The 57210-nt window shown below is 72.8% G+C and carries 49 protein-coding genes (2 of these 49 running past the window's edge); 27 read left to right on the top strand and 22 right to left on the bottom strand.

Features of this window, described 5'->3' with window-relative positions; translation table 11 throughout:
* The 8 genes from ACIBQZ_RS04320 to ACIBQZ_RS04285 form a co-directional block, all read right to left on the bottom strand.
* Positions 1-428: the 5' end (the start) of a response regulator gene (locus ACIBQZ_RS04320; protein WP_396087011.1), read on the bottom strand. It extends 1666 nt beyond the left edge of the window; 428 of the gene's 2094 nt are visible here — the first part of the coding sequence; it begins with the start codon at positions 426-428; its stop codon lies beyond the left edge, outside the window.
* A complete protein-coding gene (gene cheB / locus ACIBQZ_RS04315; protein WP_396087010.1) occupies positions 425-1501 on the bottom strand; it encodes a chemotaxis-specific protein-glutamate methyltransferase CheB in 1077 nt (358 codons plus the stop codon). The genes ACIBQZ_RS04320 and cheB overlap by 4 nt, the downstream gene beginning before the upstream one ends.
* 37 nt (positions 1502-1538) lie before the next feature.
* Positions 1539-3746, bottom strand: coding sequence for a response regulator (locus tag ACIBQZ_RS04310; protein ID WP_396087009.1), 2208 nt, complete (start codon positions 3744-3746; stop codon positions 1539-1541).
* Positions 3746-5212 carry a methyl-accepting chemotaxis protein gene (locus tag ACIBQZ_RS04305; protein ID WP_396087008.1) on the bottom strand — a complete coding sequence of 489 codons (1467 nt, stop codon included), beginning with the start codon at positions 5210-5212 and terminating at the stop codon, positions 3746-3748. The genes ACIBQZ_RS04310 and ACIBQZ_RS04305 overlap by 1 nt, the downstream gene beginning before the upstream one ends.
* 5 nt (positions 5213-5217) lie before the next feature.
* A complete protein-coding gene (locus ACIBQZ_RS04300; RefSeq protein ID WP_396087007.1) occupies positions 5218-5757 on the bottom strand; it encodes a chemotaxis protein CheW in 540 nt (179 codons plus the stop codon).
* Positions 5754-7157, bottom strand: a complete 1404-nt coding sequence (locus tag ACIBQZ_RS04295) for a CheR family methyltransferase (RefSeq protein WP_396087006.1) — start codon at positions 7155-7157, stop codon at positions 5754-5756. Before ACIBQZ_RS04295 ends, ACIBQZ_RS04300 begins: the two co-directional genes overlap by 4 nt.
* Positions 7154-7627 (bottom strand): chemotaxis protein CheW, encoded by a 474-nt coding sequence (locus tag ACIBQZ_RS04290; RefSeq protein WP_396087005.1) that lies wholly within the window; start codon positions 7625-7627, stop codon positions 7154-7156. The genes ACIBQZ_RS04295 and ACIBQZ_RS04290 overlap by 4 nt, the downstream gene beginning before the upstream one ends.
* A gap of 99 nt (positions 7628-7726) precedes the next feature.
* Positions 7727-9208 (bottom strand): acyltransferase family protein, encoded by a 1482-nt coding sequence (locus ACIBQZ_RS04285; RefSeq protein ID WP_396087004.1) that lies wholly within the window; start codon positions 9206-9208, stop codon positions 7727-7729.
* A 291-nt stretch (positions 9209-9499) separates the two neighbouring features.
* On the opposite strand from ACIBQZ_RS04285, the gene ACIBQZ_RS04280 reads away from it, so the two are divergent.
* Positions 9500-10372: a CAP domain-containing protein gene (locus tag ACIBQZ_RS04280; protein WP_396087003.1), complete on the top strand. Its 873-nt coding sequence runs from the start codon at positions 9500-9502 to the stop codon at positions 10370-10372.
* 104 nt (positions 10373-10476) lie between these two features.
* Positions 10477-11226 (top strand): L,D-transpeptidase family protein, encoded by a 750-nt coding sequence (locus ACIBQZ_RS04275; protein WP_396087002.1) that lies wholly within the window; start codon positions 10477-10479, stop codon positions 11224-11226.
* 118 nt (positions 11227-11344) lie between these two features.
* Here ACIBQZ_RS04275 and ACIBQZ_RS04270 read toward each other — a convergent pair whose 3' ends face one another.
* Positions 11345-11533 carry a hypothetical protein gene (locus tag ACIBQZ_RS04270; RefSeq protein WP_396087001.1) on the bottom strand — a complete coding sequence of 63 codons (189 nt, stop codon included), beginning with the start codon at positions 11531-11533 and terminating at the stop codon, positions 11345-11347.
* A 280-nt stretch (positions 11534-11813) separates the two neighbouring features.
* On the opposite strand from ACIBQZ_RS04270, the gene ACIBQZ_RS04265 reads away from it, so the two are divergent.
* The 5 genes from ACIBQZ_RS04265 to ACIBQZ_RS04245 all read left to right on the top strand — a co-directional run bounded on the left by ACIBQZ_RS04265 (position 11814) and on the right by ACIBQZ_RS04245 (position 17248).
* Positions 11814-13157 (top strand): efflux RND transporter periplasmic adaptor subunit, encoded by a 1344-nt coding sequence (locus tag ACIBQZ_RS04265; protein WP_396087000.1) that lies wholly within the window; start codon positions 11814-11816, stop codon positions 13155-13157.
* A complete protein-coding gene (locus ACIBQZ_RS04260) occupies positions 13154-14065 on the top strand; it encodes an ABC transporter ATP-binding protein (RefSeq protein ID WP_396086999.1) in 912 nt (303 codons plus the stop codon). Before ACIBQZ_RS04265 ends, ACIBQZ_RS04260 begins: the two co-directional genes overlap by 4 nt.
* Entirely contained in the window at positions 14062-15246 is a 1185-nt protein-coding gene (locus tag ACIBQZ_RS04255) for an ABC transporter permease (RefSeq protein WP_396086998.1), read from the top strand. Before ACIBQZ_RS04260 ends, ACIBQZ_RS04255 begins: the two co-directional genes overlap by 4 nt.
* Positions 15243-16124 carry an EamA family transporter gene (locus ACIBQZ_RS04250; protein WP_396086997.1) on the top strand — a complete coding sequence of 294 codons (882 nt, stop codon included), beginning with the start codon at positions 15243-15245 and terminating at the stop codon, positions 16122-16124. The genes ACIBQZ_RS04255 and ACIBQZ_RS04250 overlap by 4 nt, the downstream gene beginning before the upstream one ends.
* 62 nt (positions 16125-16186) lie before the next feature.
* Positions 16187-17248, top strand: a complete 1062-nt coding sequence (locus ACIBQZ_RS04245) for a GGDEF domain-containing protein (protein WP_396086996.1) — start codon at positions 16187-16189, stop codon at positions 17246-17248.
* Here ACIBQZ_RS04245 and ACIBQZ_RS04240 read toward each other — a convergent pair.
* The 4 genes from ACIBQZ_RS04240 to ACIBQZ_RS04225 form a co-directional block, all read right to left on the bottom strand.
* Complete coding sequence (locus ACIBQZ_RS04240; RefSeq protein ID WP_396086995.1) at positions 17220-22286, bottom strand: hypothetical protein; 5067 nt, start codon at positions 22284-22286, stop codon at positions 17220-17222. The genes ACIBQZ_RS04245 and ACIBQZ_RS04240 overlap by 29 nt on opposite strands.
* 832 nt (positions 22287-23118) lie before the next feature.
* A complete protein-coding gene (locus ACIBQZ_RS04235) occupies positions 23119-23553 on the bottom strand; it encodes a hypothetical protein (RefSeq protein WP_396086994.1) in 435 nt (144 codons plus the stop codon).
* 106 nt (positions 23554-23659) lie between these two features.
* Entirely contained in the window at positions 23660-24631 is a 972-nt protein-coding gene (locus ACIBQZ_RS04230; protein ID WP_396086993.1) for a pirin family protein, read from the bottom strand.
* A gap of 9 nt (positions 24632-24640) precedes the next feature.
* Positions 24641-25981 carry an acyltransferase gene (locus ACIBQZ_RS04225; RefSeq protein WP_396086992.1) on the bottom strand — a complete coding sequence of 447 codons (1341 nt, stop codon included), beginning with the start codon at positions 25979-25981 and terminating at the stop codon, positions 24641-24643.
* Positions 25982-26111: 130 nt separating this feature from the next.
* Between ACIBQZ_RS04225 and ACIBQZ_RS04220 the strand changes: the two genes are divergently transcribed.
* Positions 26112-27032, top strand: coding sequence for a hypothetical protein (locus ACIBQZ_RS04220; RefSeq protein ID WP_396086991.1), 921 nt, complete (start codon positions 26112-26114; stop codon positions 27030-27032).
* Here ACIBQZ_RS04220 and ACIBQZ_RS04215 read toward each other — a convergent pair.
* A complete protein-coding gene (locus ACIBQZ_RS04215; protein WP_396086990.1) occupies positions 26998-27432 on the bottom strand; it encodes a pyridoxamine 5'-phosphate oxidase family protein in 435 nt (144 codons plus the stop codon). The two genes, ACIBQZ_RS04220 and ACIBQZ_RS04215, sit on opposite strands and share 35 nt — an antisense overlap.
* Complete coding sequence (locus tag ACIBQZ_RS04210; RefSeq protein ID WP_396086989.1) at positions 27429-28859, bottom strand: DUF2252 domain-containing protein; 1431 nt, start codon at positions 28857-28859, stop codon at positions 27429-27431. The genes ACIBQZ_RS04215 and ACIBQZ_RS04210 overlap by 4 nt, the downstream gene beginning before the upstream one ends.
* A 163-nt stretch (positions 28860-29022) precedes the next feature.
* On the opposite strand from ACIBQZ_RS04210, the gene ACIBQZ_RS04205 reads away from it, so the two are divergent.
* From ACIBQZ_RS04205 to mmsB, 6 genes are all read left to right on the top strand, one after another.
* Positions 29023-30036, top strand: coding sequence for a LacI family DNA-binding transcriptional regulator (locus tag ACIBQZ_RS04205; protein WP_396086988.1), 1014 nt, complete (start codon positions 29023-29025; stop codon positions 30034-30036).
* 135 nt (positions 30037-30171) lie between these two features.
* A complete protein-coding gene (gene araB, locus ACIBQZ_RS04200; protein WP_396086987.1) occupies positions 30172-31803 on the top strand; it encodes a ribulokinase in 1632 nt (543 codons plus the stop codon).
* A 61-nt stretch (positions 31804-31864) separates the two neighbouring features.
* Positions 31865-33355, top strand: a complete 1491-nt coding sequence (araA, locus tag ACIBQZ_RS04195) for an L-arabinose isomerase (protein ID WP_396086986.1) — start codon at positions 31865-31867, stop codon at positions 33353-33355.
* 116 nt (positions 33356-33471) lie between these two features.
* Complete coding sequence (chvE, locus tag ACIBQZ_RS04190) at positions 33472-34602, top strand: multiple monosaccharide ABC transporter substrate-binding protein (RefSeq protein WP_396086985.1); 1131 nt, start codon at positions 33472-33474, stop codon at positions 34600-34602.
* 78 nt (positions 34603-34680) lie between these two features.
* Positions 34681-36213, top strand: a complete 1533-nt coding sequence (mmsA, locus tag ACIBQZ_RS04185; RefSeq protein ID WP_396086984.1) for a multiple monosaccharide ABC transporter ATP-binding protein — start codon at positions 34681-34683, stop codon at positions 36211-36213.
* 5 nt (positions 36214-36218) lie between these two features.
* Positions 36219-37475 (top strand): multiple monosaccharide ABC transporter permease, encoded by a 1257-nt coding sequence (gene mmsB / locus ACIBQZ_RS04180; protein WP_396086983.1) that lies wholly within the window; start codon positions 36219-36221, stop codon positions 37473-37475.
* A 215-nt stretch (positions 37476-37690) separates the two neighbouring features.
* Here the strand turns inward: mmsB and ACIBQZ_RS04175 are convergent, their stop codons facing one another.
* The 4 genes from ACIBQZ_RS04175 to ACIBQZ_RS04160 form a co-directional block, all read right to left on the bottom strand.
* The gene (locus tag ACIBQZ_RS04175) at positions 37691-38101 is read right to left on the bottom strand and encodes a hypothetical protein (protein ID WP_396086982.1); all 411 of its coding nucleotides are present in this window, start codon (positions 38099-38101) and stop codon (positions 37691-37693) included.
* 380 nt (positions 38102-38481) lie between these two features.
* Positions 38482-38673: a hypothetical protein gene (locus ACIBQZ_RS04170; protein ID WP_396086981.1), complete on the bottom strand. Its 192-nt coding sequence runs from the start codon at positions 38671-38673 to the stop codon at positions 38482-38484.
* 480 nt (positions 38674-39153) lie between these two features.
* Positions 39154-40422 carry a DUF1501 domain-containing protein gene (locus ACIBQZ_RS04165; protein WP_396086980.1) on the bottom strand — a complete coding sequence of 423 codons (1269 nt, stop codon included), beginning with the start codon at positions 40420-40422 and terminating at the stop codon, positions 39154-39156.
* Positions 40422-41963, bottom strand: a complete 1542-nt coding sequence (locus ACIBQZ_RS04160) for a DUF1800 domain-containing protein (protein WP_396086979.1) — start codon at positions 41961-41963, stop codon at positions 40422-40424. The genes ACIBQZ_RS04165 and ACIBQZ_RS04160 overlap by 1 nt, the downstream gene beginning before the upstream one ends.
* Positions 41964-42077: 114 nt before the next feature.
* Between ACIBQZ_RS04160 and ACIBQZ_RS04155 the strand changes: the two genes are divergently transcribed.
* The 6 genes from ACIBQZ_RS04155 to ACIBQZ_RS04130 all read left to right on the top strand — a co-directional run bounded on the left by ACIBQZ_RS04155 (position 42078) and on the right by ACIBQZ_RS04130 (position 48747).
* The gene (locus ACIBQZ_RS04155) at positions 42078-43127 is read left to right on the top strand and encodes an ROK family protein (protein ID WP_396086978.1); all 1050 of its coding nucleotides are present in this window, start codon (positions 42078-42080) and stop codon (positions 43125-43127) included.
* 32 nt (positions 43128-43159) lie between these two features.
* The gene (locus ACIBQZ_RS04150; RefSeq protein ID WP_396086977.1) at positions 43160-43870 is read left to right on the top strand and encodes a response regulator transcription factor; all 711 of its coding nucleotides are present in this window, start codon (positions 43160-43162) and stop codon (positions 43868-43870) included.
* 71 nt (positions 43871-43941) lie between these two features.
* Positions 43942-45174 carry a cytochrome P450 gene (locus ACIBQZ_RS04145; RefSeq protein ID WP_396086976.1) on the top strand — a complete coding sequence of 411 codons (1233 nt, stop codon included), beginning with the start codon at positions 43942-43944 and terminating at the stop codon, positions 45172-45174.
* Between the two features lie 5 nt (positions 45175-45179).
* Complete coding sequence (locus tag ACIBQZ_RS04140; protein WP_396086975.1) at positions 45180-45377, top strand: ferredoxin; 198 nt, start codon at positions 45180-45182, stop codon at positions 45375-45377.
* Complete coding sequence (locus ACIBQZ_RS04135; protein WP_396086974.1) at positions 45374-46567, top strand: NAD(P)/FAD-dependent oxidoreductase; 1194 nt, start codon at positions 45374-45376, stop codon at positions 46565-46567. The genes ACIBQZ_RS04140 and ACIBQZ_RS04135 overlap by 4 nt, the downstream gene beginning before the upstream one ends.
* 221 nt (positions 46568-46788) lie before the next feature.
* On the top strand, positions 46789-48747 hold the full coding sequence (locus tag ACIBQZ_RS04130; protein ID WP_396086973.1) for a PPC domain-containing protein: 1959 nt from the start codon (positions 46789-46791) through the stop codon (positions 48745-48747).
* A 44-nt stretch (positions 48748-48791) separates the two neighbouring features.
* On the opposite strand, the gene ACIBQZ_RS04125 is transcribed toward ACIBQZ_RS04130, so the two are convergent.
* Positions 48792-49124, bottom strand: coding sequence for an STAS domain-containing protein (locus tag ACIBQZ_RS04125; RefSeq protein ID WP_396086972.1), 333 nt, complete (start codon positions 49122-49124; stop codon positions 48792-48794).
* A 128-nt stretch (positions 49125-49252) separates the two neighbouring features.
* On the opposite strand from ACIBQZ_RS04125, the gene ACIBQZ_RS04120 reads away from it, so the two are divergent.
* Positions 49253-49723 carry a peroxiredoxin gene (locus ACIBQZ_RS04120; RefSeq protein WP_396086971.1) on the top strand — a complete coding sequence of 157 codons (471 nt, stop codon included), beginning with the start codon at positions 49253-49255 and terminating at the stop codon, positions 49721-49723.
* A gap of 4 nt (positions 49724-49727) precedes the next feature.
* On the opposite strand, the gene zwf is transcribed toward ACIBQZ_RS04120, so the two are convergent.
* Positions 49728-51224 (bottom strand): glucose-6-phosphate dehydrogenase, encoded by a 1497-nt coding sequence (zwf, locus tag ACIBQZ_RS04115; protein WP_396086970.1) that lies wholly within the window; start codon positions 51222-51224, stop codon positions 49728-49730.
* A 160-nt stretch (positions 51225-51384) separates the two neighbouring features.
* Here zwf and ACIBQZ_RS04110 point away from each other — a divergent pair, with 160 nt between their 5' ends.
* Entirely contained in the window at positions 51385-52323 is a 939-nt protein-coding gene (locus tag ACIBQZ_RS04110) for an exopolyphosphatase (protein ID WP_396086969.1), read from the top strand.
* Between the two features lie 149 nt (positions 52324-52472).
* Here the strand turns inward: ACIBQZ_RS04110 and ACIBQZ_RS04105 are convergent, their stop codons facing one another.
* The gene (locus tag ACIBQZ_RS04105) at positions 52473-53267 is read right to left on the bottom strand and encodes a DUF1775 domain-containing protein (RefSeq protein WP_396086968.1); all 795 of its coding nucleotides are present in this window, start codon (positions 53265-53267) and stop codon (positions 52473-52475) included.
* 80 nt (positions 53268-53347) lie between these two features.
* Between ACIBQZ_RS04105 and ACIBQZ_RS04100 the strand changes: the two genes are divergently transcribed.
* From ACIBQZ_RS04100 to ACIBQZ_RS04080, 5 genes are all read left to right on the top strand, one after another.
* Positions 53348-53554, top strand: a complete 207-nt coding sequence (locus ACIBQZ_RS04100; protein ID WP_396087357.1) for an RNA-binding S4 domain-containing protein — start codon at positions 53348-53350, stop codon at positions 53552-53554.
* Positions 53555-53693: 139 nt separating this feature from the next.
* The gene (locus ACIBQZ_RS04095; protein WP_396086967.1) at positions 53694-55067 is read left to right on the top strand and encodes an ABC transporter substrate-binding protein; all 1374 of its coding nucleotides are present in this window, start codon (positions 53694-53696) and stop codon (positions 55065-55067) included.
* A gap of 14 nt (positions 55068-55081) precedes the next feature.
* Positions 55082-56047 carry a carbohydrate ABC transporter permease gene (locus ACIBQZ_RS04090; RefSeq protein WP_396086966.1) on the top strand — a complete coding sequence of 322 codons (966 nt, stop codon included), beginning with the start codon at positions 55082-55084 and terminating at the stop codon, positions 56045-56047.
* Positions 56044-56910, top strand: coding sequence for a carbohydrate ABC transporter permease (locus tag ACIBQZ_RS04085; protein WP_396086965.1), 867 nt, complete (start codon positions 56044-56046; stop codon positions 56908-56910). The genes ACIBQZ_RS04090 and ACIBQZ_RS04085 overlap by 4 nt, the downstream gene beginning before the upstream one ends.
* Positions 56911-57048: 138 nt before the next feature.
* Positions 57049-57210, top strand: partial view of a hypothetical protein gene (locus tag ACIBQZ_RS04080; protein WP_396086964.1) — the start only. 738 nt of this gene lie beyond the right edge of the window; the window shows 162 of its 900 coding nt (coding positions 1-162); its start codon is at positions 57049-57051; its stop codon lies off the right edge, out of view.

Raw genomic sequence — 57210 nt, 5'->3', positions numbered from 1 at the left:
TTCCCGACGTACTCGTCGGCGCCGGTGCGCAGGCCGTACAGCCGGTCGGCGACCTCGGCCTCGCTGGAGAGCAGGACGGTCACCGTGCTCTCCCGCCGGGGGTCGGCCCGCAACTCCCGCAGCAGCTCGACGCCGTCGGCGTCGGGCAGCAGCACGTCGAGCACCGCGACGTCGAAGTGCGCCCCGCTGAACGCCGCCCGCGCCTCGGCGCCGTCGGCGCACAGGATGGACCGGAAGCCGTCGGCCTCGAAGGCCTCGTGCAGATCCATCCGTACGGTGAGACTGTCGTCGACGATCAGCACGGTGCGCCGGTCGGCGGTCCACTCCGGGTACGGCTCACCGGTCGGCAGCTCCGGGATGCGCCAGCCGGGCGCCGGTGGCTCGTGGCGCTGGGCGGGCTGCGCCACGACGTCGTCCCGTCGGCTCATCGCCGGGCCTCCGCGCCGGAGGACATCCCGGCGAGATGCGCGGCGATCCGCGGCGGCGACATGATGAACGCGGCCGCACCCAGCAGCGCCGCCTCCCGGGGCATGCCGTAGACGACACAGCTCGTCTCGTCCTGGGCGAACGTCTGCCCGCCCCGCGCCCGCATCTGCAGCAGGCCGTCGGCCCCGTCGCGGCCCATCCCGGTCAGCAGGCAGCCGGCCGCGTTCGGGCCGTACTCGGCGGCCACCGACTCGAACAGCACGTCCACCGAGGGCCGGCAGGAGTGCCGGGGCGGCGCGTCGCTGAGCCGCAGGGCGCCGTCGCGGACCAGCAGGTGGCGGTCGGGCGGGGCCAGCAGGATCTGGTTGGAGAGCGTGCTCACCGGTGTCGCGTCCCGGGCGTAGCTGACGTTGCGCCCGGTCTGCCCGGCGAGCCAGTCGGAGAACGCCACGGCGAACGGCTCGCTCGCGGCGATGTGCTGCACGCACAGCACGGGCGTGGCGAACCCGACCGGCAGGGCCCGCAGCAGCTCGGTCAGCGCGCCGGGGCCACCGGTCGAGGCGCCCACCGCCACCACCTTGATCCGCCGTTCGTCGCTGGTGAACGGGACGGGGCCGACCACAGGCGCCGGCGTGGATCTGCCGCGGTTGCGGCCGTCGAGGCGGGCCCGCGGGTGGGTGATGACGCGGATCCGCGACACCAGCCGTACGGTCGAGCACAGCCGCCGCCCCCAGCCGGCGTCGCTGTCGTCGCCGCGCGGCTTCTCCAGCACGTCGACGGCACCGGCGGCGAGCGCGTTGTAGGTGCTGAAGAGCTCCTGCCGGTCGGCGGAGGAGACCACCAGGATCGGCGTCGGGAACTCGGCCATGATGTGCTCGGTGGCCACCAGCCCGCTCATCGTCGGCAGCATCATGTCCATGGTGATCACGTCGGGCCGCAGCCGCCCGACCATCTCGACGGCCTGCCCGCCGTCCAGCGCCTCGCCCACCACCTGCAGGTCGGGATCGGCGGCGAGGGCCTCGCGCAGGGCGTGCCGCATCGTCGCCGAGTCCTCGACCACCAGTACGCGGATCATGCGCGCCGTCCTCGCGGGCCACGGCGTCCGGCGCCGGTCATGCCGGCACCAGCCGGCGGATGTGCGCGAGCAGCTCCTCCTGGTTGAACTCGCCCTTGACCACGTACGCGCTGGCGCCGACCGCGACGCCGCGCTGCCGGTCCTCGGCGCTGGCCCGGGAGCTCACCAGGATGGCGGGCACCTCGGCCAGCTCCGGGTCGGCCCGGGTCTCGGCGACGAAGGCGAACCCGTCGATCCCCGGCATGTCGATGTCGGTGAGGTAGAGCCCGTACCGGCGGGAGCGGGCCCGGTCCAGGCCCTCCTCGCCCGAGGCGGCCAGGTCCACTTCGTACCCGGCCGATTCGAGGATGCTGCGTTCGAGCATCCGGGTGGTCAGCGAGTCGTCGACCACGAGGATGGGCAGCCGGCGTACGGGCTCGACGGGCGCGGTGCCACCCCCGCCGAGCCGCAGGGTCTCCGTCACCAGCCCCTGGGCGTCCAGCACGAGCCGCGGGTTGCCGTCCAGGTCCATCGACACGCCACCGATGACCGGGGCGGCGGGCGCCAGGTCGGGCAGCGGCCGCACGACCAGGGTGGACGTGCCGGCGAGCCGGTCGACGCCGACGGCCACCGCCTCGCCGTCGAGACCGACGATGACGGCGACGGTCGGCCCGCCGCCCTCCGGCACCGTCGTGCCGGCGTACAGGGCCCGGGCCAGCGACAGGAACGGGATCGCCTCGCCGTCGTGCGCCAGCTTCCCGGTGACGGCCGCGGCCGTGGCCTGCTCGGGCAGCAGCCGTACGCAGGTGCGCACGGCGTCGAGCGGCACCGTGGCCACGGTGCCGGCCGCCTCCACGATCAGCCCGTGCAGCGACATCAGGGCCAGCGGCAGCACCAGCTCGACGGCGACGCCCCGGCCGGCCTCGGTCCGCACGGACACCTCGCCGCCGAGCTGGTCGGCGACGTCCCGGGCGACGTCGAGGCCGATGCCGCGGCCGGACACCTCGGTCACCGTCGGCGAGGTGCTGATGCCGCCGCGCAGCACCAGGTCCACCAGCGCCTGCTCGTCGGGCGGGGTGCCACCGGGCATCAGCAGACCCCGCTCCTCGGCGGTACGCCGCACCGCGGCCAGGTCAAAACCGCGGCCGTCGTCCGTACAGCGGAACGCCACGAACCGTCCCCGCCGCTCGACCGCGACGACGACCTTGCCCTCGACGGGTTTGCCGGCCGCCAGCCGGTCGGCGTCGGCCTCGATGCCGTGCGCGACGGAGTTGCGGACGACGTGCAGCAGGGCGTTGCCGGCCAGCGTCAGCACCTGCGGATCCAGGCGGAGGTCCCCGCCCCGGCCCTCGAACCGCACCCGCTTGTCCTGGGCGTCGGCGGCGTCGCGCACCGCGCGGTGCAGGGCGGTGAAGATGGTCGAGGCCGACACCAGCCGCAGCCGTTCGGCCCGGCCACGCACCTCGTCCAGCTCCCGCTCGACCTGCTCGACCGTGTCGGTGATCCGCCGGTTGAGCGCGCCGAGTTCGGCGGCGAGCCGGGCGGCGACGACCCGGGCGGCGTCGGTGTGCGCGGCGGTCCGGCCGACCCGCAGCTGGTCGGCGAGCGCCTCGGCGGAGCGGGTGAGCCGGTCGAGCGACTGCCCGCCGGTCCGCAGCGGCGCGAACCGGGCGTGCGCCTCACCGACGGCGTCGAGCAGCTCGTCCACGTCGGCCGTCGCGCTGCGGGCGGCCGGCACGGACTCGTGCAATGCGGCAGGCCGGGTGCCGGGCGGCTCATCCGGCGTGGGACCGGTGTCCGGTGGCGCGGCGGGACGGGCGTCCGCCTCGGCGCTCGCGCTGCGGGTGGCCGGCGCGGACTCGTGCTGTGCGGCAGGCCGGGTGCCGGCGGCCGGGCTCGGGCCGCCGGGTGTCATCCCCGGCGGGAACCGCAGGGGAGCGGGCGGTGCCGCGCTGGGTGGCTCGAGGGCGGCGACCCGCTCCTCGATCTCGTCGTTGAGGCGCAGCAGCTCCCGCATCTGCTCCGCGGGCACCGGCTCGCCGCCACTGCGGTGCGGCACCAGGACTTCCTCGAAGGCGTGCGCCCGGTCGGCGATCTCCTGCTGCCGCACCACCCGGGCGGCGCCCTTGAGCGTGTGGGCGAAGCGCAGCAGCCGCGCCACCAGGTCCGGGCCGGGCTGCTGATCCAGGTCGAGGACGCCCGCGCTGATCTGGTCGACCAGTTCGCGGGCCTCGATCCGGAAGTACCGCAGCGGATCCTGGCTCATCAGCGCCGACCGGTGCCGACCAGGTCGAGCAGGTCGCCGGAGAGGTTGGACAGGTGCGAAGCGGTCTGCCGGGTCTGCACGGCGCTCGCCTCCGTCTCCCGGGTCACCCGGGCGGTGTCGGAAGCGGCCACGTTGACCTGTTCGACGGCCGTGGTCTGCTGCTTGGTGGACAGTTCGATCTCGCGGGTCGCGTCGTTGGTGGTGGCGACGAGCTGGGCGATGCGCCGGAAGGAGCTGGTGGCGTCGTCGAACTGCCGCGATCCCGCATCCACCGACTTGGCGCCGATCTCGGTGGCCATCACCGTGGTGTTGACGGCGCCGCGGACGTCGTCGATGAGCGCGCGGATCTCCTTGGCCGACCCGGCGGTGCGGTCGGCGAGCTTGCGGATCTCCTCGGCCACCACGGCGAACCGCCGTCCCCACTCGCCGGCCCCGCTGGCCTCGATGGTCGCGTTGATGGCGAGGATGTTGGTCTGCTCGGCCAGTTCCGAGACCAGGTCCACGACGCCGCCGATCTGCTGCGACTTCTCGCCCAGCGCCAGCATGTGCTGGACGATCTGGTCCACCTGCGCGCGGATGGCCGCGATGGAGGCCCGGGTCTGGTCGATCGTGGTGTCACCGGTCGCCGCCGCATCCGCGGTGTCCTCGGCGATCTTGGACACCCGCTGGGCGCTCTCCGCGATCTGCCGCGAGGTGATCAGCAGCTCGCTGATCGTCGTGGTGATCTCGTTCATCGCGCTGGCCTGGTCGCGGCCGCCGGAGGCCTGCTGCGCCGCGGCGGCCTCGAGCTCCGCCGACGAGCTCTGGATGTGCCCGACCGCGGCGCCGACCTCGCGGCGCAGATCGCGGTTGAGCCGCCAGGCGATGTAGCCGCCGCAGCCCATCGCCAGCAGGCCCAGCACGATGATCAGCACGATGCCCTGGGTGGCCCGCGCCGAGGAGTCCCGGCGGGCCTGCTCCACGTCGGTGCGGACCTTGGTGGTCAGCGCGGCGATCGCGTTCTGCAACGTGGTCCGGGCCGGGGTGACCTCGATCGTGTTCAGCTTGCTGATCGCCGTCAGGTCCTTGATCGTCCTGCGTCGCTCGATGACCGGCTGCAGGGCGGCCGAGTGTTCGGCCTCGGCGGCCGACACCGCCTCCAGCAGGGCGAGCGTGCCCGGCTCGGTGATGGTGCCGCGCAACTGCACCACCAGCGCGAGGAAGTCCTCGCGGTCGCGGTTGGTCAGGTCCAGGTAGTCCTGGGTGCCGTTGAGCAGGTAGCCGCGGTAGTCGCTGATCCGGCTCTCCGCCTTGGTGCTCAGGTGCTCGGCGCTGACCAGGTCGTCGACGGCCTCCCGGATCGCGTCGTCCTTGGAGGTCACGACGATCGAGAGGGCGGCGACCGAGGACGCGCCCATGATCAGGGTCAGGGCCACGGTCAGCCCGAAACCCAGCCCGAGCTTGTTGCCGAAGGTTCGTTTGGCCATCCCCGTCACCGTTCCTCGGTGTTGTACGTGGTGTGTCCGGTCAGCTGGTGCACGACCGCCCGGGCCGCCGGCAGGTCCACGATCGGCCGGATGCCGCCCGGCAGCGGGACCATCCCGCGCAGCACGTCGCGCCCCGCCCGGCCGTCCGCCTCGGCGACGATGATCGAGGCCGGGACCCGGAAGTGGCCGTCGAGACCGTGGAACGCCAGTGCCAGCGGCGGGGTGCCGCTGGCGAGCGCGAGCCAGCGGGGGCGTTCCGGCACGGGATGCCCGAGCAGCGCCGCCAGGTCGTAGACGGGCAGAATGGCCCCGCCGAAGCCGGCGACACCCAGCAGCGCGGCCTGCGGACCGGGCAGCGGCGTGACCGGGCGGTCGGAGTGCACGCCGGACGCCTGGGACAGCCGCAGCGCGTACGGGCGGCCGCCGGCCCGGATCGCCAGCAGCTCGGCGTACTCGGCGTCGTGCTGGCGCGCCGGTTCGGTGAAGGAGCGGTCGAAGTCGGCGCGCAGGTCGGCGAGGCGGTCCGTCACGTCGGTCGGCGTCATCGGTACGCCCCGCAGGCGTCGAGCTCGGCGCGGCAGAGCGTGGTCAGCGCGATCCGGCCGAAGCCGCCGCCGAACAGCGCGATCCGCTCGTCGCGTTCCTGGCGCAGCAGGGTCAGCGCCCGGTCCAGCTCCGGCCCGGCGATCCGGTTCTCCCCGCGCCGGCGGGCGAGCAGGCCCAGCCGCAGCCGCGGCATCGCGAAGTCCGGATCCAGGTACGCGGCCAGCCGGTAGTGCCCGATCGCCACGTCCACCGCCGCGCCGCCCTCCAGGCAGACGGCGAGCTGATGGTGCGCGTCGGCGTAGAGACCGTCGACGTCCAGCAGCCGCCGGCAGACCATCTCGGCGTCGTCGATGCGGCCGGCGTGCGCCAGCAGCACCGCGCGCAGCAGCAGGTCACGCGGCGTGGGCCGGTCGGTGGCCTCGTCCTCGACGATCCGCAGCGCGTCGGCGAACCGCTCGTCGATCAGCAGCCGCATCGCCCGCTCGTGGACGCCGGACTCCGCCGGCGGGGGCGGCACGGGTCGCGGACCCGCCGACACCATCCCGGCCTGCGGACCCGCGGCGACCGGCGCAGCGGTGCCCCGCGGCGGGCGACGGTAGTAGAACGTCTGGTGCGTGTGCTGCGGCTCGAGCCCGTCGGGACGGCTGCCGAGCGAGTCGGTGTGCCCGAGGAAGAGGTAACCGCCCGGCGCGAGGGCACGGGTCATCCGCTGCACCAGGGACGCGCGGACCTCCGGGGTCAGGTACATCAGCAGGTTGCGGCAGAACACCACGTCGTACTGGTCCGCGTGCCACAGGGCCTCGTCGTCGTTCGTCACGTTGTACTGCCGGAACTGCACCAGCGACCGGATGGCGGCGGCCAGCTCGAAACCGCCCTCGTGCGGATGGAACCACCGCTGCCGGATGCCGTCCGGGGTCTCCCGCAGCGACCAGGCCGAGAACTGCCCCCGCGCCGCCCGGCGCAGCACCGCCGGGTTGGCGTCCAGGCCCAGCACCGAGATGATCCAGTCCGGGTCGGGCCGGCTCTCCCGGGCGACGATGCCCAGCGTGAACGCCTCCTCGCCGGAGGAGCACCCGACGGAGAGCATGCGCAGCACCCGCTGCGCCGCGCGGGCCTCGATCCGCTCGGGCAGGGCGATCTCGGCGAGCGCCCGGAACTGCTCGCCGTGGCGGTAGAAGTAGGTCTCGTTGATGGTCAGCTCTTCGGCGAGCGTGGTCAGCTCGATGTCCCAGTCGTTCGCCGCGAGCCGGTCCAGGTAGGCCGCCCGGCCGAGCCCGTACTGGTCGGACCGCCTGCCGAGCACCTCGGCCAGCTGCGGGGCGTCGTTGTTGTCGAACGTCCAGCCGAGCTTGGTCGCGAGCAGGGCGCGGAACCGGGTGAGCTCGGCGGCGACGGTCATGACGGCACCGCCAGGGCGGCCGCGGCGGCCCAGACCTCGTCCGGTACGAGCCGCATGCTCTGCAACAGCAGCACCGGCACGGCGTCGATCGTGCCGACGGCGGCGATGAGCCGGGCCGGCGCGTCCCCGAGCAGCGCCGCGTGCGGCTCCGCGCCGTCCGCGCTGACCGCGCGCACGCCGAGGATGGTCCCGGTCGCGAACGCCACCGGGCCGCGTTCGGTCCGGACCGCCACGAACCGCGACACCTCGGCCGCGGCCCCGCCGAGCAGCCGGGCCACGTCGATCACCAGCGTGGGGATGCCGCGCAGGATGCAGATGCCGGTCACGAACGCCGGGGTGCCGGCCAGCGGGTGGGTGGCCAGCGGCCGCATGGTCTCGATGACCTCGCCGAGGCGCAGGGCACAGAGCAGCGGCCCGGCTCGGAAGACGAGCGAGCTGTTTCCCGCAGGCGCCTCTGCAGATGGCGCCATTTGTCCCGGCTGCACCATTCGCTAAGGCTAGCCGTCATTTCGGGTTATTTAGCGAGAATGTTTCAGTCCGTCGCGTCCCCGAAACCCCGGCGCCGGGGGTCAGCGTGGCACGTCGTGCTCCCCGCCGAACCACGGGATCGCCGCCTCCCGGTCATCCGGATCGTGCCGCCGGGCCTGCGCCGGTGGCCCGGCCGGTCCGGCGGGCTCGACCGGCCCCTGCGGCCCGGAGATGACCGGTACGGACGGAGCGGCGTGCCGAGCCCCGGCGCCGGGCAGCCCGAAGTTCACCTCGGCCTCGGGGAACGGCGCGACGTAGCCCCGCTGCCGCGCGATGAAGCCCGACTCGCCCAGCACGATCGGCGCCGCCGCGGCCCTCGCCCAGGGCGCCTCCACCGCCGCACCCGGTGCCGGCGGGCCGTCCCGGCGAGCGGGAACGTCCACACCGGAGGGTGCGAAGCCGGCGACCGGGCCCGGAGCGCCGGTGGGCCGCGAGGCCGGCTCGTCCGCGCCGGTCGCGGGGGCAGGATCGACCTTTCGCGGCCCGCCGCCACCGGTGGGCCACAGGGCCGGCCGCCGGCGTGCCGCCAGGTCCTCGACCCAGCCGAACGCCAGCACCGCCGCCGCCGTCAACGCCAGCGAGGCGATCAGGTCCGTCGGCCCGTCCAGGTCGCCCAGGTCGTCCAGCGTCAGCACTGTCAGCACCGGCCAGATCGCCGCGATCGCGATGTTGTGCCACAGGTAGATCGTCACCGCGCGCGCGTTCAGCAGGTTCACCGCGCCGTTCACCCGGGGGTTGCGCTCCAGCCAGCTCGTGTCCGGCTGCCAGCGCAGCGCCAGCAGGACGAAGGCCAGCGACCACAGCGCCTGCGACTCCGACACGTCGTTCAGGTCCCAGCCCGCGTCGTCCGCGTGGCCCCGCAGCCAGTACAACGCGGCCAGGCCGAGGATCGCCGAGGCGGCCACTACCAGGCCCGGGCGGATCCGGGCCAGCCGGCCGTCGTGGTGGGCGAAGCCCGCGATCCAGCACGCGCCGTAGGTGGCGAAGTCCCACATCGCCGCGTCGGCCCGGCCGAACGGCAGGGTGAAGCCGGTCTTGTCGAGCACCGCGATGCCGACGATCGGCGCGGCCACCGCGGCCCAGCCGATCTTCTTGTACGCCAGGTACAGCAGCGGCGACAGCAGCACGAACCACAGGTACGCCCGGATGTACCAGAGCGGTTCCCAGACGTCGATGCCGCGCTCGCTGCCCGGCGGGTCGCCGATCGGCAGCAGCCACAGGCCGAGCTTCCAACTCAGGGGCTCGTCGCCGCCGTCCTGGCGGGTCCAGCCGAGGTAGAGCATCGCGGGCACCGCGACCACCGCCAGCAACCACAGCGGCGGCAACAGCCGGCGCAGCCGCGAGGTGATCACCTGGCCGGCCGCGCGCTTGTCCAGCGAAGCCGCGGTGAGCGAGCCGGCGAGGGCGAACATGATGCCCATCGCGGGCAGCAGGATCGACAGCCACGGCCAGCCGAACAGGTGGTAGACGATCACCCGGGCGATGGCGGCGGCGCGGAGCAGGTCCAGATAGCGGTTGCGCACCGGAGCACGCTAGCGATGCCCGCCGGGGTCCCAGTACCTCCGCAGCGGTCCACAAGTGCGCCCGCCCGGGCTACCCCGAAAGGGTGAAGTGTCCTTTTTGTCCGTGCGTTTGTGCGACGTCGGTGCTTCCGGCTTTCCCGCGAAACCCCAGCTCAACGGCGGTGTGGCCGGGCATCGGGGGAGAAGTGGCCGGAACCTGGCCCAGTCACCGCCCGGTGGTCCTGCCGTTGGTCCACCTCGAGGGCGGCGCGCACGGGGCGCGGCGCGGCGAGGCAGAGGGAGACAAACGGGATGCGCAAGTCAGCTGTCGTGGTGACCGCCGCGGTCTCGGCGGTGCTGGCCGGCGGGATCATGCTCGCCACCACCGCGGTGGCGGAGGAGACGCCGGCGGCGCCGTCCACGGCTCTGCCCGACCTGCCGGAGATCCCCCAGCTGCCGGGTGCTGACGGCGTGCCGGTGGGTGCCGGGCTGCCTGCCGTACCGATGGATCCGGCCGGCCAGGCCGCGCCCGCCGCCACCGAGCCGGGGGATGGGGTTGATCCGGCGAAGCCGGCGGCGCAGCGGCCCGGCGCCGCGACGCCCGGCCGCCCGGCTGCCGACGACGCCGTGACCCGTCCCGCGCCGGCCTCCCCGACCGCGGCGAAGCCCGCCGCGGCGGCCGACCGGCCCGCCGGGAAGCCGGCTGCCGACAAGCCCGCGCGCGGCGGCCGGTCCGCGACCGTCGCGGCCGCGCAGCAGGACGTGACGACCAGCCAGGCGCTCTCCACCGACCCCCACGGCTCCGTGCAGCAGCAGGCGCTGACCCTGGTCAACGAGAGCCGGCGGCGGGGCGGCTGCGACAACCTCGCGGTGGACCGGCGGCTGATCGTGGCGGCGAACCGGCACGCCGCCGAGATGGCGCGGCGCGGCTACTTCGCGCACGAGGACTCGCGCGGTGAGCGCGCCGGTGACCGGGTGCAGGACGCCGGTTACCAGTGGTCACGGTACGGCGAGAACATCGCCCGCGGCCAGGACAGCGTGGCCGAGGTCGTCACCGGCTGGCTGAACAGCCCGGAGCACCGGGCGAACATCATGGACTGTGACCTGCGCGAAGTGGGCGTGGGCCTGGCGTTCGCGGCCGACCGCACCCCCTACTGGGTGCAGGATTTCGCCACCCCGCAGTGAGGTGCCACCTCCCGGATTGATGCCACGGTCGTCCGGCTGACCTTCCCAGGAGCACCGGTGTGCTTCGATGTGCGGACACATCTCCTGGGGAGGACGATTTGGGAGTGCAACGGGTTTCCGCACGCCTCGCCGCCGCCGCGCTGGCGCTGGCGGTCGGCGGTGGGCTCGGCGCGGTGCTGCTGTCCCCGGCCGCGGCCAGCGCCGCGCCGGTCAGTGTCACACCGATAACCGCCGTCGTCGTCACGAAGGCCGCCGCGGCCTCGTGCTCGACGGGCAAGTACCAGAAGCAGGTCGAGGGTTACCTCAAGAAGATCGGCGGCTACGGCACGGTCTCGGTGGACGGCAAGCAGTCCGCCGCCGACTGCGCCGCGATCAAGAAGTTCCAGAAGCGGTTCGGCATCAAGCCGGCCGCGGGCCTGGCCGGCCCGACGACGCACGGAGTGGCCAAGCGGATCGCCGCCACGAAGACGTCGAAGTGCAAGGCGAAGAAGTCGGGCTACACGTTCTGCATCAACCTGACGCAGCAGACGACCTGGGTGATGAAGAACGGCAAGGTCTACGCCAAGCCGACGGTCACCCGGACCGGCATGAAGGGGTACCGCACGCCGGCGGGCACCTTCAAGATCAACAAGCGCACCAAGAAGGAATGGTCCGACCCGTACGACGTGTGGTTGCCGTACTGGCAGCGCTTCATCGGCGGCCGGGGCTTCCACGAGACGACCACGTACATCCACGACGCGTGGCGGGGCTCGCACGGCTGCGTCAACCTGCTGCCGGCGGACGCCAAGAAGTACTACAAGATCGGCAAGATCGGCATGACGGTCAAGGTCATCGGCCGTCGGCCGGGCACCTGATCGGCTCCGCGAGGGCCCGCCGGCTGCTGCCGGCGGGCCTTCTTTTTCCGGTACGGGGGTGAGCCGCGGCCTTTCCGGGCGCGCGGTGGGCCTTCGTGGCACGCGGGGTGGGCCGGGGTCAGGCTGCCAGCTCCCGGTGGGCCAGGCTGGCGTGCGTGGTGAGCACGTCGTGCCGGCCGAACGCCTGCTCGTCGCCGGCCGCGGTCAGCACCCGCAGACCCTGGCGGTCCAGCGTGTAGGTGACATCGATGAAGCGGCTGACGGTGTCGTCGTGATGCACCACCGTCAGCTCGTCGGCGCGTTGCATGGGTCCCGTCCTTCGCTTACGCGGATGTGGCACGTGACCTGGGTTACGGATGCCGAGGGGCACCCGGTTCAACCGTCGGCCGATTGTGCCATGTGGTGAGCTCGTCGAGCGGGCTCGGTCACCAGCCTCACATCCGGCCGTGAGCTGGGCAGTCAGGTGCCGGTCGGCCATCGGGCGGATAACCGACAGCCGTGCGGTATCAAACCGTGTGCGACCGATATCGATCAGGTGTCCGATCGGCCCGGGTTTTTCGTCGGTGCCCCGGCATAGAGTGGCGCTCGTGTCTCGCCCCCGCCGCCGCGCCCGCACGCTGCTGGTCGCCGTCGTTCTGCTGCCGCCGCTGACCGCCGCCTCCTGCGGTGACGAGCCGTCCGGCGTCACCGTCGGCGCCGCCGCGATGGGCACCGTCGCCGAGATCGTCGAGGCCTCCGGCTCGGTGACCGCCCGCGCCGCCGCCACGGTCAGCTCACCCGCCGAGGGCACCCTCGCCGAGCTCCGCTACGACGCCGGTGACCAGGTCCGCAAGGGTCAGGTGGTCGCGGTGATCGAGTCGCCCGCCGCCGAGCAGCGCCTGGAGCAGGCCGCCCGCGCCCTGGACGCGGCGTCCTCCGGCGGCGTGCCGGCCGGCGGCGGCACGGCCGGCTTCACCGCCGCCCGGCAGCGCACCGACCAACGCGCCGACAAGGCGTTCACCGCCGCCCGGGAGGCCGCCGCCAAGGTCACCGACGCCGACCTCAAGGCCGCGCTGCTGGCCCAGGTCACGGCATCCCAGCAGCAGTACGAAGCCGCCTCCGACGCGGCCGGCGCCGCCCAGCGCTCGGTGCAGCGCGGCGTGGCGAGCCTGGGCCAGGCGGTCAGCGCGCTCGGCACGGCCCAGCGGCTGCAGGCCCAGCAGGCATACGACCTGGCCGAGGCGGCCGTCGAGGCGCTCACCCTGCGCGCCCCCGTCTCGGGCGTGGTCCAGCTCGGCGGCACCGCCACCGGCGGCTCGTCATCGCTGACCGACCTGCTCGCCGATCCCGCCGCGGCGGCCGCCGCCGGCGCCCCGGCCCAGGCAACCCCGGCCGGCGTCGACACCGCGGTGCCGCGGGGCGCGACGGTCGGCCCCGGCACCCCGATCCTCACCATCGTCGACACCGGCAAGCTCGGCCTGGCCGCCGAGGTGGACGAGACCGACGTGTTACTGGTCGCGGCCGGCGGCAAGGCCACCGCCGAGCTCGACGCCGCCACCGGCGCCACCTATCAGGCCACCGTGCGCGCCGTGGACCTGCTGCCCACCACCTCGGCACGCGGCGGCGTCTCCTACCGCGTGCGGCTCACCCTGGGCAGGGGCGAGTATGCCGACGGCCGGCCCGCGCCGACCCCGCGCCCGGGCATGAGCGCCATCGTCCGGCTCCAGGTCCGCCAGGCGGCCGACGCGGTGACCGTGCCGGCGTCCGCGGTGGTCTCCGCCGACGGCCGCGACACCGTCTGGACGGTCCGCGGCGGCCGGGCCGAGCGGGTCCCGGTCACCCTCGGCGTGCAGGGGGAGGACAAGGTGCAGGTGGTCTCCGGCATCGGCGCGGGGCAGCAGATCATCGTGGGCGGTGCAGACCAGGTCAGCCCCGGGCAGACCGTGCCGTGACCACCAGCCGGAGCACCGCCGCCGGCCCCCCGGCGATCGTCGCCACGGACGTCTCGCGCACCTATGACCTGGACGGGGTCTCCGTTCCCGCCCTGCGCGGCGTCTCCCTGACCGTGGCCGACGGCGACTACCTCGCCATCGTGGGCGCCTCCGGCTCCGGCAAGTCCACCCTGATGCACCTGCTCGGCGGCCTCGACCGGCCCACCGGCGGCACCCTGCTGATCGGTGGCCGCGACGTCGCCAAGCTGTCGCCGCCCGAGATGGCGCTGCTGCGCAACAAGACCATCGGCTTCGTCTTCCAGTCGTTCCACCTGCTCGCCCGCACCACCGCACGGGACAACGTCGCGCTGCCGCTGGTCTACCGGGGCATCGGCCGCCGCGAGCGCCGGGCCCGCGCCGCCGAGATGCTGGCCCGGGTCGGCCTGGCCCACCGGATGGACCACCGGCCCAACCAGATGTCCGGCGGCGAGCAGCAGCGCGTCGCCATCGCCCGCGCGCTGGTCACCGGCCCCTCGGTGCTGCTCGCCGACGAGCCCACCGGCAACCTCGACACCACCACCGGCCAATCGGTGCTGGCCCTGCTCGAGTCGCTGAACGCCGAGGGCGTCGCCGTCGTCCTGGTCACCCACGACCGGGACGTCGCGGCGCGGGCCCACCGCCAGATCGTGATGCGCGACGGGCTGATCGTCGAGGACTCCTCAGCACCGACAGCCGCCGCCGGCGCGCCCGCGGGCAGCGGCCCCGCCGTCGCCGCGCCCGCGGACGGCGTGGTCGCGGGCGCTCCGGCCGGGGGCGGTGTGGTCGCGGGCGCTCCGGCCGCCGGCGCGCCCGCGGGCGGCGTGGCTGCGGGCGGCGTGGCTGCGGGCGGCGTGGCTGTGGACGGGCCGGCCGGGGGCGGCGGCGCGTGAGGCTGGCTGAGGCCTGGCGGGTCGCCCTGGACGCGCTGCGCGCCAACCGGCTGCGCAGCATCCTCACCATGCTCGGCGTGGTCATCGGCGTAGCCGCCGTGGTTGCGCTCGTGGCCATCGGCACCGGGACCAAGCAGCAGATCGAGCAGCAGGTCGAGGGTTTGGGTTCCAACCTGCTGCTGGTCGTGCCGGGCCGGCTCGAGGCCGGCTCCGCGCCCTCGGTGTCGACCCTGTCGCTGGACGACGTCGACGCGGTCTCCCGCGTGGTCGGCGACCGCAGCCGGGTCGCCGTCACGGTCGCCTCCGGAGAGACCGTCCGGGCCGGCAGCCGGTCCACCTTCTCCAGCCTGCAGGGCGTCCTGGAGACCACCCCGACCGTCTTCGTCCGCCGGCTGGACCGCGGCAGCTACCTGACCCGCTCGGACGTCAACACCGCCCGCCGCGTCGCCGTCCTCGGCGCGGGCGTGGCCGACCAGCTCTTCGGCGACCGCGACCCGATCGGCCGGCAGATCACCATCGGCGGGGTGCGGTTCCGGGTGATCGGCACCTTCGAACGACTCGGCCAGAGCCTCGGCGTCGACCGCGACAACGAGGTGCACGTGCCGATCACCGCCGCCCAGCGGCTGCTCGGCACCGACCGCGTCGACGGCCTGGCGATCCGCGCCCCCGACCGCGAGCGCATCAACACCCTGGGCGCGAACGTCGTCGCGACGCTCAGCGAACGCCACCCCGACAGCGACTTCAGCGCCGTCACCCAGGAGCAGATCCTCGGCGTGCTCGGCGACATCCTCGGCGTGCTGACCGGGGTGCTGGCCGCCATCGCCGGGATCAGCCTGCTCGTCGGCGGGGTCGGCGTCTCCAACATCATGCTGGTCTCCGTGCGGGAACGGACCCGGGAGATCGGCCTGCGCAAAGCGGTCGGCGCCCGGCCCCGGGACATCGGCCTGCAGTTCCTGCTGGAAGCGGTCCTGCTCACCACGATCGGAGGCGTCATCGGGATGGCGCTCGGCATCTCCGCCGCGCTGCTCGTCGACCGCCTGTCGCCGGTGCCGGCCGCCGTCACCTGGTGGTCGCTGGCGCTCGCGTTCGGCGTCTCCGCGCTGGTCGGCATCGTGTTCGGGGTGGTGCCCGCGCAGCGTGCCGGCCGGCTCGACCCCGTCGTCGCGCTGCGGACCGAATGACCAGCACCGTCCGCGAACGCACCACCGTGCCGGCGCCGCTGCTCGTGCTGGCCGCCATCGCGTCCGTCCAGGTCGGCAGCGCCGTCGCCCGGACGCTCTTCGACGACCTCGGCGCCGCCGGGGTCACGCTGCTGCGCCTGTCCATCGCCGCGGTGGTCCTCGGTGTCGCGTTCCGGCCGAAGGTGGGCGCCTGGTCCGGCGCCGCGTGGCGGGCGGCCGTGCTGCTCGGCGTGGCGATGGCGGGCATGAACCTGCTCTTCTACCTGGCGCTGCGGACGGTGCCGCTGGGCGTCGGCGTGACCGTCGAGTTCCTCGGCCCGCTGCTGCTCACGCTGGCGCAGACCCGCCGCCTGGTCGACCTGCTCTGGGCGCTGCTCGCCGGCGGGGGAGTGGCGCTGCTCGGCCTGGGCTCCGGGTTGACGGCGCCGCTGGGTGGGCTGCTGCTCGCGTTCGCGGCCGGGCTGTGCTGGGCCGGGTACATCCTGGCCAGCGCGCACCTGGGCACGCTGGTGCCGGGCACCGGCGGGCTGGCGGTGGCGCTGGCGGTCGCGGCGGTGCTGGTCCTGCCGTTCGGCACGGACGGCGCGGCGGCGGTGCTCGCGCACCCGTCGCTGCTGCTGGGCGCCACCGCGGTCGCGCTGCTGTCGTCGGTCGTGTCGTACGGGCTGGAGATCAACGCGCTGCGCCGGATGCCGACCCGGGTCTTCGGCATCCTGATGAGCCTCGAACCGGCCGCCGCGGCCGTCGCCGGGCTCGTCGTGCTGCACCAGCGCCTCGGCCTGCGGGAGGTGGCGGCGCTGCTGCTGGTCAGCCTCGCCAGCCTGGGCGTCACTCTGGCCCGGCGCGGCCCGGCGGTCCCACCTGTCCCACCAGCCTGACCCATGTCAGGAAAGCCTCAAGTGGGCGGCCCGGTGGCCGAACAAAGAGCGTGTCGCATCGGGTGGAGGCCCCCGCTTACGAGCTCCGTGATCTGCACGGTGCCTCGCGGGCGGTCGCATACCTGACCCTCGCCGCTTCGCCGTACGTGCTGGTGACCGCGTGCCTCGTACCGGGCATCAGCGCGCTCACCCTGACCGTCGCGTTCTCGATCGGCATCTTCATGGCCGTGATCGGGGTGGTCTGCTGGCGCCGTCCCGCGGTGCTGCCGAGGGCGTTCTGGTTCCTCGCCCCGCCGGTGGCCACCATGGTCGTGGCCGGCCTGAACTTCGCCACCCACGACGCCTCCACCGGCGCGCAACTGTTCTACCTCTGGCCCATCCTGTACACGGCGAACTTCCTCAGCCGCCGGGTCCTCTACGCCAACCTGGTGCTGGTGTTCGCCGGCGACGCGGCCACCGTGTTCGCGGTCCTCGGCACGCAGAAGGGCGCCTCGGACTGGGTCGCGATGGTGCTGGCGATGACGATGGCCGCGACGGTGGTGCAGAGCCTGCGGATCCGCGCCGACCGACTGCGCGACGTGCTGGAACAACAGGCGCACGCCGACCACCTCACCGGCCTGGCGAACCGCCGCTACTTCGACGAGGCGCTGGCTGCGGCGGGCGGGTGGGCACACCGTACCGATGGCTCGCTGGCCCTGCTCACGATCGACCTGGACCATTTCAAGGCGATCAACGACACCTTCGGCCACGCCGAGGGCGACCGGGTGCTGCGGGCCGTCGCGGACGCGCTGCGCCGGGTCGCCGGCGACAGCGGCGTCGCCGCCCGGCTCGGCGGCGACGAGTTCGTCCTGCTGCTGCGGATGGGCCGCCGCGCCGCGGTGGGCGTCGCCGACGCGCTGCGGGCCGCCATCGCGGACCGCCACGACCTGCCGGGTGGACCGCCGGGCGTGAGCATCGGCCTCGCGGTGCTGCCCGGGGACGTGCGCACGGTGGCGGATCTCGTCGCGGCCTCGGACGCGGCGCTCTACCAGGCGAAGACCTCCGGCCGCGGCCGGGTCTCGGTCGCCGGCGAGCGGCACAACGTCGACCGGGTGCCTAGCTTCGTTCCGGAACCGCGGCCCTGACCAGGCCGAGGATCTCCCGGCGCAACCGAGGGTACGGACCCCAGCCGTCCCGCAGCACGTGGATGTAGATCGCCTCGAGCGCCACATCGATCCGCTGCATGAGCTCCTGGTCGTCGGGCAGCCCCAGCCGCACCGCCCGGGCGAAATGATCAAGGGCCTCCATGTGCCGCCCCTGATCGAAGGCGCTGCGCCCGGCGTTCTCGTGCACGACACTGCGCAGCAGCTCGGGCGCCTCGGAACTCGCGGCCTGCTCGAACAGCCGGTCGGCCTCGGCGTAGTCGCCGCGCAGCCGCAACACGTGCGCCAGCTCGGCCTGGGCGATGACGGTGGCCTGCACATCCCCGGCCGACTCGGCGTGCGCCAGCGCCAACCGGCTCGCGGCGGCGGCCATGCCCAGCTCGTCCAGCAGCCGGTAGACCTCGGCCCGGACGCTCAGCAGACCGGCCCGCGCGACGTTGTCCTGCTCGTCGGCGAGCGGTCCGTCGAGCCGTTCCCCGAGCTCCCGCAGCGCGTCCCGGTCGTCGACAACCTCGCGCAGGGTGGCGCCGTCGAGCCGCCAGCGGATCGCAGCCAGATCCTCCGGGCCGAGCGGCTTGGGCCGGGCGGGCTCGACCGTGGCGGGGGAGGCGTCCGGCCCGCCGAAGGGTTGCGCGGGGGTGGGGTCGGGGGCCGGCTGCTGCTCGTCCGGCGCCTGCTCCGGTGACATGACACCCGCGGCGCCGACCAGCCCGTTCATCAGGCCGGTGATGTCCAGATCGAGCACGGCGCCGTCGGCGTCGGCCGCGGGCGGGTCCTGCGTCGCGCTCTCCGGAGACAGGGGTGAGTCGCTGTCGGCGGGCTTCGCCGAGGGTGTGTCGGTGTCGGTGTCGGTGTCGGGCTTGGGCTTGGCGCCGAACCAGGTCGGGCCGAGCTCCGAGTCGGCGTACTTGATCGGCTCCGACGGCCCGGAGGTGATCAGGCGGCCTATCGGCGCGGCGTTCGCGGCGGGGTTCGGGCCCGGCCGGGTGGCCGGTGGGACGGGCGAGACCGGTGCGGCGGACCCGGGATTCTTGACCGGCCCGGTCCGTAGCGGCGCCGCTACGGCCGAGGTGGGCGCTGCCTGGTTGCGGGTATCGGTCTGGCTGCTCGCCCCGGCCTGGCTGTTGGTCGCGGCCGCGTGGTGGGTGGTGGCCGGGTCGGGCGCGGCCGGGTGGGGCGGGGTGGCAGGAGCCGTCGGGACGCCGCCGGCGCGGAAGGCTGCCTCGGCGAGCCTGGTCGCCTGGGTCTGCCGGGCCAGTTCCGCCGCGCGGCGTTCCTCCTCGGCCCGGTGGGCTTCCTCGGCGCGGCGGACCGCCGCGGCCCGCTGTTCGGCCTCGAACCGGCGCGCTTCCTCGGCCCGGCGCATCGCTTCGGCGTGCTGCTCGGCCTCGAGCTGGCGGGCGGCGATGGCGGCCTGGCGGGCCTGCTCGACCTGCCGGTCCGCCTCCTCGGCCCGGCGGGCTGCTTCGGCGCGGCGGACAGCGTCGGCCTGCCGGGCTGCCTCCGCGCGGCGGGCGGCGGCCTCGGCCTCGCGGGCAGCGATCTCGGCCTGCCGGGCGGCCTCGGCCTGGCGCGCCGCTTCCTGCCGGGCTGCTTCCGCCTGCCGGGCGGCCTCGACCTGCCGGGCTGCTTCCGCCTGGCGCTCCATCTCGGCCTGGCGGGCGGCAGCTTGCGCCTGCCGGGCGGCTTCCGCTTGCCGGGCTGCTTCCGCCTGGCGCTCGGCCTCGGCAAGCCGGGCGGCTTCGGCTTGGCGGGCCGCGTCGGCCTGCCGGTTGGCCTCGGCCTGGCGGGCCAGCAGGTCGGCCTGGTGGGCGGCTTCGGCTTGGCGGGCCGCGTCGGCCTGCCGGTTGGCCTCGGCCTGGCGGGCCAGCAGGTCGGCCTGGTGGGCGGCTTCGGCCTGGCGGGCCGCGTCGGCCTGGCGAGCGGCAGCGGCCTGGCGGGCGGCCTCGGCGTCGCGCTCGGCCTGGGCGTGCCGCTCTGCCTCAACTTGCCGTGCCGCGTCGGCCTGCCGGTTGGCCTCGGCCTGGCGGGCCAGTAGATCGGCCTGGCGGGCGGCTTCCGCCCGCCGACCAGCCTGGGTGTGCCGACCCGCATCGGTCTGCGGCCGCACTGCGTCGCCTTGCTGGGCGGCATCGGTCTGCCAGGCGGTCTGGCCCTGCTGGGCGGCTTCCGTCTGCCAGGTGGTTTCGGACTGCTGCTGGGCGCCGGCGTAACGGGCGGCTTCGTCCGGCTGCGGCGGGGTGTCCGTGCCGCCGTGGCGAGGCTGCGGCGGCACCGCCGTCGGGCGTCCGGCGTGCCGCGGCTGGCCGGGGCGGGCCTGGGTGTCCGGTTCGGCCAGGTGACTTTGCGCGGCCTGCTCCGGCACGACGATGCGGTCGGCCGTGGGCGGACGCTGGGCAGGCACCTGCACCGTCGAGCCGCGGTGCTGCCCCGGCCCGTCGGCGCCCGCGGGTGCGGGGGATTCCGGCCGGACCAGGCCGACCGTGGGCGGTTCCGGCTGCGACGACGGGCTGATGATCGGCAGTTCGTCGGTGCTCCGGCCGGGTGCGGCGGGACCGGTGTGCCGGGCGGGAAGCACCTCTCCTTCGAGCGCGGGGCCGGTGGCGGCGGGCGACACCGGCATGGCTGTAACGGGCCTGACCTGGGCGGGGACGCTGCTGACCGGCCGGTCGAACGGTGGCGTGTAGGCGGCCGGAGCGGTGCGCGACGGGGGCCGCTGCGAGGGCGGGACGGCGGTCGGCGTACCGGTGGAGGTGATCATCGCGGTGCGCGGTCCGCCGACGATCGGCGTCTCGGCCGTCGAGCCGTCGCCGAAGGACGTCCGGCCACCCGCGGCCGACGCGGGACGCCGGCCGCGCGGGCCCGCGATGCGCGGGTCGGTGTCGGACGGGCTGCGGGGAGCTGCGATGCGCGGGTCGGTCTCGGACGGGCTGCGGGGAGCTGCGATGCGCGGGTCGGTCTCGGACGGGCTGCGGGGAGCCGCGATGCGCGGGTCGGTCTCGGACAGGCCGCGGGGAGCTGCGATGCGGGGGTCGGTGTCGTGGAGGCCGCGGGGGTGCTGCGGCGGGGAGTAGCGGGGGTCGTACACGGGCACGCCGCGCGGGTCCGTGGCGGCCGGTCCCGGCGGGGGGAATGCCCGGGGGTCGTGCAGGGCCTGCTGGTCAGCGTCTTGCGGGTGCTGCGGCGGGGAATAGCGGGGGTCGTGCACGGGCACGGCGCGCGGGTCGGTGCCGGCCGGGAAGCCGTGCGGGGACCGGGGGTCGTCCCGCGGCGTGGCGCCCTGGTCGCCGTCGGCCCACGGAGTGAACGCCGCCGGTGCCTGCGGAGCGGCCGGGCTCTGCGGCGTCTCGCCGAACGCGGGTCGCCGGATCGGCGCCGGCGCGGCCGGTCGGATCGGTGTGGGCGCGGCCGGTCGGATCGGCGCCGGGGTGGACGCCGGGATCGGCGGTGGCGCGGCGGCGGGCTGGACGGGCGGCCGGTTGCCCGGACCGGCCGGCGGCGCGCTCGCGGGCCGGTGATCGCCACCCGGCGGCACCGCACCCGGGCGGGTGGGGTCCTGGCCGGGAAGCAGCCCGACGGGTTCCGCCGCGCGGGTATCGGCCGGCCCCACAGCACCCGGCCGGCCGGCCGGCGGCACAGCACGAGGATCCTGCCCGGGAACCAGCGCGGCCGGAGCGTCCGGAGCCCACCCCGCACCCGCCGACCCAGGACGCCCGCCGTCGAATGCGCCCGCTGACCCGGGACGCCCGCCGTCGAACGCGGCCGGCGACCCGGGGTGCATCTCGTCGAAGGCGGCCGGGCTGACCGGAGCCCGCCCCGCGGCCGGCGACCCGGGACGCACCTCGTCGAACCCCGCCGGGCTCACCGGCGCCTCCGCGGACACCCCCGACGGCGACACAAAACCGACCCGCGGCTTCCGCTGCGACCCGCCCTGCCCCGGAGCGTTCCGCGGCGCCCGCTCGTATCCGCCCTGGTCCGGCGTCGCCGGGACGTCCGGCCGCCGCGTCGCCGGCACGTCCGGCCGCCGCGTCGCCGGCCGGATGATCTCCGCGGGCGCCGACGCCGCGGGGGTCTTCGGCACGTTCGGCAGCGCGGGCGTCACCACCCGTGGCGTCGCCGTCTGCGGCTCGGCCTTCTTGACCACGCGGGGCATCGCCGGCGGCTCGGCCTTCTTGATCACGCGCGGGGCCGCCGGCGGCTTCGCCTTGCTCAGCACGCGCGGCACCACCGGTCCCGGGGCCTTGCTCACCACCCGTGGTCCGCTGCCGTCCTCCGGCGTCTGCTCCTCCGGTACGTCCGCAGCCGGCAGCTCGTCCACCAGCGGGTCGAAGTCCTGCTTGCGGGGCCGGTACAGGCCCGCGACGAGCTCACCGTCACGCTCCGTGGGCGGCTCGGTGGGCACCGGCGGCGACACCCGGGCGCGCCCGCTGACCGGCTGCGCCACGTCGCGCCGGCCGCGCCGGGGCTGCTGGTCCGCGGCCGGGGCGTCGTCCCAGCTCTCGATGACGCGGTTGCGGCGGGAGGCGGTGTAGCGCCGCTGCTCCTCCCAGTCCCGCTCGTCGAAGTCGCGGTCGTCGTACTCCAGCTCGTCGAAGTCGAGGCTGCGGCGCTGCCAGCCCTCGGCGCCGGGCGGTGAGACGGGCGCCGCGTCCAGGTCGGCCGGGGCGAACGCGGGGTCGTCGAGCCAGCTCGGGCGCTCGCTGTCGAACGCCTGCTTGATGTGTTTGTCGCGATTCGGTGACCGTTGGTAGCCGTCCTGCCGGCGCTGGCGGCGGCGTTCGGCCAGTTCGTCGACGGCCGGCTCGAACGGGACCGGGTTCTGCGGCTGCTGGGGTGAGTCGTCGAAATCGTCCTCTTGGACGTATTTCGCGCGGGTCGGCGGACGACGGGTATCGGCGCCCCAGCGGGCTGCGACGGCATCGGCGTACGGATCCCGGGCGGTCGCGGTGGTGTCACCGTACGGCCGTTTCGGGTTGTCGTCGTACTCCGATTCCCAGTATTCGTCGTCCTCGAAACTCATCGGGTCACCCCGGCCCGGCGACCCGTGGCGGGGCACGACAGAGGCTGCGCTGCGTCCGCCCGCTGCCGCATCCGTCCCCCGTCCTCCGCTACCGCGTCCGCGCCCCACGCGCCCGGTAGCACCTTCCCCCTGCGGTACGAGTTGGAAGGTTAACCACGGTTTTGCGTAGAGCGCTACCGCCCGCGGGGATGCGTCACGCGGCTCCGGAGCGCCCCTGACGCCCGGATCCGCCCCGGCGCCGCGGCCCGCCGGGTATGGACCGTCGACAGACAGTACGGATGCGGACGCCCAGCGGTTCATTCTTGAGGCCCGGTGCACGGAAGGTTTTTGGCAATTGACGGAAAGTGACCGTGACGGCTGCGGTCGTCACCCATTCATGAACCGCCCTCATTGTTTCCGCGGTGTGGCCTGCCACGGAATTTAAGCCATTCTTAATGACCGTCTCAGAAAGGGGACACGGAATGGCGCGTCGGCAGCCGACGGCCGGCTCACCCGCTGTGACGGTGGCGAGGGACACGTCGCGGCCGCACGGATCATGGCCGGTCCGGATGTCACCGTGGGAGCACGGGCCGGTCCGGCGCTGTGCCGGCCCGTGGCCCGCCGCCCGTTCCGGCGGCGGGCCGCCGAAGTGACAGAAACACGACACGCTCTCGGCGCCGTACGCGCCGCGGGCCGGGTGGTCCTGCGCCGCCTGGACCCTGTCCACGATGAACTCCCCGGCCGGCGGCCCCCGCCCCCCTCTGTAGGTCGCCACCAGCCGGGGCCGAGGAACGGCGGCGGGTGCACACGCCGCCGTTTCGACTCTCCACCGCCACCCGCGGCGGGTGCCGGCTCAGAGCCGACCGTCCTCCGTGAACGGTGCGACCGGCGTCGGCAGGATCAGCCCCGCGAGGGCCAGCCTCTCCAGCAGCCGGCTCAGCTCCGCCCGGGTGAGCATCTCCAGCTGCGCGGGCTGCCGGTGCGGCACGTCGAGCGCCCGGGCGGCCTCCACCGCCCGGCCGCCGATGGCCGCCTCCACCGCCCAGAGGCGGTGGGCCAGCATCGCGATGTGCGCCGAGCGGGTCAGCTCGTCGTGCAGCCGCAGCAGCCGGCGCAGGTCGGCGGCGAGCTGTTCGATCGGTGGCCCGGTCGGCTGCGGCTCGGCGGGCCGGTGCGGCCAGGCCCGGACCAGGGCCGCCCAGCAGCGCGGCGTGTAGACGACCGCGGCGCCGATCAGGGTGGGTGTGACGGTGATGAGGGCTAGTTTCCCCACGTCGAGCAGGCTCACGGTGCCCTCCTTCAGCCCGCGTGCATGGTTACCCCTCTGACGATCCGCCCGCCCGCGACCAGCGTCAAGCCGGGTCGGTGCGGCGTACTCAGTGGATCTCCGCAGGTCAGCGGGTGCGGCCGCGGGCCACCAGGCGGGTGATCGGCATCGGCGGGGCCGGGATGTCCGGGCCGTCGTAGCCGCGGACGGTGCCGAAGCGCCCGCCGCCCGCGCGCTCCTCCCAAGCCTGCCGGGCCGCCACGATCTCGTCGTGGTCGCGGCCCACGAAGTTCCACCACATGACGATCCGTTCGGCGAACGGCTCGCCGCCCAGCAGCATCATCCGGGTCTCCGGCCCGGCCGTCAGCCGCAGCTCGGTGCGCCCGGCGCCGAGGTAGAGCAGCGGCCCCGGCCCGACCGGCACGTCCGCCACGGTGCCCGCGCCGTCGATGACCAGCACCGCGTACTCAAAATCGGGTCGCAGCGGCACGGTGGCCCGGCGGCCGGCCGCCAGGGTGAGCTCCGCACCCAGCAGCGGGGTGTAGCAGCGGGCGGGGGAGACCGCGCCGGCCAGCTCACCCATGAGGACGGTCGCGGTCAGGCCGCCGTCGGCGAGCACCGGCAGCCGCGCGTGGTGGGCGAAGGCCGGTGCGACGTCGCGGTCCGTGCCGGGCAGGGCCACCCACAGCTGTACGCCGTGCAGCACGCCGCTGTGCTCGGCCGGCGTCTCCTCGGAGTGGGAGATCCCGCGTCCCGCCGTCATGAGGTTGAGCCGGCCCGGCCGGATCAGCTGGCGGCTGCCCAGGCTGTCGCGGTGCAGGATCTCCCCGGCGACCAACCAGCTCACCGTCTGCAGCCCGATGTGCGGGTGCGGGCCGATCCGCATCCCCGGCGACCCGTTCAGCGCATGCGGCCCGTACGCGTCCAGGAAGCACCACGCGCCGACCATCCGCCGGTGCTTGCTGGGCAGGGTCCGGGTCACCGCGAGCCCGCGCGGGCCGCCCAGCGCGACCGGGGCGCCGTCGAGCACCTCCACCCCCGCCGGGGTCGTCGTCGCGTCCGGGTGTCCGACCTCGGGGTCCGCCTCCAGGCTGCTCACCGCTGAAATCTACCGCCGTCCCGGGTGCGGTGGCGCCGCCCGCAGCAGGCCCGCGCCCAGCGCGATCAGCGCCAGCGCCGCCGGCGCGGTGACCGGCACGACCAGCAGCGTGGCCGAGTGCCCGGCCAGCAGCGCACCGAACCCCACGGTCGAGATGCCGAGCACGCCCAGCGTGCAGAGCGTCGCACCGACGGCGGCCCGGACCGGCGAGCCGGCCGTGATGACCGTGGGTCGGGGCTCGTCGAAGCGGCGGAAGGCCGCCACCAGCACGGCCGTGACCAGGGCCGCCGCGCCCAGCCACAGCGGCCGGGTCAGCCACCAGCCGACCGAGCCCGGCGCTGCCACGGCCAACCCGCCGAACGCGGCCAGCACCACGAACGCCGCGGTCAGGTGCCACAGGAACGCGGTCATGGCCAGGCCGTTCGCCGCCACCACCGCCCGCCAGACCCGGGCCCGGGCGAGCAGCCGCAGCGCCGGCTCCCGCAGCAGCAGGACCAGCCCGATCAGCCACACCGCGTGCGCCGCCAGCGCCACCGTCGGCGGGGACATGTTGGACACCGCCTCGCCGGGCACGCCGACCATCGACACCGGGTACGGCCCCACGCCCGTCAGCAGCAGCACCGCGCCCAGCCCGGCGCCGGCCAGCAGCAGGGCGAGCCGCCGGCCACCACGCTGCAGGGTGCCGTCGGCGTAGAAGAAGCCGAGCTGGTGCACCCCGGCCCAGATCACCAGCAGGTTGAGCACGGCCACCCGCGGGTGCCCGGTGAAGCGCAGCACGTCCACGCCCGCCGCCACGGCGAGCAGGGCCACCGGCACCAGCGCGCCGAAGCGCCGGTGCAGCCGCCACATCGCCGGCGCGAGGGCGACCAGCGCCAGATAGACGCCGAGGAACCAGAGCGGCTGCACCGCCGTCCGCAGGGCCACCCGGGCCAGGCCGTCGTCCTGGCCGGTCAGCCCCGCGCCCAGCGCCAGCACCAGCCAGACCGCCAGGAACGCCGCCGCCGGCCGCAGCAGCCGGGCGGTCCGGGACCGGGCGAAGTCGGCGTAACCGCCGCCGCGGCGCCGGATCGAGGCCAGCGCGGTCGCGTGCGCGAACCCGCCGACCAGGAAGAACACCGGCATCACCTGGAGCAGCCAGGTCATCGGCCGCAGCTGCGGCACCAGCGCCAGCACGTTGGTGACGCGGGTGCCGCCGTCGGGGCCGAGCACGGGCGCGGCCATCAGCCAGTGCCCGGCGATCACGACGCCGAGCGAGGCGACCCGGAGCAGGTCGACGTAGCGGTCACGGCCGGGCGGGGTCGCTGCCGCCAGGGTGCCGGGGGCGGCGCCGGACACGGTGGTGGAGGTCATGCCGGATACCCTGCCGGGCCCGCGACCTGCCCGGATGGGTGCGCATACTCATCCGGTGGGGGTACGCGCGCTGACATGACCCGCGGGCGGCAGTACGGTGGCCGCTGCCCCGCCGACCAAGGAGGAACACGTGCGACCCGTACTCGCCACCCTGCTCCTCGTGGCGCTGGCCGGCTGCGGCGCCGACAAGCCCCGGCCGGTGATCGGCGGATCGAGTGCCCCGGTCCCGGCGACCTCGCCCGCGCCCGCTCCGGCCGCCGCCAGGCCCCCGGCCCAGCTGCCCCTGGGCGGCACGAAGATCTTCCCGGCGTACCGGGTGGTCGCCTATTACGGCACCGCGGGCAACAGCGCGCTCGGCGTGCTCGGCGAGCGCAGCCCGGACAAGACGCTGCCGCGGCTGCGGGCCGCCGCCGAGCCGTTCGCCGGCGACCGGAAGGTGCAGGTCGCGTACGAGCTGATCGCCAGCGTCGCCCAGGCCGGCCCGGGCGCGGACGGCGACTACAGCCGGATGATCCCGCTCGACCGCATCCAGCAGTACGTGGACCACGCCCGCCGCCACAAGGTGCTGGTCATCCTCGACCTGCAGCCGGGCCGCGGCGACTTCCTGCCCCAGGCCCGGCTGCTGGAGCGGTTCCTGGTGCAGCCGCACGTCGGGCTCGCGCTGGACCCGGAGTGGCGGATGCCGGCCGGCAAGGTGCCCGGCCGGACCATCGGCCGGGTCGGCGCGGCCGAGGTCAACCGGGTGTCCGGCTACCTGTCCGGCCTGGTCACCAGGCACGCGCTGCCGCAGAAGCTGTTCGTGCTGCACCAGTTCCGGGCGTCGATGCTGCCGGACGTCGCCAGCATTCGGCAGCGGCCGGGGCTGGCGCTGGTGCAGCACGTCGACGGCTTCGGCACCCGCTCGGAGAAGAACGCCACCTGGCAGCGGCTGCGCCGCCCGCAGCAGTTCCACCTGGGCTACAAGCTCTTCTACGACGAGGACGTCAAGCGCTACCGGGCCGCCGACGTGCTCAAGTTCAAGCCGGTTCCGGAGCTCGTGAGTTTTCAGTAGCGCCCAGGCTCGCCGATCCCAGCACCCGGGTGATCGTCACCTCGATGACCACCCGCTGCGGGTTGGGCCGGGGCCGGCGGTAGCGCTCGGCGTAGCGGCGCTCGGCCTCGGCGACCGACTCCGGGTCGTCGCGGACCACCGCCCGGCCCTCGATCGTGCTCCACCGCGGGCCGTCGACCTGGCAGATCGCCACCCGGTCGGCGCCCGCGCGGACCTGCCGGACCTTGGCGGACCCGCCGGACGCGATCACCCGCAGCAGCCCGGCCGCCGGGTCCACGGTGGCGCCGACCGGTACGACGTGCGGCGAGCCGTCCCGGCGCAGCGTGGTCAGCGTGGCGAGGTGCCGTTCCGTCCAGAACTCCAGCACCGCGGGCAGGGACAGGGACAGGGTGCCGCTCATGCGTTCTCCGCCGGTAGCTTGCCCTGGCGCACCGCGGCGACCAGGCGTTGGTGGTCGCTCTCGACCTGGTCCGCGTACGCGCGGGCGAACGTGCTGAGCATGTGGTCGAGCTTGTCGCTGCCGCCGATGTACCCGGCGATCATGGACGCGCCGCTGGTCCGGGCGTGGCTCTTGGCCAGCAGGTAGCCGCAGATCCCGGCGTAGTCGGCCAGCGCGTCCGCGTTGATGTCCTCGACCACGATGGCGCCCTTCATGTCCCGGAACTGGCGCACGTAGAACTGCCGGTCGCCGACCGTCGCCCAGCCCAGCAGCGGGTCGCTGACCGTCTGCAGGGCCTGCTGGTACTCCACGACGCGCTGGCCCTGGTGCCGGTGCCAGGCGGACTCGCCGTGCTGGTGCTTCGCGATCACCGACCGGCGGGCCTGCTTGAGCTGGAGGAACACCACGTCGTCCGGGCTGCTGCCCTCGCACAGCGCGACGTACGCCCGCAGCCCGACCGAGCCGACCCCGACCACCTTGTGCGCGATGTCGACGATCCGGTAGCCGGCCAGGATGCGCGCCCAGTGCGGCGGCAGCGTGCGCAGGTAACCGTCCAGGGCGGCGGCCAGGTGCTGCACCTCCCGCTCGGTCGGCCGGGTGATCAGCGGCGGCTCCTGCACCAGCCGCACCGTGCCGTCGTGCTGCTCGGTGAAGCGGGGCAGCGCGCGGTCGCTGGTGCGCCGGCGGGCGCGTCGGGCGGCGCGCTCGATCTCGTCCCGGAAGCCGGGTTTGGTGGCCGCCTTGCGCAGGTCGTCGACGTCCAGGGCGGCGAACGAGCGGGCCAGCAGCGGCTGCGCGGCGAGGTGAGCGATCTGCTCGCGGTACTCCTCGACGCAGTGCCGGACGGCGTCGGCGCAGGCGTGCTCGCGGAAGCCGTTCTGCCGGCCGGCCACCCAGACGCTGGTCACCAGCCGGCGCAGGTCCCACTCCCAGGCGCCGGGGTGGGCCTCGTCGAAGTCGTTGAGGTCGAAGACCAGCTCCCGTTCGGGGGAGGCGTAGAAGCCGAAGTTGCCCAGGTGGGCGTCGCCGCAGATGACCGGGGTGATGCCGGTGGCGGGCAGCGACGCGAAGTCGTCGGCCATGATGTTCGCCGAGCCGCGCAGGAATGCGTACGGCGAGGCGATCATGCGGCCCACCCGGACCGGGACGAGCCAGGGCAGCCGGCCCTCGTGCGCGTCGATGATCTGCTGGACCGGGTCGGCGCGGTCCGCCGCCGGGCTCCACTGTGCCAGGTCGGAACGGGGTGAGCGCTCCCGCAGCGAGCGGCCGAGCTCGTAGCGTTCGGCGCGCGGCGGGGCGGGCGCGCGCAGCGAGGCGAAGCCGGTCTCGTGGCCGGCGCCGAGCGCGACAGGGCCGTGGGGCGGCGGGGAAACGGGCGCTGCTGGCATCACCCCTGAGCCTACGGGTCGCCGGGGGAACGGGCGTAACGGCTGGTTGACGCGGATCTTGTTATCGCTAACAATGACGGTCCGGCCACACTCCGGGACCGTCGTACCCCGCTTTTGTGCGCCGGCCGCGGGATGGCTGTCCGATACGGGACGAGGTGCGGCGATGGACGTGCACGCGGCGCGCAGCCCCGCCATGACCGATGTCGCGCGGCTGGCCGGCGTCTCGCACCAGACCGTCTCCCGGGTGCTCAACGATCATCCCAACGTCCGCGAGCAGACCCGGCTGCGGGTCCGGGCCGCCATCGCCGAGCTGGGCTACCGGCCCAACCGCGCGGCCCGGGCGCTGGTCACCGGCCGCTCCCAGCTGATCGGCATCGTCGCGCAGAACAGCACCCTGTACGGCCCGGCCTCCCTGCTCGCCGCCTTCGAGCAGGCCGCGGCCGAGGCCGGCTTCGCGGTCAGCGTGGGCAGCGTGGGCCGGCTGGACCGGGAGTCGATCGCGGGCGCGGTGGAACGGCACCTGGACCAGCGGGTCGCCGGGCTGGTGGTGATCGCGCCGGTGAAGTCCGCCGACGACGCCCTCGAGGGGATGCCGGCCGGGGTGCCGCTGGTGACCATCGACGGCGATCCGGAGCGCACGCACACTCTGGTGACCGTGGACCAGGCCGCCGGGGCGCGCGCCGCCACCCGGCACCTGCTCGCCGCCGGGCACCGTACGGTCTGGCACATCTCCGGCCCGCCGGAGTGGTACGACGCGGCCTGGCGCATCGCGGGCTGGCGGGCCGCCCTGGAGGAGGCCGGCGCCGAGGTGCCACCGCTGGTGAACGCCGACTGGTCGGCGGCCTCCGGCTACGACGCCGGCCGGATGCTGGCCCGGATGCCGGAGGTGACCGCGGTCTTCGCGGCCAACGACCACCAGGCGCTCGGGCTGCTGCGCGCGTTCAGCGAGCACGGCCGCCGGGTGCCGCAGGACGTGAGCGTGGTGGGCTTCGACGACGTGCCCGAGGCGGCGTACTTCATCCCGCCGCTGACCACCGTGCGGCCCTCCTTCGCCGCGGTCGCCCAGGCGGGCCTGGACCTGCTGCTGGCGCAGATCACCGACCCCGCGACCCCGCCCAACCGGGTGGTCATCGCGCCCCGGCTGGTCGAACGCGCGAGCGTGGCCCCACCCGCCTGAGCAGCCGGAAGCGGTTTCGCCCAGGTTGCCGCGTTGTAACCACTCACCCGTTGACATCGGAAATGTTAGCGCTCACACTCGATCCCACGCCGTCTGGCGTGTGTCCTGTGACACCCCCTTCCGGAGGTATCAGTCATGCCCGACGCCCCGTCCGAGACCTACGTGATCGGTGTCGACTTCGGCACCCTCTCCGGCCGGGCTGTGGTCGTCCGGGTGTCCGACGGCACCGAGCTCGGCTCGGCCGTCCACGAGTACCCGCACGCCGTGCTCACCGACGCCCTGCCCGACGGCACCCCGCTCGGCCACGACTGGGCGCTCCAGGTGCCCGGCGACTACGTCGAGGTGCTCCAGCGCGCCGTGCCCGCCGCCGTCCGCGCCGCCGGCATCGACCCCGCCCAGGTGGTCGGCATCGGCACCGACTTCACCGCCTGCACGATGGTCCCCACGCTGGCCGACGGCACGCCGCTGAGCGAGGTCGAGGGCCTGGCGAGCCGGCCGCACGCGTACGTCAAGCTCTGGAAGCACCACGCCGCCCAGCCGCAGGCCGACCGGATCAACCAGCTCGCCGCCAAGCGCGGCGAGGCCTGGCTGCCCCGGTACGGCGGCCTGATCTCCTCGGAGTGGGAGTTCGCCAAGGGCCTGCAGCTGCTGGAGGAGGACCCCGAGCTGTACGGCCGGATGGACCGCTGGGTCGAGGCCGCCGACTGGATCATCTGGCAGCTCACCGGCTCGTACGTGCGCAACGCCTGCACCGCCGGCTACAAGGGCATCCGCCAGGACGGGCACTACCCCTCGCCGGAGTTCCTCGCCGAGCTGAACCCCGCGTTCGCCGGCTTCGTGGCCGACAAGCTGGACCAGCCGATCGGGCAGCTGGGCGCCGCCGCGGGCACGCTCAGCGCCGCGGCCGCCGGCTGGACCGGCCTGCCCGAGGGCATCGCGGTCGCGGTCGGCAACGTCGACGCGCACGTCACCAACGCGGCCGCCCAGGCCCTCGAACCCGGCCAGATGGTCGCGATCATGGGCACCTCGACCTGCCACGTGATGAACGGCGCCGAGATCGCCGAGGTGCCCGGCATGTGCGGCGTCGTGGACGGCGGCATCGTCGAGGGCCTCTACGGCTACGAGGCCGGCCAGAGCGGGGTCGGCGACATCTTCGCCCATTACCTGCGCTACCTCGGCCCGGAGTTCACCCACGAGCACCTGACCGAGCTGGCCCGCCGGCAGCGGCCGGGCGCGCACGGGCTGATCGCGCTGGACTGGCACAGCGGCAACCGCTCGGTGCTGGTCGACCACGAGCTGTCCGGGCTGCTGGTCGGCGACACGCTGGCGACCCGGCCCGAGGACGTCTACCGGGCGCTGATCGAGGCGACCGCGTTCGGCACCCGCACCATCGTCGAGACGTTCAACGCCGCCGGCGTGCCGGTGCGCGAGTTCGTCGCGGCCGGTGGGCTGGTCAAGAACACCCTGCTGATGCAGATCTACGCGGACGTGCTCCGGATGCCGCTGTCGGTGATCGGCTCCGAGCAGGGCCCGGCGCTGGGCTCGGCGATCCACGCGGCGGCCGCCGCGGGCGCGTACCCGGACGTGCGGGCCGCCGCGGCGGCGATGGGCCGCAAGCAGACCGCGGTCTACCAGCCCGACCCGGACGCGGCGGCGGTCTACGACGAGCTGTTCGCCGAGTACACCAAGCTGCACGACTACTTCGGCCGGGGCGCCAACAAGGTCATGCGCAACCTGCGCGCGATCCAGCGACGGGTTGTGGCATGACCGCCGGCATCGGCTCCCTCTACCACCGTTACCAGCATGCCTACGGACAGGAGTCCACCCGATGAAGCCCCAGATCTGGTTCCTCACCGGCAGCCAGCACCTCTACGGGCCCGAGACGCTGGACCAGGTCGCCTCCCAGTCGCAGCAGATCCAGCAGCTTCTGACCTCGTCCGGGGGGATCTCCGCCGAGATCGTCAGCAAGCCGGTGCTCACCGACAGCGCGGCGATCCGCACGGTCATGCTCGAGGCCAACGCCGACCCGGCCTGCCTCGGCGTGATCGCCTGGATGCACACGTTCTCCCCGGCCAAGATGTGGATCACCGGCCTGGACGCGCTGCGCAAGCCGCTGCTGCACCTGCACACCCAGCTGAACCAGGCGCTGCCGTGGGCGTCCATCGACATGGACTTCATGAACCTGAACCAGGCCGCGCACGGCGACCGGGAGTTCGGCTACATCCAGACCCGGATCGGCGTGGCCCGCAAGACCGTCGCCGGGCACGCCGCCGACCCGACCGTGGTCACCCGGATCGACGGCTGGGTCCGGGCCGCGGCGGGCGTGCAGCGCCTGCGCAGCCTGCGGCTGGCCCGCTTCGGCGACAACATGCGCGACGTGGCCGTCACCGAGGGCGACAAGGTCGAGGCCGAGCTGCGCTTCGGCGTCTCGGTCAACACGTACGGCGTGAACGACCTGGTCGCGGTCGTGGACGCGATCCCGGACAGCGAGATCGACACGCTGGTGGCGGAGTACGCGGACGCGTACCGGCTGGACCCGCAACTGGCCCGCGGGGGTGACCGGCACGAATCGCTGCGGTACGCGGCGCGGATCGAGGCGGGCCTGCGGCAGTTCCTCACCGCGGGCGGCTTCGGCGCCTTCACCACCAACTTCGAGGACCTCGGCGGGCTGCGCCAGCTGCCCGGCCTGGCCGTGCAGCGGCTGATGGCCGACGGCTACGGCTTCGGCGGCGAGGGCGACTGGAAGACCTCCGCGCTGCTCGCGGCGGTCAAGGCGATGGGTACGGGCACCGGGCGCGGCACCTCGTTCATGGAGGACTACACCTACCACTTCGGCCCGGGCGAGCAGAAGATCCTCGGCGCGCACATGCTCGAGGTGTGCCCGAGCATCGCCGCCGACCGGCCGTCCTGTGAGATCCACCCGCTGGGCATCGGCGGCCGCGAGGACCCGGTCCGCCTGGTCTTCGACGCCGCCGCCGGCCCGGGAGTGGTGATCGGCATGGCCGACCTCGGCGACCGGTTCCGGCTGGTCGCCAACGCCATCGAGGTCACCGCGCCGGACGAGCCGCTGCCCAAGCTGCCGGTGGCCCGGGCGGTCTGGAAGCCGGCCCCGTCACTCGCCACCTCGGCCGAGTCCTGGCTGACCGCCGGGGGACCGCACCACACGGTGCTCACCCAGGCCGTCGGCGTGGAACCGCTGCGCGACTTCGCCACGATGCTCAACACCGAGCTCTTGCTCATCGACGAGAACACCACCACACACGACTTCGCCGACCGGGTGCGCTGGAATCAGGCGTACTACCGCCAATACGCACGGTAAGTACGTATCGCCTGGGTAACAACCGTGTCTAAAAATGTTTACTTCTGAGCGTACGAGCGGGAAAGTTGACCGGTCGTGCGCGTCATAGGGGACCTCACCATCGCAAGGAGAGAACGATGAAGTTGACGAGGCTCGCGTCGGTGGCTGCGGCCATGACGCTGACGGTCGCCCTGGGCGCCTGTGGTTCGGCCGAGAAGTCGGTCGACCAGCAGGCCTCGGGCGCTGCCGACAACAGCGGCGCGCTGATCGGGGTGACCATGCCGACGCGCTCCTCCGAGCGCTGGATCGGCGACGGCGACAACCTGAAGAAGCAGCTGGAGGCCAAGGGCTACAAGGTCGACCTGCAGTACGCCGAGGACAAGATCCCGACGCAGACCCAGCAGCTCGAGAACCAGATCACCCGTGGCGCCAAGCTGCTGATCATCGCGTCGATCGACGGCACGGCGATCACCACGCAGCTGCAGAGCGCCAAGGAGAACAACATCCCGGTCATCGCCTACGACCGGCTGATCCGCAACAGCCCGAACGTGGACTACTACGCCACCTTCGACAACTTCAAGGTCGGCGTCCAGCAGGCGACCTCGCTGCTGGTCGGCCTGAAGCTGCTCAAGGAGGACGGCTCGAAGGGCGACGCCAAGGGCCCGTTCAACATCGAGCTGTTCGCCGGCTCGCCGGACGACAACAACGCCACCTTCTTCTTCAACGGTGCGATGTCGATCCTGCAGCCGTACATCGATGCCAAGACCCTGGTGGTCAAGAGCGGCCAGACCGACTTCAAGGTGGCGGCCATCCTGCGGTGGAAGGGTGAGGTCGCCCAGAAGCGCATGGAGAACCTGCTGACCTCGACGTACAAGGGCGGCGTGAAGGTCGACGGCGTGCTGTCGCCGTACGACGGCCTGTCGATCGGCATCCTGTCGGCGCTCAAGAGCAACGGCTACGGCACCGCCGGCCAGCCGTACCCGATCGTCACCGGCCAGGACGCCGAGCAGGCCTCGGTCAAGTCGATCATTGCCGGTGAGCAGTTCGCCACCATCTACAAGGACACCCGTCAGCTGGCGGACACCACCGTGCAGATGGCCGACGCCATCCTCAAGGGCCAGAAGCCCACGACGAACAACGACAAGGACTACGACAACGGGGTGAAGGTCGTCCCGGCGCAGCTGCTCGACTCGGTGATCATCTACAAGAGCAACTACAAGAAGGAGCTCGTGGACTCGGGCTACTACAAGGAGTCTCAGCTCCAGTAGTGCCTTCCCCGGTGCCCGCCGCTGAGCACAGCGGCGGGCACCGGCTCCTTTTTGGCGTGCCGACCCTGGGGGATGAGCATGAGCGACACCATCCTGCGTATGCGGGACATCACCAAGACGTTTCCTGGGGTCAAAGCGCTCCAGGACGTCAATCTGTCCGTGCGCCGTGGCGAGATCCACGCGATCTGCGGCGAGAACGGCGCCGGCAAGTCGACCTTGATGAAGGTGCTGTCCGGGGTCTACCCGCACGGCAGCTACGACGGCGAGATCACGTTCGAGGGTGCCGAGTGCCGGTTCTCCGGCATCCGGGACAGCGAGGAACGCGGCATCGTCATCATCCACCAGGAGCTCGCCCTGGCGCCGCAGCTCTCCATCGCCGAGAACATCTTCCTCGGCAACGAGCAGTCCACCCGCGGCCTGATCGACTGGAACCGCACCAACCACGCGGCCGGCCAGCTGCTGGAGCGGGTCGGCCTGCGGGAGAACCCGGTGACCCCGATCGTCGATCTGGGCGTCGGCAAGCAGCAACTCGTCGAGATCGCCAAGGCGCTGTCGAAGCGGGTGCGGCTGCTGATCCTCGACGAGCCGACCGCGGCCCTCAACGAGGACGACTCCGCCCACCTGCTCGACCTGCTGCGCGGCCTGCGCGACGAGGGCATCACCTGCGTGATCATCTCGCACAAGCTCAACGAGGTGATGGCGATCGCGGACCGGGTGACCATCCTGCGGGACGGCCGGACGATCTCCACGCTGGACCAGGCGGTCGAGGGCGAGGTCACCGAGGCCAAGATCATTTCCGGCATGGTCGGCCGGGACCTGGACCACCGCTTCCCGCCGCACGAGTCGCACGTGGGCGAAGAGGTGCTGCGGATCGAGGACTGGACCGTGCACAGCCCCACTCAGCACGGCCGGGTCGTGGTCCGCAACGCCAACCTGAGCCTGCGCCGCGGTGAGATCGTCGGCCTCGCCGGGCTGATGGGCGCCGGGCGCACCGAGCTGGCGATGAGCGTCTTCGGGCGCTCGTACGGCATCGGGATCTCCGGCCGGATCATCAAGGACGGCAAGGAGATCCGCCTGCGCTCGGTCCGCGACGCGATCAGGCACGGCATCGCCTACGCGACCGAGGACCGCAAACGGTACGGGCTGAACCTCATCGAGGACATCAAGCGCAACATCTCCGCGGCGGCCCTGGGCAAGCTCGCGAAGCGCGGCTGGGTGGACGAGAACGAGGAGTACAAGGTCGCCGGCGACTTCCGCACGAGCTTGAACATCAAGGCGCCCAGCGTGCTGAGCGTCACCGGCAAGCTCTCCGGCGGCAATCAGCAGAAGGTCGTGCTGTCCAAGTGGATCTTCACGAACCCGGATGTGCTGATCCTGGACGAGCCCACCCGCGGCATCGACGTCGGCGCCAAGTACGAGATCTACACGATCATCAACCGGCTGGCCGACGAGGGCAAGGCGATCCTCGTCATCTCCTCGGAGCTGCCCGAGCTGCTCGGGCTCTGCGACCGGATCTACGCGCTCTCGGCCGGCCGGATCACCGGTGAGGTGCCGCGCGCGGAGGCCACCCAGGAAAGCCTGATGACCCTCATGACCAAAGGAACGGAGTAACCGCGATGTCTGTCGCGCCCACCAACGCCGACCTCGCGGTCGACCAGCTGCCTGCCGCACCCGGCGGTCCGGCGGCCGACTCGCCCCGCCGGTTCAACCTGAACCTGCGGCAGAGCGGGATCTACATCGCCTTCGCTCTGATCGTCCTGCTGTTCACGGTGCTCACCGGCGGTGACCTGTTGCAGCCGCAGAACATCAGCAACATCATCGTGCAGCACTCGTACATCCTGATCCTGGCCATCGGCATGATCCTGGTGATCATCGCGGGCCACATCGACCTCTCGGTCGGCTCGGTCGTCGCCGCCTGTGGCGCGGTCGCCGCGGTCCTGATGGTCGACCACAACATGTCCTGGCCGCTCGCGCTGGTGATCACGCTGGTGGTCGGCGGCCTCATCGGCGCCTGGCAGGGCTACTGGGTCGCGTACTTCGGCATTCCCGCCTTCATCGTCACGCTGGCCGGCATGCTGCTCTTCCGTGCGCTGACGCTGACCGTCCTGGGCAACCGGGGCATCGGCCCGTTCCCCGACGAGGTCCGGACCCTGTCGAACGGCTTCACCGAGGGCTACCTGGGCAACATCGGGCTCGGCGTCCTCGGCGGCGCCGATCTCTTCAGCCTGCTGATCGGCGTCATCGGGGTCGGCGGCATCGTCCTCACCCAGTGGCGCACCCGTTCCGCGCGCCTGCGGTACAACCAGGCCGTCGACCCGCTGCCGCTGTTCATCGCCCGGATCGCGCTGGCGTCGTTCCTCGTCATGGCCGTGATCGTGCAGCTCGCCCGGTTCAAGAACCTGCCGTGGGTGCTGATCCTGCTGGCGTTCCTGATCCTCGGCTACTCCATGCTGACCAACAGGGCGGTCTTCGGCCGGCAGATCTACGCGGTCGGCGGCAACCTGCAGGCGGCGATGCTGTCCGGCGTCAAGGTCAAGTCGGTGGTCTTCTGGATCTTCGTGAACATGGGCGTGCTGGCGGCGCTGGCCGGCGTCATCTTCGCGGGCCGGTTGAACCAGGCCAACCCGCAGGCGGGCGACCAGTTCGAGCTGGACGCGATCGCGGCTGCGTTCATCGGCGGCGCGGCGGTGCAGGGCGGTGTCGGCAAGGTGGTCGGCGCCATCACCGGCGGCCTGATCATGGCTGTCCTCAACAACGGCATGTCGCTGATCGGTGCCGAGACCGAACAGGTGATGCTGGTGAAGGGCGCGGTGCTCCTGGCGGCGGTCGCCTTCGACGTGTGGAGCAAGCGCCGGGCTGCCGCCTCCCGCTGACCACTCCCGCCGGGCGGATCCGACCGGGTCGCGCCCGGCGCGTGGCGGCATTCGAGAAAGCTCCTGTCGGCTTGCCGGAATGTCATTCGTGCGGTGTCGGCGATGCTGACATCAACCGGCGGTATCGCCCTTGCGAATGCCTTTCCCGCCGGCACCGCGAGAACGGGCCCATCCCGGCAGGGATGGGCCCGATTCACCGCTGATTCATCCGGCTGTCAGCCGGCGCCGCAGGCGATGCGGTAACCACTGCCCGGTGCGTTCCAGCAGGACCACCGGAGAGCGATCTTCTGGTAGGTGTCGCCGTCCACCACGTGATTGATGTAGTACCAGTCGTAGTACGTCTTGATGTAGTCGGCATCGCAGATGCCGGCACCCCAGGCGGTGCCGCCGTTGCGGCCGATCGCGTACTCGACGGTCTTGAACTGCCCGTTGACCAGCTTGTCGCCCTTGACCATGATGGTCTCGCTGGTGTTGTTCGTGAACCGTCCGGACGTGGACTTCGGCTTGCCGTCCGCGGTGCACCTCGCCTCGGCCTGAGCCGGTGCGGACGTTGTCAGAACCAGACCGGTGGCGACCAGCGCCGTCGATGCTGCGGCACCCGCCGCGGTGCGCATAAGGCGCGACATGCGAGACTTCAAGACAGATTCCTCCCCGTTGTGTTGTGCTGAGGTATCTGACCGGCTCCCCGGGGACCCGGCCGCCGATAACGGTATCATCAAAGGTCGATCCCCATAAGCACTTGATCTGCATGATCGTTTAGGTAGACTATTGGCGGGTGCCTGTCAACCGGATTAAATCGTAGACCGCCGTCAATTCAAGAATCGAATTTGCGGCGGTGCCCCAAGGGTGCAGTCCCGGTGGCCGCGGTCATCTTCGACGGCCGGCGCAGGAACGCCGCGCCGGCGCCTCCCGCCGAGGGAGACGCCGGGCGACGGGTGATAGGGGAGAGACGGCGGCGGCCCTTGGGGGGACCGCCGCCGTCTCGTATCCACGGCCCGGGACGGGCTCAGGGACAGGCCGGTTCGGCTGATTCTCGCGCGAGGTAGGCCGAGCGTTCCTGCGGGCTGAAGTCGCGGTCCACGGTCCGGCAGATCTTGGTGATGGCCGTGCTGGTCGTCGGCAGCGCGACGTTCCAGACCTTCACCGTGCCGTGCCAGCCGGCGGTGACCAGCAGCTTGCCGTCCGGGCTGACGGCCACCGTCGTCCCGGCGCCTTACCAGGCCGCGCACCGGCGGCCCACCGGAGCCGACCTGTAGCTCGCGCAACCGCTCGGCGAACGTCCGGATCGGATCGGCACGGTGCGGCACCTCGCCGAAGCCGTCTACGCCCACCACTGCCCCGGTGTGCCACTGCTCTGCGCCGGGCCGGGCCGCCGATGACGGCCGTCGTCCTTGCCCTTGCCGTGGCTGTGCGTCCGGAGGTTCGGCTGCCTCCCCGGCCCGGCCGACGACGTCCGCGCCGGCGCCGGTGGCCGGCCCGCGCCTGGTGGTGCCACGGCAGGCGCACCCGGGTGAGCGGCTGATCGTGCTGGCGCACCGTGACCGCCGTCTCTGCGGGTCGGTCCACCTGCGCCTCTACGGCGGCGCCATGCCCGAACATCAGGGACAGGTGGACGAGGCCACCGTCACCGTCAGTCGCCGTTGAGGTCGCGGCGGATCACCAAGGCCGCGCCGGCCGGTCAGCGGGCCGCGGCCAGCCCGAACGACGCCGGAGCCACGCTCGGGAACACCTCGGACAGCGCGCCGAAGCCGCAGCGCTGCTGCAGGATCTCGCCGATCACCGCGCGGTAGTCGGTGGTCGCCGCCAGGTCGCCGGCCACCAGCGCGCCGGGTGCCAGGCCCGGCCAGGTTCCGTACACCGTGCCGCCGCGGACGCCGCCGCCCATCAGCAGCATCGCGTTGCCGTGGCCGTGGTCGACGCCGCGGGACGCGTTCTCCGCCACCCGGCGGCCGAACTCGCTGACCGTCACCACGGTCACCGATCCCATGCCGGCCGGGCCCAGGTCGGCCGCGAACGCCGCCAGCGCCGTCGAGGTCGCCAGCAGGTTGTCGTACATGCGCTGGCCCTTGACCGCCGTGCCCAGGCCCTCGTGCATGTCCCAGTCGCCGCAGTCCACCGCGGCCGCGGCCAGGCCCGCGTTCGCCTTGATCAGCCGGGCCACGTCCTTGAGCGCGTTGCCCAGCGGCGTGGCCGGGTAGACCGCGCCGTTGGCCGGCGCGTACGCCGTGGCCCGGATGCCGGCGGTCGCCGTCAGGGCGGCGTCCGCTGCCTGGGCGGGACCGGCCAGCAGCGGCGGCGCGGAGGCGTACATCTTGCGCAGCGACGCGGCCATCGGGCGCTTCGCGGCCTCGCCGGCCAGGCTGAAGCTGTCGACCGAGGCCATCGACACGTCGGCGAAGGCGCCGCCGAGCAACCGGGCCGGCATCGCGTTGCCCATCGACACCGCGGCCAGCGGGCCGGTCGCGCCGGTCATCCCGAGCATCCGGTCCAGCCAGCCGCTGCGCAGCGAGGTGCCGGCCGCGGCCCGTTCCATCTCCTCCATCGCGGCGAAGTGCGAGCGGGTCGGGTTCGGCTGGCCGACCGCGTGCACCGCGGCCAGGCTGCCGTTCTTCCACATCGGCAGCAGCGGCGCCAGGCCCGGGTGCAGGCCGAACATGCTGTTGCCGCCGATCGCCTGGCTCTTCGGCAGCGCGAGGGTGGGCCGGGCCTTGTAGTAGTCCGGGTCGCCGATCGGGGCGATCGCGGACAGGCCGTCGAAGCCGCCACGCAGCGACAGCACGACCAGCGTGTCGCCGGTGTAGCCGGCGTCGGCGGCGAAGGCGAGGCGGGTGGAGAGCCCTTCGCCGACGAGGCCGGCAAGAGCGCCGGCCGCGCCGGCGCCCAGTACGCCGCGCCGGGACAGCAGCCTCTTGTTCTCGTCGCAGCAAACCTGAGCGGTCACGGTCATCACCTCAGCTGGAAGGAGGGCGAGTCGAGGACGAGGGCGATCAGGTACGGCAGGCTCCCCGCGACCGACTCCTTGCTGGTCACAGGACTCGTCGGCAGCTTGGCCGCGACACTGAGCACCGCGGCCACGTGGTCGGCCGGCAACGGGGTGCCGACCAGCCGCCGGGCCAGCGCGTCGACCAGCGACCCGTACGTCTTCGGCAGCACCGGCACCAGGGACGTGAGCAGGTCGGCGGGACGGGTGAGCTGCTTGGGGTACCAGCCGGCCGCGAGGTTCAGGTGGCTGTTGCAACGCATGAGGAACGCCGACGGCGACGCCCACGCGGCGGCCACGTCCGGGAAGCCGTTCGGCGGGCTCCAGCGGTACGGCGCGTTCCCGGCGTTGACCAGGTTGTTGTAGAGCGCGTCCAGGGCCTTGACGCCGGCGGACTCCGGGCCCAGCCCGAGGGCGCGGACGGTGGCGGCCAGGTCCTCGAACGGCGTGCGCACCTTCTGCCCGAGGGACGCGGCGAACTCCGGCGAGGTGAACAGCGCGCGCAGCACCGGCACGATCGCCGTGTCGTTGTCCAGGTACACCTTCGCCAGCTTCGCCACCAGCGTCGCCGGCGCCTCGTCGGCGACAAAGCGCAGGCACAGCTTGGTCGCCAGCCGCTCGGCGGTGGCCGGGTGCCGGGCCAGGTGGTCGACGAACGCCAGCGCGGCCGCCTCGCCGCCCTCGGCGGTCGCGTTCGCGTGGCTGAAGCCGAGGATCTGCACCGCGCCGGTGGCGTGCTTGGCCGCGGTGTATGTGTACGTCCCCGCGCTCGCCACGGTCAGGCCGGTGAGCAGCTTCGCGGCGGCCTGCACCTCCGCCTCGGTGTAGATCATGCCGACGGTGTGCAGCTCCATCAGCTCGCGGGCGTAGTTCTCGTTCGGCAGCACCTTGGTCGACGACCGGTTGTCCAGGTACGTCAGCATCGCCGGGTGCCGGGCCGAGGCCTTGAGCATGTCCGCGAAGCGCCCGAAGGTGAACTTGCGGGTCACCTGCTTGTCGTAGTCCGCCCGGCTGTCCCAGACGCCACTGGAGGGCGCGGCGATGTGCAGGTGGTTGGCCCAGAACGCGGCCGTGGTCTCGAACAGCTGCCGGTTGCTCCAGATGGCCCGGGCCACCGCGGCGCGGCCGAGCTGGCCGAACGCCTCGTACGAGTGCAGCGGCAGCTTGGCCCGGACCGTCGCGATGTCGGCGCCGGCCAGCGGCAGCCGGGTGAGCAGCGCGTCCAGCGCCGAGTCGTTGATCTTCGCCGGGTCGAGCTGGCGGTCCAGCCAGGCCGGCACGCCCAGCCTGGCGAGCTCGGCGAGGGCCGCCGGGGTGGGGCCGAAGGTGGCCCGGCGCAGCAGGTGCGCGAGCGGGTCGGCGGAGACGAGGTCGGTCGGCACGGCGGTCGCGGCGGCGGCGGGCACGGCCAGCGCCGCGTCGAGGGCGAGGCCCCCGGCTGCGGTCACGGCCACGGCCGCGGCACCACCGAGGACGGCGCGGCGGGTCGGCTCAGGCTTCGTCTGCATGCCAGGCCCTTCGGCCCGTTCCGGCCGGGCCCTCGGGCCCGCAACCTGACTCTCACCGCCCGCAATCGGTTTGCACCCGTCGCTTCCGGGCGCGTCCGGACGTACGCTCTGGCTGTGGATCAGATCGATGTGGTGCGAACCCCGGCGTCCTGGGTCGTGGTAGGTCTCGACAACGGCGGCACCTGCAACAACGCCACCGTGCTGGACGCGACGGGGCAGTTCCTCGTTGATCACCTGGTGGAGAATCCGAGCCTGGTCACCGAGGGGCCGGAGTCGGCGGTCGAGCAGCTCGCCGAGGCCTTCACCGGCATCCTCACGCTGACCAGCACGCCGGCCACGCTGGTCCGCGCGGTCGGGCTGGACACCCCGGGCCCGGCCAGCGCCGACGGGGTCATCTCGTCGAAGGGATCCACGAACTTCTCGCAGGTGTCCTGGCACGGCTTCGACATCCGGGGCGCCCTGCAGGCGCGCATCGGCCTGCCGGTGATCTACAACAACGACGCCAACGCGGCCGCGCTCTACGCCCACCACCGGCACTTCGGCATCGACGCGATGGAGAAGTCCTCGGTGGCGGCGATCGTCGGCACCGGCCTCGGCGGCGGAGTGGTCGAGCTCGGCAAGGTGGTCAGCGGCGCGGCGGGCATGGCCGGTGAGCTGGGCCACGTGCAGATCCCGCTGCACGGCGTGCTGGAGGACGACCAGCCGGTGCCGGAGTGCAACTGCGGCTTCGCCGGCGACGTGGAGAGCATCGCGTCGCTGACCGGCATCAAGAAGAACCTGCTGCCGTACTGGCTGAAGCGGTTCCCGGAGCACCCGCTGGCGGCCGAGCCGATCGACCGCGCGGCCAAGCTGCTGCGCGGCTACGGCGAGCAGGAGGACCCGCTGGCCCTGGCCGTGTTCGGTCAGCAGGCCCGGGCGATCGGCAAGCTGTTCACCATCGCGGCCAACTTCACCGACCCGTCGGCGTACTTCCTCGGCGGCGGCGTGGTCGAGGCGGCGCCGCGGTTCCGGCAGTGGTTCCTCAACACCGTCCGGGAGCACACCCAGCTGCGCGCCGAGCAGCAGGCCGCGGCGACGTTCGCGCTGGTGCCGGATCTGGACATGGCCGGCGCGCGGGGCGCCGCGGTGGCCGCGCTGGAGACGGTACGGCCCCTCGTCCATTGATCTCAGTCAGTTGACTGAACTAGGGTCACCGGATGGGCGCAGTGTTTCCGGACGGTGACCACGTCCTGGTCGTGGTGCCCGACCCCGACCTGCTGGAGCTGCTCGTCACCCCGCTGCGGATGGCCGGCTACCAGGTGTGCACCGCGGCCACCGGCGGCGCGGCGCTGGCGCTGCTCAGGAGCCGGCCGGTCGACCTGGTCATCGCCGACGTGGCGATCCCCGACGTCAACGAGCTGGCCCGGGGCAGCCGCCTCGCCCCGGCCGACCGGCCCCCGGTGCTGTGCCTGACCAGCTGCGAGCACCTGGACCGGCTGCTGCCCGAGCTCGGCCTGGGCATCGAGGACTACGTCACCAAGCCGTGCCGGATCACCGAGGTGCTGGCCCGGGCCCAGGTGCTGCTGCGGGAGCGGCGGCCGGGCCGCCGCGACGGGGTCCGGTGCCACGGCGATCTGATCCTCGACAACCAGGTGTGCCGCGCCTGGCGGGACCGCCGCTCGCTCGACCTCACCGCGGCGGAGTACCGGCTGCTGCGGCACCTGCTGGTCAACGCCGGGCAGGTGTTCTCCAAGGAGCAGCTGGCCCGGCAGCTCTGGGGTGAGCACCGCGGCGGCAACGCGATCGAGCGGCTGGTCTCGCGGCTGCGGCAGAAGGTCGACCGGGGCGAGCCGCCGCTGATCCACACCCGCCGGGGCTTCGGGTACGTGCTCGGCCGGGTCCCCGAACGGCACCCGCAGCGAATGTGACGTGGGCCACGTCAGGCTCCCGTCAGGTTGCTGTCCAGGCGGCGTCAGGCTGCCCTGATTGCCTGGGCCGCATGGCTGACACCCTGGTTCCCCCCGATCCGGCGAGCATTCCGGACTACCCGATGCCCCGCTCGGCCGAGTGCCCGTTCGCGCCGCCCGCGCCGGTGCTGGCGCTGACCGCGGAGGCGCCGGTGACCCGGGTGCGGATCTGGGACGGCAGCACCCCGTGGATCATCACCCGGCACGCCGACCAGCGGGTCCTGCTCGCCGACCCGCGGGTCAGCATCAACGAGCACCTGCCGAACTTCCCGCACATGACCGCCGGCCGGGCCGCCGCCGTGCGGGGCATCCCGCCGCTGATCACCAACACCGACGCCCCCGAGCACACCCGGCTGCGCCGGATGGTGAACGCGCCGTTCATGGTCAAGCGGGTCGAGCGGTTGCGCCCGCGGATCCAGCAGCTCGTCGACGAGCTCATCGACGCGATGCTGGCCGGGCCGAAGCCCGCGGACCTGGTGACGGCCATCGGGCTCCCGGTGCCGACGCTGGTGATCACCGAGCTGCTCGGCGTGCCGTACGCCGACCATGAGTTCTTCCAGCTCAACAGCACGAAGACGATCAGCCACGACGCCACTCCGGAGGAGGCCCGGCAGGCCGGCGGCGCGCTCGCCGGCTACCTGGACAGGCTGCTGCGGCAGAAGATGGCCGACCCGGCCGAGGACGTGCTGTCCGAGATGGCCGGCCGGATCGCGGCCGGCGAGATGACCCACGCCGAGGCCGTGATGATGGGCGTGGCGATCCTCATCGCCGGCCACGAGACCAGCGCCACCATGATCTCGCTCGGCACGGCCGCGCTGCTGCGCAACCCGGAGCAGCTCGCGCTGCTGCGCGAGACCGACGACCCGAAGGTCGTCGCCGGGGCGGTCGAGGAGCTGCTGCGCTATCTGACCATCGTGCACACCGGGGTACGGCGGATCGCCGTCGCCGACATCACGATCGGCGGGCAGGTCATCCGGGCCGGCGAGGGGATCGTCTTCGACCTCGGCGCCGCCGACTGGGACCCGCGGGAGTTCCCCGAACCGGACCGGCTCGACCTGACCCGGCCCGCCCGGCGGCACCACGCGTTCGGCTACGGCGTGCACCAGTGCCTGGGCCAGTCGCTGGCCCGGGTCGAGCTGCAGATCGTCTACGGCACGCTGTACCGGCGCATCCCCAGGCTGGCCCTGGCGGTGCCGTTCGAGCAGGTCGGCTTCTCGTTCGCCGGCATCGCGTACGGCCTGCACTCGCTGCCGGTCACCTGGTGAGCGGCATGCGGGTGGAACTCGACGAGCCGCGGTGCGTGGCCGCCGGCCAGTGCGCGATGGCCGCTCCGGAGGTCTTCGACCAGCGCGACGACGACGGCGTCGCGGTGGTGCTCGACGCCGAGCCTGCCGCGGAGCTGCACGACAGCGTGCGGGAGGCTGCCGCCGTCTGCCCGGCGGCGGCGATCCATCTGGTGGAGCGGTGAGGCGGATCGTCGTCGTGGGCGCGTCGGCCGCCGGGCTCGCGGCTGCCGAGACCCTGCGCCGGGAGGGCTACGACGGCGTGCTCACGCTCATCGGCGCCGAGCCCGGCGTCCCGTACGACCGGCCGCCGCTGTCCAAGCAGATCCTCGCCGGGGAGTGGGAGCCCGAGCGGCTCGCCCTGCGTACCGCCGGGGAGCTGGCCGCGCTCGGCCTGGACCTGCGCGTCGGGGTGGCCGCCGCCGGCCTGGACCTCGCCACCCGCACGGTCCGCCTGGCCGACGGCACGACGGCCGGCTACGACGGGCTGGTGATAGCCACCGGGGTGCGTCCCCGGGTGCTGCCCGGCGCGGGCGCGCACGTGCTGCGCACCCTCGATGACGCGCTCGCCCTGCGGCAGCGGCTGGGCCCGGGACGCCGGCTGGTCGTGGTCGGCGCCGGCTTCCTCGGCGCGGAGGTGGCCGCGGTGGCCCGCCGCCTCGGGTGCGAGGTCACCGTGCTGGAACCGGCGCCGGTGCCGCTGGCGCACGCGCTCGGCGAGCGGGTCGGCCAGGTGCTGGCGGAGGCGCACCGGGAGAACGGCGTGCTGCTGCGGACCGGGGTGCTGGTGTCCGAGGCGACCGGCGACGGCGTGCGGCTGGCCGGCGGCGAGCTGGTCGCGGCCGACGAGGTGCTGGTCGGGATCGGCTCACGGCCGAACACCGAGTGGCTCGCCGGCTCCGGCCTGGCGCTCGCCGACGGCCTGGTCTGCGACCGGTACAGCGCCGCGGCGCCGGACGTCTACGGCGCCGGCGACGTGGCGCGGTGGCACAACGACCGGTACGGCGTGCCGATGCGCATCGAGCACCGCACCAACGCCGCCGAGCAGGGCATGGCGGTGGCCCGCAACCTCCTGCGCCCGCGGGCCCGCACGCCGTTCGCCCCGGTGCCCTACTTCTGGTCCGATCAGGACCACCTGAGGATCCAGGCGTACGGCCACCTGCGCGGCCACGACGAGGTGGCGATTGTGGACGGTGCGTTCGCCGCCCGCCGGTTCGTGGCCGCCTACCGCACCGGCGACCGCCTGGCCGGGGTGCTCGCGGTCGGCATGCCCCCGAAGGTGCTCAGACCCTGGCGGGCCGCCCTCGCCGACCGCCTCGGCTGGGCGGCGGCCACAGCGAGGAACGAGGTGAGCAGCGGTGAGCGGATCGGCTGACGACCGGCCCGGCGTGGTCGTGGTGACCGGCGCCGGCTACCGCGCCGGGCGGCACGCGGCGGCCCGCGCCCTCGCGTCCATTCCGGAGTGACCGAAAGGGCAGCCGGACTTACATACCTGTGACAGGTCATCGACAGCTCTAGATATTGATCGACACCTTCAGTAGCGTCGCGCATACCGTCCGAGGCGGGGGCTTCGGACGCGTCGAAGGGGGATCATTGATGCGACGTAGCATCGCGACCGTCGGGGCAGTCGTGCTCGGGCTTGTTGCGCTCACACCGGGCGTGGCGCCGGCTGCTCCGGTCCAGACCGATCCGGGGCTCAGCCCCGCCGACCAGGTAGCCGTCGATGCCGGGCTGCCGGTAGCCACCAAGGCCAAGCCGGGCGCCAAGCCCGCCGGGGTCAACCCGTTCCTGGCGCTGCTGCCCGACCCCGCCAAGGCCGACTACAGCGGCTGGGCGACGTACATGGCCAAGCAGGGCGCGGCGAAGGACGCGGCCCGGCTCAAGGCGCTGGCCTCGGGTCCGTCGGCCGCCGCCGCGCAGGCCGCCGCGGCCGCGGTCGTGGTCGACGAGGACGAGCCCGCGGGCACCCGCGGCTCCAACGACAACCCGGCCGCCGCCCAGCTGATCCGCACCTTCGGCACCGGCAGCGGCCAGAACCCGGCGATCCGGATCCTCGGCGCGCTCAACCCCGAGAGCGTCACGCCGGTCACCCGGGCCGCCACCCCGGAGGACGACGGGTCGATCCCGCTCGCCGGCGCCACCGGCATCGGCGCCGGCCGCCGGGCCGTCGTCACCAACGCCACCATCGGCGACGGCCCGCACGGCCGGGCCGGCACCGGCACCAACGACTTTGACTTCTACTCCCTGCAGGCCACCGCCGGGCAGGTGATCTCCGTGCAGACGGCGACCCCGACCGGCGCGCTGGACACGCTGGTCGCGCTCTACACCCCGGACGGCACGATCGTGGCGACCAACGACGACTTCGGCGGCTCCTTCGACAGCCTGCTGCAGTACAAGGTCCCGGCGTCCGGCACGTTCTACGCGGTCGTCGCGGCGTACAGCGGGTTGCCGGCCGATCCGTTCGATCCGGCCAGCGGGGACGGCGGGGCCAGCGAGGGCCCGTACACGGTCACCATCGGGGCGGCCTCCGACGACCAGGACTTCTTCGCGGTCAAGCTCAAGGCCGGCGACGTGCTCGGCGCCTCGGTCAAGGGCGCGCCGGCGTACCTGACCGTCTACGACACCGCCCCGCGCGAGGTGCACGGGTCGGACCAGGACGCCACCTTCATCTACCCGATGGACTCGCTGCTGCCGGGCGGCGGCAACGCCGCCACCGACTACGTGGCGACCAAGACCGGCTGGCACTACGTGGGCGTGGCCCGGGGCAGTGGCAGCTACGACATCACCGTCGAGGCCTACCGGCCGGTGCTGCAGGGCGCCAAGCCGGTCCAGACGCTGTTCCTGGACTTCGACGGCGGTCGGGTCAACACCGGCGTCTTCGGCGGCACCGGCAACGTCACGCTCAGCCCGTTCTCGGCGTTCCTCGCCAAGTGGGGCATCCCGCGCGTGCAGGAGGACGAGGTGATCGACGCGGTCGTCGCCGGCGTCACCGAGAACCTCAAGCAGGACATGATCGACAGCGGCCTGAACGGCAAGTTCCGGCTGAAGATCCTGAACAGCCGGGACCACGCGGACCCGTGGGGCCAGGCGAACGTCAGCCGGATCATCGTCGGTGGCACCATCGACGAGTCCGGTGTGGACACGATCGGCATCGCGCAGAGCATCGACCCGGGCAACTTCGAGACCGAGGAGACCGCCCTGGTGCTGCAGGACGTGCTCAGTGACGAGCCCGGTGGGCCGGCTTCGCTGAACACGTACCTGACCGAGGCCAGCGACCGGGTGGCGTTCGTCGGCCAGGCGGTCGGCAACGTGACCGCGCACGAGGCGGGTCACTTCTTCGGCGACTGGCACACGCACAACGCCAACGCCACGGCAAACCTGATGGACGCCGGCGGCGCCAGCTTCAGCGTGCTGTTCGGCGTCGGCCCGGACGGCGTGGGCGGCACGGCGGACGACACCGACGTCGACTTCGGCGACGACGCGTTCAGCCCGGCCGAGGGCTTCATCGGTACGGAGGACACCCTGGGCCGGATCGTCTTCGGCCTGACCAGCTAGCTCGACACAGGGGCGCTCCGGTAACCGGGGCGCCCCTGCCGGGCTCAGTCCTTCAGCGCGGTCTCGACGTCGCTGTGCAGCGACAGATAGTCGACCAGCCCCAGCGTCTCCAGCAGTCGCCGCAGGAAGCCCGACGGGGCGGCGAGCCGCACCCAGCCGCCGCGTTCCATCGCCCGGCCGTGCGCCGTGACCAGCACGCCGACGCCCATCGAGTCGCAGAAGTCGAGACCGGACAGGTCCACGATGATGCGCGGGCTGGGGCGTTCCACCAGCCGGCTGAGGTTGGCCTTCAGCGACGGCGCGGTGTCGATGTCCAGGGAGCCGCGCAACGTCAGTACGGCCGTGTTGGGTGGGTGGTGCGCGACCGAGACCTGCATGGCGGTGTCGCTTTCGTCGGGGGGCGGGCAGGGGTCAGTCAGGGGTAGGGGCGGACAGCATCGGTGGGTGTCTCCACCCTAGGCGAGGACGCGGCCGGCGGCAGAATCAGGCCGGGTACCTTGATCAGGTGAGCATCGACAAGGGTGACGTGGCCCCCGACTTCGAACTACCCGACCAGCACGGCACCCCCCGGCGGCTGAGCGCGCTGCTCGCCGACGGTCCGGTGGTGCTGTTCTTCTACCCGGCCGCGATGACCAGCGGCTGCACCGCCGAGGCCTGCAACTTCCGGGACCTGGCGGCCGAGTACGCCGAGGCCGGCGCCCAGCGGGTCGGGATCAGCCGGGACCCGGTGGCCAAGCAGAAGAAGTTCGCCGACCTCAACGGCTTCGACTACCCGCTGCTCTCCGACCCGGAGAATTCCGCGGCCGAGGCGTTCGGCATCAAGCGCCGGCTGCCGCTCGGGCCGCTCAGCGTCAAGCGGGTGACCTTCGTCATCGACACCGACCGGACGGTGCTGGAGGTCATCCACAGCGAACGCGACATGAACGAGCACGCCGACCGGGCCCTCGACGTGGTCAAGGCCCGGCCGGCGCGGTAATGCGTCAGATCTCGTTGCGCCACTTGCGGCCGCTGCGGCCGATCAGCCGGTCGGCGTCGGTGGGCCCCCACGAGGCGGCCTCGTAGGTCGGGATCGGCGACATGTCCTTCGCCCAGTGCTCGATGATCGGGTCGACGATCCGCCAGCACTGCTCGACCTCGTCGGTGCGGATGAACAGCGTGGGGTCGCCGAGCAGGGCGTCGAGCAGCAACCGCTCGTAGGCCTCCGGCGACTCCTCGCGGAACGTCTGCTCGTACGAGAAGTCCATGCTGGCGGTGCGCACCCGGAACGAGTGTCCCGGCACCTTGGCGCCGAAGCGCAGCGAGATGCCCTCGTTGGGCTGGATCCGCAGGATCAGCGCGTCCGCGTCCAGCTCGGTGAGCTGGTTGGTCGGGATCGGCAGGTGCGGCGGCCGCTGGAACTGCAGGGCGACCTCGGTCACCCGGGCCGGCAGCCGCTTGCCGGTACGCACGTAGAACGGCACCCCGGCCCACCGCCAGTTGTCGACGTTGAGCCGCATGGCCGCGTACGTCTCGGTCCGCGACAGCGGGTCGACGCCGGTCTCGTCGCGGTAGCCGGCCATCAGGTCCTCGCGGGTGCCGCCGCGGGTGTACTGGCCGCGGACCGCCACCTCGGCGATGTCGCGGTCGGTGGGCAGCCGGATCGCCTGCAGCAGCTTGACCTTCTCGTTGCGCAGCCCCTCGGCCTCGAACGAGGCCGGCGGCTCCATCAGCGCGAGCGCCAGCACCTGGAGCACGTGGTTCTGCACGATGTCGCGCATCGCGCCGGCGTGCTCGTAGAAGCCGCCGCGGGTGCCGACGCCGAGCGTCTCGGCGACGGTGATCTGCACGTGGTCGACCCAGGAGCGGTTCCAGATGGGCTGGAAGATCGCGTTGGCGAAGCGCAGCGCGAGCACGTTCTGGACGGTGTCCTTGCCCAGGTAGTGGTCGATCCGGAAGACCTGGGACTCCTCGAAGGCGGCGTGCACGATGCCGTCGAGCTCGTTGGCGGTGCGCAGGTCGTTGCCGTACGGCTTCTCGATGACCAGGCGGGCGAAGGAGCCCTCCGGGGTGTGGTTGAGCCCCGCGCCGGCCAGCCCGTTGATCACCGGCATGAACGCCTCGGCCGGGGTGGACAGGTAGTAGATCCGGTTGCCGGCGGTGCCCCGGGTGGCGTCCAGCTCGTCGAGCACCTCGGCGAGGCGCTTGTAGGTCTCCGGGTTGTCGTAGCCGCCCGAGACGTACCGGATGCCGCCGCCCTGCAGCTGCGGCTTGTCGGCGAGGCTGCGGCTGCTGAGCGCGCTCTCCGCGAACTGGTGGTCCTCCATCGGCGTGCGGGCGACGCCGACCAGGGCGAACTCGGCGGGCAGCCGGTTGTGCCGGGCCAGGCTCTCCACGGCCGGGAGCAGCTTGCGCCTGGTCAGGTCGCCGGACGCGCCGAAGATGACCAGGGTGGCGGGCGGGGCGTTGCGGTCCTGTGCGAGCTGGGGAACGGTGTCCATCGTCAGGTCTTCCTCCGACCGCGGTACGTGAGCTTCCGTACGAACTTTACGCAGCGCGAGCACCGCTCGGATCAAACCGGTACGCCGATGCGACCAGGCCCATAGCCGTAAAAGTGGCAAACTGGGGAGTAAGGTGCCAATCGGCAGAGGGAGATTGCTCGTGAAGTACCGGCTCGTGACCCGCAGCGACTTCGACGGCCTGGTCTGCGCCGTGCTGCTGCGTGTGCTCGACTTGATCGACGAGATCACCTTCGTGCACCCGAAGGACGTGCAGGACGGCGTCACGGAGATCACTGAGCGTGACATTTTGACCAACCTGCCGTTCGCTCCCGGCGCTCACCTGGTGTTCGACCACCACCACTCGGAGACGCTGCGTAACACCGGCGACCGGTCGAACCACATCATCGATCCCGACGCGCCCTCGGCCGCCCGGGTCATCTACGACCACTACGGCGGCGCGGAGCGCTTCCCGGAGATCTCCGACGAGCTCATGCGCGCCGTCGACCAGGCCGACTCGGCGGACTACGCCCTGCACGACATCCTCGACCCGCAGGGCTGGACGCTGCTCAACTTCCTGATGGACAGCCGCACCGGGCTGGGCCGGTTCCGCGAGTTCCGGATCTCCAACTACCAGCTGATGATGCTGCTGATCGACGCCTGCCTGCAGCTGCAGTCGGTCGAGGAGATCCTCGAGCTGCCCGACGTGCGCGAGCGCGCCGAGCTGTTCCGGGACTGCTCGGCGATGTTCGTCGAGCAGCTGCACCGGGTCAGCCACGTGGACGGCGACGTGGTCGTGGTCGACCTGCGCGAGGAGGAGACCATCCACGCCGGGAACCGGTTCATGGTCTATGCGCTCTTCCCCGAGGCCCGGGTCTCGGTGCACATCATCTGGGGCCGGCAGAAGCTGAACACCGTGTTCGCCTGCGGCAAGTCGATCCTCGACCGCAGCTCGCCGGTCGACATCGGCGAGGTCATGCTCCGGTACGGCGGCGGCGGGCACCTGGCCGCCGGCACCTGCCAGGTGCCGCACGAGGACTCGGCCCGGGTGCTGTCCGAGATCATCGACGCGCTGCGGACCCCGCGCCCGGTCTCGGTCTGACCGGGAAAAGCAGGGGGGCGGGAAGCCGAACCTTCCCGCCCCGCCAAGTGCAGGTCGTGGGTCTTGCCCTGGACCCCACCCGCCGGTCGTGTTCCGCGCCCCACGCGCATCAGCACGACACACCCGCGCCCACCTGCGCGGGACGTCTCTCACTCCTGGTAACGCCAGTTCGAGGGCTTCGCCGGCGCGGCGCCGACGAGCTCCTTCTCCTCCTCGTGTGCCGCCTCGGGCAGCGCGCCCGGGCGCCGGCGGGCCCGCAGGACCGCGACGACGCCGGCGGCCGCGACCAGTGCCGCCACGACCCAGCCGGCGATGGTCCAGAAGCCGGGGCCGTCGTCGGCGGCGTCGATCAGCGCCTGGAAGGTCGCCGCGTCCGGGTCGGTCGCGGTGCCCGTGCCGGAGTGCCCGCCGTGGGTGGCCGCTTCCTGGCCCGGCACGGCCGGGGTCAGCGTCAGCACGGCCGGCGGCATGGGCGCGCCCTTGGCCGGGTCCGCGTAGGTCGGCTGGACGGTGAAGCTCATCTGCGAGGTCGCCGGCATCGGGCCCATCGCGACGGTGAGCTCGGCCGACTTGCCCGGCGCCAGCGCCTTGCCCGGCATCGCGATCCAGGTGATGTCCGAGGCGGCATCGGTGATCGCCTCGCCGTGGATGCCGTTCATCGGGGCGTCCAGCGGTCGGTGGGTGATCTGCGGCGCCCAGTTGTCGTTCGACAGCGGGTAGGCCTCGGCGACCGGCAGGTCGGCCGGCAGCACCAGCTTGACCTTCGTGATGGCGCTCTTGGCGGTGTTCGTCACCGTGAACGTCACGTCGGTGCCGCTGCCCTGCGGTGCGCTGGGCGGGCTGACCGTCACGTCCGCGGCGGCGGGGGACGCCGCGCAGAGCACACCCACGGCGACGGCGGCGGCCAGGACGCCCGCCCGGCGGTGCTTCTCGAGGTTCCTCACGAGGGGTAGTTCGGACGGGACGCCGTTATGGTTCAACCGTGCCGGACTTTCTTTTCCGCGGATTCGGCATGATGGTCGGCATGCGTGACGTGGCCATCGACAGTGACATGATCAGACTCGGACAATTCCTCAAGCTCGCCGATCTCATCGACACCGGGGGAGAGGCGAAGATCCTGATCGCGTCCGGCGACGTGACGGTCAACGGCGAGGTCGACACCCGGCGGGGACGGCAGCTGCACCCCGGTGACGTGGTGATCGTGCAGGGGCGGTCGGCGCGCGTCGGCTGAGGACGACCGAATTCGATACTCATATATGCAGCACTGAGTGACCAGTGGTTGACATCCTGTCGATCACAGGCATCTACTGAGTCCGGTGTAACCGGCGTCACAGATGCCGGAGTCCGATCCGCCTCGCCGGGGAGGCTCCATGTCTCGTGCACATGTCCGCGCGGTTCTTTCCGGAGCCGCCGCAGCCCTGCTGGCCGGGTCGCTGGCCGGATGTGCGGGATGGGGCGGAGGCGGCGGCGGCTCCGACGACGCGAACAGCATCGACGTGCTGATGGTGAACAACCCGCAGATGATCGACCTGCAGCGGCTGACCGAGGCGAACTTCACCCGGGAGACCGGCATCAACGTCAACTACACGGTGCTGCCGGAGAACGACGTCCGCGACAAGATCAGCCAGGAGTTCTCCAGCCAGGCCGGCCAGTACGACGTCGCCTCGCTGAGCAACTTCGAGATCCCGATCTACGCGCGGAGCGAGTGGATCGCCCCGCTGGACGACTACGTCCGGGCCGACACCGCGTTCAACCAGGCGGACATCCTGCCGCCGATGACCAAGTCGCTGACCGCCGAGGACGGCAAGCTCTACGGCGAGCCGTTCTACGGCGAGTCCTCGTTCCTGATGTACCGCAAAGACGTCCTGGACGCCCAGGGCATCCAGATGCCGGCCAAGCCCACCTGGCAGCAGGTCGCCGACATCGCCGCGCAGGTCGACGGCAAGGTGCCCGGCATGGCCGGGATCTGCCTGCGCGGCCAACCCGGCTGGGGTCAGGTCTTCGCGCCGCTGACCACGGTGGTGAACACCTTCGGCGGCACCTGGTTCGACAAGGACTGGAACGCCCGGGTCAACGCGCCCGAGTTCAAGCAGGCCACCCAGTTCTACGTCGACCTGGTCCGCGCGCACGGCGAGGTCGGCGCGCCGCAGGCCGGCTTCACCGAGTGCCTGAACAACCTGGTCCAGGGCAACGCCGCGATGTGGTACGACGCGACCAGCGCGGCGGGCACGCTGGAGGCGGCGGACTCCCCGGTCAAGGGCAAGATCGGGTACGTGGCCGCGCCGGTCGTGCGGACGCCGAGCTCCGGCTGGCTGTACGCCTGGTCGTGGAGCATCCAGCAGGCCAGCAAGAAGAAGGACAACGCCTGGAAGTTCATCTCCTGGGCCTCCAGCCGCCGGTACGAGGAACTCGTCGGCAGCGAGCTGGGCTGGTCGAAGGTGCCGGCCGGCAAGCGCGCCTCTACCTACGCCAACCCGGACTACCTGAAGGAGGCGTCGGCTTTCGCCCAGCCAACCGAGCAGGCCATCTCCAGCGCGGACCCGGTCAACCCCGGGGTCCAGCCGCGCCCGGCGATCGGCATCCAGTTCATCGACATCCCGGAGTTCACCGACCTCGGCACCCAGGTCTCGCAGTACGTCAGCTCCGCCATCGCCGGCCAGATGAGCGTCGACGAGGCCCTGGACCGCGGCCAGCGGCTCGCGGACGACGTCGCCGAACGGTACCGATCGCGCGAGAACGGCTGAGAGGAGTCGCCACCATGACATCCGTGGCCGAGAAGACCGGCGAGGGCCAGGTCGGCACCACTCCGCCGAGACCGCCGGGCGCCGCTCGCCGCGCTGCCGGCTGGGCCCGCCGGGCCCCGCTGCTGCCCGCGCTCATCTTCATGATCGTGGTGACCCAGCTGCCGTTCGTGGTGACCCTGGTCATCTCGTTCATGGACTGGAACGCCTACTACCCCGACGAGCGGGGCTTCGCCGGCTTCGACAACTTCCGGCGGGTCTTCACCGACGTCAACATGCTCGACGCGGTGTGGACCACGATCCTGCTCACCGTCGGGGTGGTGCTGATCAGCCTGCTGCTGGGGCTGGGCATCGCGCTGCTGCTGGACCGCAAGTTCCGGGGCCGGGGCGCGGTCCGCACCATGATGATCGCGCCGTTCCTGGTGGTGCCGGTCGCCGCCGCGCTGCTCTGGAAGCACGCCCTCTACAACCCGGAGTACGGCCTGTTCAACGGCGCGCTGACCCGGCTCTGGGGGCTGTTCGGCTCGGACAACCCGCCGCAGCCGGACTGGATCAGCAACATGCCGCTCTGGTCGGTGATCTTCGCGCTGGTCTGGCAGTGGACCCCGTTCATGATGCTGATCCTGCTGGCCGGCCTGCAGGGGCGCCCGCTGGACGTGGTCGAGGCGGCCCGGATCGACGGCGCCAGCTCGTGGCAGATCTTCCGCAGCATGACGCTGCCGCACCTGCGCCAGTACCTGGAGCTGGGCGCGCTGCTCGGCTCGATCTACATCGTGCAGAACTTCGACGCGGTCTTCACCATCACCTCCGGCGGCCTCGGCACGGCGAACCTGCCGTACACCATCTACCAGATCTTCTACCAGGCGCACGACTACGGCCGGGCCTCCGCGGCCGCCGTCGTCGTGGTCATCGGCACGATCATCATCGCGACGTTCGCGCTGCGTACCGTCTCGTCGCTGTTCAAGGAGGACTCGGGCCGATGACCACCACCTTGCACCGGCCGGACCCGGCCGGCGCCGTGCCGAGGAAGAAGGACCGCGGCGGGCCCTGGCTGTCGCTGCTCGCCTGGGTGATCGGCATCCTGTTCGTGCTGCCGGTGGCCTGGATGGTGCTGACCTCGTTCCACTCCGAGGCCGACGCCGCGACCAACCCGCCGGCCGTGTTCGCGCCGCTGACCCTGGAGGGCTACCGCGAGTTCTTCTCCGGCGGCGCCAGCCCGTGGCCACCGCTGCTCAACTCGATGACCGCCAGCATCGTCTCGACCCTGCTGGTGCTGCTGCTCTCCTTCCCGGCCGCGTACGCGCTGAGCATCAAGCCGGTGCAGAAGTGGACCGACGTGCTGTTCTTCTTCCTGTCCACCAAGATGCTCCCGGTCGTGGCCGGCCTGCTCCCGCTGTACCTGTTCGCGCAGAACACCGGCCTGCTGGACAACATCTGGCTGCTGATCGTCTTCTACACCTCGATGAACCTGCCGATCGCGGTGTGGATGATGCGCTCGTTCCTGTCCGAGGTGCCGGTCGAGATGCTCGAGGCCGCCTCGATGGACGGCGCCGGCCTGGCCAAGACACTGCGCTCGGTCATCGCCCCGGTGGTCATGCCCGGCATCGCCGCGACCGCGCTGATCTGCTTCATCTTCAGCTGGAACGAGCTGCTGTTCGCCCGGGTCCTCACCGCCACCGTGGCCGAGACCGCCCCGGTCTTCCTGACCAGCTTCGTGACCAGCCAGGGGCTGTTCCTGGCCCAGCTGTGCGCGGCCGCCTTCGTGGTCTCGCTGCCCGTGCTCGTGGCCGGCTTCGCGGCCCAGGACAAGCTCGTGCAGGGCCTGTCGCTGGGCTCGGTCAAGTAGCCGCGTCGATCCGCATCCACTCCGCCCCGATAGAGGTGACCGGCCCCGCCCCCTGGGGCCGGTCACTGCGGGTGGTGACCGAGATTTTTCCCCGAAAGGCGGAGGAACCGGCGCGCCCCGGGGTACGTCTGACCGCCTATGACCAGACTTCGCGGCTCGTGGACGGCCGCTGCCGCCGTGACCTTGTTCCTGCTCAGCGGCTGCGCCCAGCAGACCGCCGCCGGTGCGCCGAGCCCCGGCCCGGCGCCGTCCGACAGCTCGTCGCCGCCCGCCACGCCGGGCCCCGAGGACGCGCTGGTG

It is taken from the genome of Actinoplanes sp. NPDC049599 (assembly GCF_044465625.1).
In the GTDB taxonomy this organism is placed as follows: domain Bacteria; phylum Actinomycetota; class Actinomycetes; order Mycobacteriales; family Micromonosporaceae; genus Actinoplanes.
Note: the sequence above shows the minus strand (reverse complement) of the source record. Positions and strands in the feature narration are given on the sequence as shown.

Excerpts from the sequence above, each read along its gene's own strand:
- ACIBQZ_RS04305 (WP_396087008.1), bottom strand. The coding sequence starts at position 5,212 with ATGGCCAAACGAACCTTCGGCAACAAGCTCGGGCTGGGTTTCGGGCTG.
- ACIBQZ_RS04300 (WP_396087007.1), bottom strand. The coding sequence starts at position 5,757 with ATGACGCCGACCGACGTGACGGACCGCCTCGCCGACCTGCGCGCCGAC.
- zwf (WP_396086970.1), bottom strand. The coding sequence starts at position 51,224 with ATGGACACCGTTCCCCAGCTCGCACAGGACCGCAACGCCCCGCCCGCC.
- mmsA (WP_396086984.1), top strand. The coding sequence starts at position 34,681 with ATGAGCGACACCATCCTGCGTATGCGGGACATCACCAAGACGTTTCCT.
- cheB (WP_396087010.1), bottom strand. The coding sequence starts at position 1,501 with ATGATCCGCGTACTGGTGGTCGAGGACTCGGCGACGATGCGGCACGCC.
- ACIBQZ_RS04145 (WP_396086976.1), top strand. The coding sequence starts at position 43,942 with ATGGCTGACACCCTGGTTCCCCCCGATCCGGCGAGCATTCCGGACTAC.
- ACIBQZ_RS04160 (WP_396086979.1), bottom strand. The coding sequence starts at position 41,963 with ATGCAGACGAAGCCTGAGCCGACCCGCCGCGCCGTCCTCGGTGGTGCC.
- ACIBQZ_RS04150 (WP_396086977.1), top strand. The coding sequence starts at position 43,160 with ATGGGCGCAGTGTTTCCGGACGGTGACCACGTCCTGGTCGTGGTGCCC.
- ACIBQZ_RS04295 (WP_396087006.1), bottom strand. The coding sequence starts at position 7,157 with ATGACCGTCGCCGCCGAGCTCACCCGGTTCCGCGCCCTGCTCGCGACC.
- ACIBQZ_RS04240 (WP_396086995.1), bottom strand. The coding sequence starts at position 22,286 with ATGAGTTTCGAGGACGACGAATACTGGGAATCGGAGTACGACGACAAC.
- ACIBQZ_RS04280 (WP_396087003.1), top strand. The coding sequence starts at position 9,500 with ATGCGCAAGTCAGCTGTCGTGGTGACCGCCGCGGTCTCGGCGGTGCTG.
- ACIBQZ_RS04175 (WP_396086982.1), bottom strand. The coding sequence starts at position 38,101 with ATGTCGCGCCTTATGCGCACCGCGGCGGGTGCCGCAGCATCGACGGCG.
- ACIBQZ_RS04140 (WP_396086975.1), top strand. The coding sequence starts at position 45,180 with ATGCGGGTGGAACTCGACGAGCCGCGGTGCGTGGCCGCCGGCCAGTGC.
- ACIBQZ_RS04250 (WP_396086997.1), top strand. The coding sequence starts at position 15,243 with ATGACCAGCACCGTCCGCGAACGCACCACCGTGCCGGCGCCGCTGCTC.
- ACIBQZ_RS04130 (WP_396086973.1), top strand. The coding sequence starts at position 46,789 with ATGCGACGTAGCATCGCGACCGTCGGGGCAGTCGTGCTCGGGCTTGTT.
- ACIBQZ_RS04215 (WP_396086990.1), bottom strand. The coding sequence starts at position 27,432 with ATGAGCGGCACCCTGTCCCTGTCCCTGCCCGCGGTGCTGGAGTTCTGG.
- ACIBQZ_RS04270 (WP_396087001.1), bottom strand. The coding sequence starts at position 11,533 with ATGCAACGCGCCGACGAGCTGACGGTGGTGCATCACGACGACACCGTC.
- ACIBQZ_RS04125 (WP_396086972.1), bottom strand. The coding sequence starts at position 49,124 with ATGCAGGTCTCGGTCGCGCACCACCCACCCAACACGGCCGTACTGACG.
- ACIBQZ_RS04210 (WP_396086989.1), bottom strand. The coding sequence starts at position 28,859 with ATGCCAGCAGCGCCCGTTTCCCCGCCGCCCCACGGCCCTGTCGCGCTC.
- ACIBQZ_RS04310 (WP_396087009.1), bottom strand. The coding sequence starts at position 3,746 with ATGAGCCAGGATCCGCTGCGGTACTTCCGGATCGAGGCCCGCGAACTG.
- mmsB (WP_396086983.1), top strand. The coding sequence starts at position 36,219 with ATGTCTGTCGCGCCCACCAACGCCGACCTCGCGGTCGACCAGCTGCCT.
- ACIBQZ_RS04090 (WP_396086966.1), top strand. The coding sequence starts at position 55,082 with ATGACATCCGTGGCCGAGAAGACCGGCGAGGGCCAGGTCGGCACCACT.
- ACIBQZ_RS04205 (WP_396086988.1), top strand. The coding sequence starts at position 29,023 with ATGGACGTGCACGCGGCGCGCAGCCCCGCCATGACCGATGTCGCGCGG.
- ACIBQZ_RS04085 (WP_396086965.1), top strand. The coding sequence starts at position 56,044 with ATGACCACCACCTTGCACCGGCCGGACCCGGCCGGCGCCGTGCCGAGG.
- ACIBQZ_RS04100 (WP_396087357.1), top strand. The coding sequence starts at position 53,348 with ATGCGTGACGTGGCCATCGACAGTGACATGATCAGACTCGGACAATTC.
- chvE (WP_396086985.1), top strand. The coding sequence starts at position 33,472 with ATGAAGTTGACGAGGCTCGCGTCGGTGGCTGCGGCCATGACGCTGACG.
- ACIBQZ_RS04290 (WP_396087005.1), bottom strand. The coding sequence starts at position 7,627 with ATGGCGCCATCTGCAGAGGCGCCTGCGGGAAACAGCTCGCTCGTCTTC.
- ACIBQZ_RS04095 (WP_396086967.1), top strand. The coding sequence starts at position 53,694 with ATGTCTCGTGCACATGTCCGCGCGGTTCTTTCCGGAGCCGCCGCAGCC.
- araB (WP_396086987.1), top strand. The coding sequence starts at position 30,172 with ATGCCCGACGCCCCGTCCGAGACCTACGTGATCGGTGTCGACTTCGGC.
- ACIBQZ_RS04225 (WP_396086992.1), bottom strand. The coding sequence starts at position 25,981 with ATGACCTCCACCACCGTGTCCGGCGCCGCCCCCGGCACCCTGGCGGCA.
- araA (WP_396086986.1), top strand. The coding sequence starts at position 31,865 with ATGAAGCCCCAGATCTGGTTCCTCACCGGCAGCCAGCACCTCTACGGG.
- ACIBQZ_RS04165 (WP_396086980.1), bottom strand. The coding sequence starts at position 40,422 with ATGACCGTGACCGCTCAGGTTTGCTGCGACGAGAACAAGAGGCTGCTG.